This window comes from Rahnella bruchi, from assembly GCF_003614975.1.
In the GTDB taxonomy this organism is placed as follows: Bacteria; Pseudomonadota; Gammaproteobacteria; order Enterobacterales; family Enterobacteriaceae; genus Rahnella; species Rahnella bruchi.
On sequence record NZ_QZWI01000002.1, the window covers coordinates 113,866 to 171,536 of the forward strand.

At 50.7% G+C, this 57,671-nt stretch carries 53 protein-coding genes, 1 pseudogene and 1 other annotated feature (1 of these 55 running past the window's edge); of the genes and pseudogenes, 26 read left to right on the forward strand and 28 right to left on the reverse strand.

The features are described 5' to 3' along the window. On the reverse strand, window positions 1-460 hold the 5' portion of the coding sequence (gene fsa / locus D5398_RS05970) for a fructose-6-phosphate aldolase (protein ID WP_120506791.1). The gene continues 206 nt to the left of window position 1, outside the view; the window shows 460 of its 666 coding nt (coding positions 1-460); its start codon is at window positions 458-460; its stop codon lies off the left edge, out of view. Between the two features lie 145 nt (window positions 461-605). Here fsa and D5398_RS05975 point away from each other — a divergent pair, with 145 nt between their 5' ends. The 3 genes from D5398_RS05975 to D5398_RS05985 are packed head-to-tail and all read left to right on the forward strand — an operon-like array spanning window position 606 to window position 4,747. Next, a complete protein-coding gene (locus tag D5398_RS05975) occupies window positions 606-1,505 on the forward strand; it encodes a glycyl-radical enzyme activating protein (RefSeq protein WP_120506792.1) in 900 nt (299 codons plus the stop codon). Window positions 1,506-1,510: 5 nt separating this feature from the next. Next, the gene (locus D5398_RS05980) at window positions 1,511-3,943 is read left to right on the forward strand and encodes a formate C-acetyltransferase/glycerol dehydratase family glycyl radical enzyme (RefSeq protein ID WP_120506793.1); all 2,433 of its coding nucleotides are present in this window, start codon (window positions 1,511-1,513) and stop codon (window positions 3,941-3,943) included. A 60-nt stretch (window positions 3,944-4,003) separates the two neighbouring features. Continuing rightward, window positions 4,004-4,747: a DeoR/GlpR family DNA-binding transcription regulator gene (locus D5398_RS05985; RefSeq protein ID WP_120506794.1), complete on the forward strand. Its 744-nt coding sequence runs from the start codon at window positions 4,004-4,006 to the stop codon at window positions 4,745-4,747. Between the two features lie 18 nt (window positions 4,748-4,765). Here D5398_RS05985 and araD read toward each other — a convergent pair whose 3' ends face one another. Beyond that, window positions 4,766-5,461: an L-ribulose-5-phosphate 4-epimerase gene (gene araD / locus D5398_RS05990; RefSeq protein ID WP_120506795.1), complete on the reverse strand. Its 696-nt coding sequence runs from the start codon at window positions 5,459-5,461 to the stop codon at window positions 4,766-4,768. 272 nt (window positions 5,462-5,733) lie between these two features. On the opposite strand from araD, the gene osmB reads away from it, so the two are divergent. Next, window positions 5,734-5,952 carry an osmotically-inducible lipoprotein OsmB gene (gene osmB, locus D5398_RS05995; RefSeq protein WP_015697121.1) on the forward strand — a complete coding sequence of 73 codons (219 nt, stop codon included), beginning with the start codon at window positions 5,734-5,736 and terminating at the stop codon, window positions 5,950-5,952. Window positions 5,953-6,193: 241 nt separating this feature from the next. Here osmB and yciH read toward each other — a convergent pair whose 3' ends face one another. Continuing rightward, window positions 6,194-6,523: a stress response translation initiation inhibitor YciH gene (gene yciH, locus D5398_RS06000; protein ID WP_120506796.1), complete on the reverse strand. Its 330-nt coding sequence runs from the start codon at window positions 6,521-6,523 to the stop codon at window positions 6,194-6,196. A gap of 12 nt (window positions 6,524-6,535) precedes the next feature. Further along, the gene (pyrF, locus tag D5398_RS06005) at window positions 6,536-7,264 is read right to left on the reverse strand and encodes an orotidine-5'-phosphate decarboxylase (RefSeq protein WP_120506797.1); all 729 of its coding nucleotides are present in this window, start codon (window positions 7,262-7,264) and stop codon (window positions 6,536-6,538) included. Between the two features lie 191 nt (window positions 7,265-7,455). Between pyrF and D5398_RS06010 the strand changes: the two genes are divergently transcribed. Next, window positions 7,456-7,743: an Arc family DNA-binding protein gene (locus D5398_RS06010; RefSeq protein ID WP_120506798.1), complete on the forward strand. Its 288-nt coding sequence runs from the start codon at window positions 7,456-7,458 to the stop codon at window positions 7,741-7,743. 92 nt (window positions 7,744-7,835) lie between these two features. Here D5398_RS06010 and lapB read toward each other — a convergent pair whose 3' ends face one another. From lapB to pgpB, 3 genes are all read right to left on the reverse strand, one after another. Next, window positions 7,836-9,005: a lipopolysaccharide assembly protein LapB gene (lapB, locus tag D5398_RS06015; protein WP_120506799.1), complete on the reverse strand. Its 1,170-nt coding sequence runs from the start codon at window positions 9,003-9,005 to the stop codon at window positions 7,836-7,838. Between the two features lie 6 nt (window positions 9,006-9,011). Next, entirely contained in the window at window positions 9,012-9,323 is a 312-nt protein-coding gene (locus D5398_RS06020; RefSeq protein ID WP_120131034.1) for a LapA family protein, read from the reverse strand. Window positions 9,324-9,619: 296 nt separating this feature from the next. Further along, on the reverse strand, window positions 9,620-10,384 hold the full coding sequence (gene pgpB, locus D5398_RS06025; RefSeq protein ID WP_120506800.1) for a phosphatidylglycerophosphatase B: 765 nt from the start codon (window positions 10,382-10,384) through the stop codon (window positions 9,620-9,622). A 291-nt stretch (window positions 10,385-10,675) separates the two neighbouring features. On the opposite strand from pgpB, the gene ribA reads away from it, so the two are divergent. Further along, window positions 10,676-11,266 carry a GTP cyclohydrolase II gene (gene ribA, locus D5398_RS06030; RefSeq protein WP_101076876.1) on the forward strand — a complete coding sequence of 197 codons (591 nt, stop codon included), beginning with the start codon at window positions 10,676-10,678 and terminating at the stop codon, window positions 11,264-11,266. Between the two features lie 76 nt (window positions 11,267-11,342). Here the strand turns inward: ribA and acnA are convergent, their stop codons facing one another. The 3 genes from acnA to topA form a co-directional block, all read right to left on the reverse strand. Next, a complete protein-coding gene (acnA, locus tag D5398_RS06035; RefSeq protein WP_120506801.1) occupies window positions 11,343-14,015 on the reverse strand; it encodes an aconitate hydratase AcnA in 2,673 nt (890 codons plus the stop codon). Window positions 14,016-14,201: 186 nt separating this feature from the next. Beyond that, complete coding sequence (gene cysB, locus D5398_RS06040) at window positions 14,202-15,176, reverse strand: HTH-type transcriptional regulator CysB (protein WP_120130943.1); 975 nt, start codon at window positions 15,174-15,176, stop codon at window positions 14,202-14,204. Window positions 15,177-15,525: 349 nt separating this feature from the next. Further along, window positions 15,526-18,123, reverse strand: coding sequence for a type I DNA topoisomerase (gene topA, locus D5398_RS06045; RefSeq protein WP_120506802.1), 2,598 nt, complete (start codon window positions 18,121-18,123; stop codon window positions 15,526-15,528). 462 nt (window positions 18,124-18,585) lie between these two features. Here topA and D5398_RS06050 point away from each other — a divergent pair, with 462 nt between their 5' ends. Further along, complete coding sequence (locus tag D5398_RS06050) at window positions 18,586-18,837, forward strand: YciN family protein (protein WP_120506803.1); 252 nt, start codon at window positions 18,586-18,588, stop codon at window positions 18,835-18,837. A gap of 136 nt (window positions 18,838-18,973) precedes the next feature. On the opposite strand, the gene sohB is transcribed toward D5398_RS06050, so the two are convergent. Next, window positions 18,974-20,017: a protease SohB gene (gene sohB / locus D5398_RS06055; protein ID WP_120506804.1), complete on the reverse strand. Its 1,044-nt coding sequence runs from the start codon at window positions 20,015-20,017 to the stop codon at window positions 18,974-18,976. A 358-nt stretch (window positions 20,018-20,375) separates the two neighbouring features. Between sohB and D5398_RS06060 the strand changes: the two genes are divergently transcribed. Both D5398_RS06060 and cobO read left to right on the forward strand, forming a co-directional pair. After that, window positions 20,376-21,137: a YciK family oxidoreductase gene (locus tag D5398_RS06060; RefSeq protein WP_120506805.1), complete on the forward strand. Its 762-nt coding sequence runs from the start codon at window positions 20,376-20,378 to the stop codon at window positions 21,135-21,137. 14 nt (window positions 21,138-21,151) lie between these two features. Further along, entirely contained in the window at window positions 21,152-21,742 is a 591-nt protein-coding gene (gene cobO / locus D5398_RS06065) for a cob(I)yrinic acid a,c-diamide adenosyltransferase (protein ID WP_120130938.1), read from the forward strand. A 24-nt stretch (window positions 21,743-21,766) separates the two neighbouring features. Here cobO and cobC read toward each other — a convergent pair whose 3' ends face one another. From cobC to rnm, 4 genes are all read right to left on the reverse strand, one after another. After that, entirely contained in the window at window positions 21,767-22,363 is a 597-nt protein-coding gene (cobC, locus tag D5398_RS06070; protein WP_120506806.1) for an alpha-ribazole phosphatase, read from the reverse strand. A gap of 199 nt (window positions 22,364-22,562) precedes the next feature. Further along, a complete protein-coding gene (gene rluB, locus D5398_RS06075) occupies window positions 22,563-23,483 on the reverse strand; it encodes a 23S rRNA pseudouridine(2605) synthase RluB (RefSeq protein WP_244216720.1) in 921 nt (306 codons plus the stop codon). A 611-nt stretch (window positions 23,484-24,094) separates the two neighbouring features. After that, window positions 24,095-24,715 (reverse strand): L-threonylcarbamoyladenylate synthase, encoded by a 621-nt coding sequence (locus D5398_RS06080; protein WP_120506808.1) that lies wholly within the window; start codon window positions 24,713-24,715, stop codon window positions 24,095-24,097. A gap of 33 nt (window positions 24,716-24,748) precedes the next feature. After that, window positions 24,749-25,714 (reverse strand): RNase RNM, encoded by a 966-nt coding sequence (gene rnm / locus D5398_RS06085; protein ID WP_120507001.1) that lies wholly within the window; start codon window positions 25,712-25,714, stop codon window positions 24,749-24,751. 297 nt (window positions 25,715-26,011) lie between these two features. Further along, window positions 26,012-26,114, forward strand: a sequence feature (Trp leader region). Window positions 26,115-26,170: 56 nt separating this feature from the next. Here rnm and D5398_RS06090 point away from each other — a divergent pair. The 6 genes and pseudogenes from D5398_RS06090 (at window position 26,171) to D5398_RS06120 (ending at window position 33,279) form a co-directional block, all read left to right on the forward strand. Continuing rightward, the gene (locus tag D5398_RS06090; RefSeq protein ID WP_120506809.1) at window positions 26,171-27,733 is read left to right on the forward strand and encodes an anthranilate synthase component 1; all 1,563 of its coding nucleotides are present in this window, start codon (window positions 26,171-26,173) and stop codon (window positions 27,731-27,733) included. Between the two features lies 1 nt (window position 27,734). Beyond that, window positions 27,735-29,338 (forward strand): annotated as a pseudogene (gene trpD, locus D5398_RS25600) (bifunctional anthranilate synthase glutamate amidotransferase component TrpG/anthranilate phosphoribosyltransferase TrpD). Window positions 29,339-29,341: 3 nt separating this feature from the next. After that, window positions 29,342-30,706, forward strand: a complete 1,365-nt coding sequence (trpCF, locus tag D5398_RS06105; RefSeq protein ID WP_120506811.1) for a bifunctional indole-3-glycerol-phosphate synthase TrpC/phosphoribosylanthranilate isomerase TrpF — start codon at window positions 29,342-29,344, stop codon at window positions 30,704-30,706. 44 nt (window positions 30,707-30,750) lie between these two features. Continuing rightward, a complete protein-coding gene (gene trpB, locus D5398_RS06110; RefSeq protein ID WP_120506812.1) occupies window positions 30,751-31,941 on the forward strand; it encodes a tryptophan synthase subunit beta in 1,191 nt (396 codons plus the stop codon). After that, entirely contained in the window at window positions 31,941-32,747 is an 807-nt protein-coding gene (trpA, locus tag D5398_RS06115; protein ID WP_120506813.1) for a tryptophan synthase subunit alpha, read from the forward strand. The genes trpB and trpA overlap by 1 nt, the downstream gene beginning before the upstream one ends. A gap of 217 nt (window positions 32,748-32,964) precedes the next feature. Further along, a complete protein-coding gene (locus D5398_RS06120; protein WP_120506814.1) occupies window positions 32,965-33,279 on the forward strand; it encodes a BON domain-containing protein in 315 nt (104 codons plus the stop codon). Window positions 33,280-33,351: 72 nt separating this feature from the next. Here D5398_RS06120 and ompW read toward each other — a convergent pair whose 3' ends face one another. After that, window positions 33,352-33,984, reverse strand: coding sequence for an outer membrane protein OmpW (ompW, locus tag D5398_RS06125; protein WP_120506815.1), 633 nt, complete (start codon window positions 33,982-33,984; stop codon window positions 33,352-33,354). Window positions 33,985-34,275: 291 nt separating this feature from the next. Between ompW and D5398_RS06130 the strand changes: the two genes are divergently transcribed. The 4 genes from D5398_RS06130 (at window position 34,276) to yciA (ending at window position 36,722) form a co-directional block, all read left to right on the forward strand. Further along, entirely contained in the window at window positions 34,276-34,668 is a 393-nt protein-coding gene (locus tag D5398_RS06130) for a YkgJ family cysteine cluster protein (protein ID WP_120506816.1), read from the forward strand. A gap of 90 nt (window positions 34,669-34,758) precedes the next feature. Then, on the forward strand, window positions 34,759-35,514 hold the full coding sequence (locus D5398_RS06135) for a YciC family protein (protein WP_120506817.1): 756 nt from the start codon (window positions 34,759-34,761) through the stop codon (window positions 35,512-35,514). A gap of 99 nt (window positions 35,515-35,613) precedes the next feature. Beyond that, entirely contained in the window at window positions 35,614-36,153 is a 540-nt protein-coding gene (locus D5398_RS06140) for a septation protein A (protein ID WP_120506818.1), read from the forward strand. A gap of 128 nt (window positions 36,154-36,281) precedes the next feature. Beyond that, window positions 36,282-36,722, forward strand: a complete 441-nt coding sequence (gene yciA / locus D5398_RS06145; protein WP_013575935.1) for an acyl-CoA thioester hydrolase YciA — start codon at window positions 36,282-36,284, stop codon at window positions 36,720-36,722. Window positions 36,723-36,812: 90 nt separating this feature from the next. On the opposite strand, the gene D5398_RS06150 is transcribed toward yciA, so the two are convergent. Continuing rightward, a complete protein-coding gene (locus D5398_RS06150) occupies window positions 36,813-37,550 on the reverse strand; it encodes an energy transducer TonB (protein WP_120506819.1) in 738 nt (245 codons plus the stop codon). A gap of 213 nt (window positions 37,551-37,763) precedes the next feature. Between D5398_RS06150 and D5398_RS06155 the strand changes: the two genes are divergently transcribed. The 3 genes from D5398_RS06155 (at window position 37,764) to D5398_RS25605 (ending at window position 38,843) form a co-directional block, all read left to right on the forward strand. Then, window positions 37,764-38,060: a YciI family protein gene (locus D5398_RS06155; RefSeq protein ID WP_120506820.1), complete on the forward strand. Its 297-nt coding sequence runs from the start codon at window positions 37,764-37,766 to the stop codon at window positions 38,058-38,060. Window positions 38,061-38,226: 166 nt separating this feature from the next. Next, window positions 38,227-38,556 carry a TFIIB-type zinc ribbon-containing protein gene (locus tag D5398_RS06160; protein ID WP_120506821.1) on the forward strand — a complete coding sequence of 110 codons (330 nt, stop codon included), beginning with the start codon at window positions 38,227-38,229 and terminating at the stop codon, window positions 38,554-38,556. A gap of 125 nt (window positions 38,557-38,681) precedes the next feature. Further along, window positions 38,682-38,843 (forward strand): YnfU family zinc-binding protein, encoded by a 162-nt coding sequence (locus tag D5398_RS25605; protein ID WP_217150653.1) that lies wholly within the window; start codon window positions 38,682-38,684, stop codon window positions 38,841-38,843. Here the strand turns inward: D5398_RS25605 and D5398_RS06165 are convergent, their stop codons facing one another. Further along, window positions 38,844-39,026 carry a YciY family protein gene (locus D5398_RS06165; protein ID WP_101076905.1) on the reverse strand — a complete coding sequence of 61 codons (183 nt, stop codon included), beginning with the start codon at window positions 39,024-39,026 and terminating at the stop codon, window positions 38,844-38,846. A gap of 297 nt (window positions 39,027-39,323) precedes the next feature. Between D5398_RS06165 and cls the strand changes: the two genes are divergently transcribed. Continuing rightward, complete coding sequence (gene cls, locus D5398_RS06170; RefSeq protein WP_120506822.1) at window positions 39,324-40,784, forward strand: cardiolipin synthase; 1,461 nt, start codon at window positions 39,324-39,326, stop codon at window positions 40,782-40,784. A 79-nt stretch (window positions 40,785-40,863) separates the two neighbouring features. Then, on the forward strand, window positions 40,864-41,187 hold the full coding sequence (locus tag D5398_RS06175) for an HI1450 family dsDNA-mimic protein (RefSeq protein ID WP_112288828.1): 324 nt from the start codon (window positions 40,864-40,866) through the stop codon (window positions 41,185-41,187). Window positions 41,188-41,249: 62 nt separating this feature from the next. On the opposite strand, the gene oppF is transcribed toward D5398_RS06175, so the two are convergent. From oppF to D5398_RS06205, 6 genes are all read right to left on the reverse strand, one after another. After that, window positions 41,250-42,254 carry a murein tripeptide/oligopeptide ABC transporter ATP binding protein OppF gene (oppF, locus tag D5398_RS06180; protein WP_120507003.1) on the reverse strand — a complete coding sequence of 335 codons (1,005 nt, stop codon included), beginning with the start codon at window positions 42,252-42,254 and terminating at the stop codon, window positions 41,250-41,252. Between the two features lie 29 nt (window positions 42,255-42,283). Next, window positions 42,284-43,309 (reverse strand): ABC transporter ATP-binding protein, encoded by a 1,026-nt coding sequence (gene oppD, locus D5398_RS06185; RefSeq protein WP_120506823.1) that lies wholly within the window; start codon window positions 43,307-43,309, stop codon window positions 42,284-42,286. An 11-nt stretch (window positions 43,310-43,320) separates the two neighbouring features. Continuing rightward, window positions 43,321-44,229: an oligopeptide ABC transporter permease OppC gene (oppC, locus tag D5398_RS06190; protein WP_120506824.1), complete on the reverse strand. Its 909-nt coding sequence runs from the start codon at window positions 44,227-44,229 to the stop codon at window positions 43,321-43,323. A gap of 15 nt (window positions 44,230-44,244) precedes the next feature. After that, on the reverse strand, window positions 44,245-45,165 hold the full coding sequence (gene oppB / locus D5398_RS06195) for an oligopeptide ABC transporter permease OppB (protein WP_112288826.1): 921 nt from the start codon (window positions 45,163-45,165) through the stop codon (window positions 44,245-44,247). A gap of 187 nt (window positions 45,166-45,352) precedes the next feature. Continuing rightward, the gene (oppA, locus tag D5398_RS06200) at window positions 45,353-46,993 is read right to left on the reverse strand and encodes an oligopeptide ABC transporter substrate-binding protein OppA (RefSeq protein ID WP_120506825.1); all 1,641 of its coding nucleotides are present in this window, start codon (window positions 46,991-46,993) and stop codon (window positions 45,353-45,355) included. A gap of 1,179 nt (window positions 46,994-48,172) precedes the next feature. After that, window positions 48,173-48,817, reverse strand: a complete 645-nt coding sequence (locus tag D5398_RS06205) for a YchE family NAAT transporter (RefSeq protein WP_120130918.1) — start codon at window positions 48,815-48,817, stop codon at window positions 48,173-48,175. 533 nt (window positions 48,818-49,350) lie between these two features. Here D5398_RS06205 and adhE point away from each other — a divergent pair. Further along, a complete protein-coding gene (adhE, locus tag D5398_RS06210; RefSeq protein ID WP_120506826.1) occupies window positions 49,351-52,020 on the forward strand; it encodes a bifunctional acetaldehyde-CoA/alcohol dehydrogenase in 2,670 nt (889 codons plus the stop codon). Window positions 52,021-52,162: 142 nt separating this feature from the next. Here adhE and D5398_RS06215 read toward each other — a convergent pair whose 3' ends face one another. Then, window positions 52,163-52,771: a thymidine kinase gene (locus D5398_RS06215; protein ID WP_120506827.1), complete on the reverse strand. Its 609-nt coding sequence runs from the start codon at window positions 52,769-52,771 to the stop codon at window positions 52,163-52,165. A gap of 627 nt (window positions 52,772-53,398) precedes the next feature. On the opposite strand from D5398_RS06215, the gene hns reads away from it, so the two are divergent. Continuing rightward, window positions 53,399-53,806, forward strand: coding sequence for a histone-like nucleoid-structuring protein H-NS (gene hns, locus D5398_RS06220; RefSeq protein WP_120130915.1), 408 nt, complete (start codon window positions 53,399-53,401; stop codon window positions 53,804-53,806). A gap of 217 nt (window positions 53,807-54,023) precedes the next feature. On the opposite strand, the gene D5398_RS06225 is transcribed toward hns, so the two are convergent. The 3 genes from D5398_RS06225 to rssB all read right to left on the reverse strand — a co-directional run bounded on the left by D5398_RS06225 (window position 54,024) and on the right by rssB (window position 57,613). Next, window positions 54,024-55,031 carry an NAD-dependent epimerase gene (locus D5398_RS06225; protein ID WP_120506828.1) on the reverse strand — a complete coding sequence of 336 codons (1,008 nt, stop codon included), beginning with the start codon at window positions 55,029-55,031 and terminating at the stop codon, window positions 54,024-54,026. A gap of 9 nt (window positions 55,032-55,040) precedes the next feature. After that, window positions 55,041-56,384, reverse strand: coding sequence for a UDP-glucose dehydrogenase family protein (locus tag D5398_RS06230; RefSeq protein WP_120506829.1), 1,344 nt, complete (start codon window positions 56,382-56,384; stop codon window positions 55,041-55,043). Between the two features lie 215 nt (window positions 56,385-56,599). Further along, on the reverse strand, window positions 56,600-57,613 hold the full coding sequence (gene rssB, locus D5398_RS06235; protein WP_120506830.1) for a two-component system response regulator RssB: 1,014 nt from the start codon (window positions 57,611-57,613) through the stop codon (window positions 56,600-56,602). Window positions 57,614-57,671 lie beyond the last annotated feature (58 nt).

Here is a 57,671-nt window from a genome sequence, read left to right on the forward strand (position 1 = left end):
TTAGCAGGGTCTGTAACGCTTTAACCATCGCGATACCATCACCGCCCTGCGCGTCCAGCCGGTTAACGTAAGGCGCGACATATTCTGCACCCGCAAGCGCCGATAACAGCCCCTGACCTGCCCCGTAAACGGCGGTGCCAAGAGTCGGGATATTCATGACTTTCAGTTTCTTGATCGCGGCCAGCCCTTCAGAAGTTACGGGGATCTTTACCACTAAACCTGGTACCCGCTGCGTCAGTAACAGGGCTTCGGCCACCATCTGCTCAGTATCTGACGCCATCACCTGCGCAAATAATTTGCCATTGCCGCCCAGTGCATCGCGCAACGCAGGCAACACTTCCCACAGCGGTTTACCCTCTTTCGCCACGATGCTGGGATTGGTCGTCACCCCCTGCAACGGCAATATTCGTGAAAGACGTTTGACCGCAGTCACATCAGCAGTATCGAGATACAACTCCATCACCCTCTCCTTAAACCTGTGAGCAAATGCAAAGTTCAGAGAGTGTACCTCTGCAAGCAGAAGGTTTGTTGATCACCATCAAAATCACTTTCGAATGAAAGACTATAAATTACGAAAGAAGAAATATGCACGAAGGAGTGTCGAGATGATTTTCAATGTGCAGCGTTATTCCACGCATGATGGTCCTGGGATCCGCACGGTCGTGTTTCTCAAAGGTTGTTCGCTGGGATGCACCTGGTGTCAGAACCCGGAGAGTCGTTCTGCCGGCCACGATATTTTGTTCGATACCCGCCTGTGCAGCACAGGTTGCAATTATTGCGCGCAGGTTTTTCCTCATGCAGTCACATTTGAAAACGGCAAAATCTGCGTCCGGCAGGAGAATTTTACTGCGGCGGATTTATGCCAGATTGAACAGACCTGCCCTTCCGCCGCGCTGAGCGTGTGCGGCAATGAGGTGGAGATCGATGCACTGATGCAACAAATTTTGCGTGATAAGCCTTTTTATCAGCGTACCGGCGGTGGCGTCACACTTTCCGGTGGCGAACCTTTTATGCAGCCGCAAACCGTACGGACGTTACTGCAACGCTGTAAACAGGAAGGTTTGCATACGGCCGTGGAAACCTGTCTGCATGTGCCATGGAAATACATTGAGCCCTCTCTCGGCACGCTCGATCTCGTGCTGGCGGATTTAAAACATGTCGCCGGTGAACCTTTTAAACGCCTGACCGGCGGCTCGGTAAAACGCGTTATGGACAATTTTCGCCGTCTTGCCGCTGCCGGACAAAAGCTTATCGTCCGCGTTCCGTTGATTCCTGATTTCAACGCTGATCGTACGTCCATCCGCCAGATTGTCGATTTCGCGGCGGAAGAAACCGGCTGCGAAACCATCCATTTTTTGCCATATCACACGCTTGGCATCAATAAATACGCCCTGCTCGGGCAACCTTATCTGGCCCCGCGCCAGCCGTTAAATGACCCTGACCTGCTGACGTTTGCCGAAGAGTACGCCGCACAAAAAGGGCTGTGTTCACAGTTAAGAGGATAAGAATAATGACCCAGCTGAATCTGAATACCCTTTCCGCCCGGATCCACGCTCATAAAGAAGCCCTGATCCATATCGTGAAGCCGCCGGTCTGTACTGAACGCGCGCGGCATTACACGCAGATTTATCAGCAACATGCCGACAAGCCGCTGGCGGTACGCCGCGCACTGGCGCTGGCTGAGCATCTCAGCAAACGCACTATCTGGATCAAACATGATGAGCTGATTGTCGGTAATCAGGCCAGTGAAGTGCGCGCCGCACCGATCTTCCCGGAATACACCGTGGGCTGGATCGAAAGTGAAATTGATACGCTGGCGGACCGGCCGGGCGCGGGTTTTGCTGTAAGCGAAGCGAACAAAAAAATCCTGCACGAGATTTGCCCATGGTGGCGTGGTCAGACGGTTCAGGACCGCTGCTACGGGATGTTTACCGACGAACAGAAAGCGCTGCTCGAAAGCGGGATTGTAAAAGCCGAAGGGAATATGACCTCCGGCGATGCGCATCTGGCAGTAAATTTCCCGCTGCTGCTGGAACTCGGCATTGACGGTTTGCGCCATAAAGTTGATGAGCGCCGCAGCCGCATTCAGCTGACTGACTGGGAAGACCTGCACAAAGAGCAATTGCTGAAAGCCATTGATATCACCCTGAACGCCGTCAGCACTCATGTTCTGCGCTTCGCAGAACTGGCGCGTGAAATGGCCATTTCGGAAACCCGCGAAAACCGCCGTACAGAATTACTGACGATGGCCGCGAACTGTGAATTGATTGCTCACCGGCCACCGGAGAATTTCTGGCAGGCGTTGCAGTTATGCTATTTCATTCAGCTGATTTTGCAGATCGAATCCAACGGCCACTCCGTATCATTCGGGCGTATGGATCAGTATCTGTATCCGTTCTACCGACGCGATGTGGAACTGGAACAGACGCTGGATCGCGGCCAGGCAATTGAACTGCTGCAAAGTTGCTGGCTGAAACTGCTGGAGGTGAACAAAATCCGCTCCGGCACACACTCCAAAGCGTCTGCCGGTAGCCCGCTGTATCAGAACGTCACCATCGGTGGCCAGACATTGCGCAATGGCGTTGCCTCGGATGCGGTCAATCCGCTGTCCTACGCGGTGCTGGAATCCTGCGGGCAACTGCGCTCCACCCAGCCGAATCTCAGCGTGCGTTATCACGCCGGTATGAGTAATGATTTCCTCGACGCCTGCGTGCAGGTGATCCGCTGCGGCTTTGGGATGCCCGCATTCAACAACGATGAAATCGTCATTCCTGAATTCATCAAGCTGGGTGTCGAAAAGCAGGATGCCTATGATTATGCGGCCATTGGTTGTATCGAAACAGCGGTCGGCGGCAAATGGGGATATCGCTGCACCGGCATGAGCTTCATCAACTTTGCCCGGGTCATGCTGGCTGCACTGGAACAGGGTAAGGACGCAAAAAGCCAGACCCGTTTCCTGGCGCAGGAGCGCGGGTTGTCGCAGGGCAATTTTGACGATTTCGAACAGGTTTTCGCGCAGTGGAATGAACAAATCCGTTATTACACGCGCAAATCTATCGAGATCGAATGCGTGGTCGATACGGTTCTGGAAGAAAACGCGCAGGATATTTTATGTTCCGCACTGGTCGATGACTGCATTGAACGCGGTAAAACCATTAAACAAGGTGGCGCGAAATATGACTGGGTTTCCGGTTTGCAGGTCGGGATCGCTAATCTGGGTAACAGTCTGGCTGCGGTGAAAAAACTGGTCTTCGAGCAGGGCACTGTCGGTCAGCAGGAGCTGGCCGACGCGCTGGCTTCCGATTATGCAGGGCTGGACGGCGAACGTCTGCGCCAGCGCTTGTTAAACGGCGCAGAGAAATACGGCAACGATCATGACGGAGTGGATAATCTTCTGGTGCGCGCGTACCAGTGTTATATCGATGAGCTGTCGAATTATCACAATACCCGTTTCGGCCGCGGTCCGGTTGGGGGTACGTATTACGCCGGTACGTCTTCCATCTCTGCCAACGTGCCTTTCGGTGCGGCCACCACGGCGACCCCGGATGGTCGCAAAGCCTTTACTCCGCTGGCAGAGGGCGCCAGTCCGGCATCCGGTACTGATCATCTCGGTCCGACAGCGGTATTTAACTCGCTGGGTAAATTGCCTACCGAAGCGATTCTGGGCGGCGTATTACTGAACCAGAAGCTTAACCCCGCCTCGCTGGAAAACGAAAATGACCGCCAGACGTTAATGTTGATGCTGCGGACATTCTTCGAGGAGCATCACGGCTGGCATGTTCAGTACAATATCGTTTCCCGCGAGACGCTGCTGAAAGCCCGTGAGGAGCCACAAAGCTATCGTGATCTGGTGGTTCGCGTGGCCGGTTATTCCGCGTTCTTTACGGCCTTATCGCCGGAGGCTCAGGATGATATTATCGCCCGTACTGAACACTCTCTTTAATGTTCTCAACTGATATTTCTTTTTTTGGGCGGTTCCTGCCGCCCTTACTTTTGGGCAATTATGAACGACAGACAACAAATCATTCTGCAATGGGTCAACGATAAACAGCGCATTAGCGTCACTGAGTTGTCACAGATATGTCAGGTTTCCGAAGTCACGATCCGTCATGATCTGACCCGGCTGGAGCAACGCCATTATCTGCGCCGTGTCCACGGTTTTGCCGTCGCAATCCAGACTGACGATGTTGATACCCGCATGATGTCGAATTTTGCGCAAAAGCAGAAGCTCGCGAAATTTGCCGCATCACTGATTCAGGACGGGGAAACTGTCTTTTTCGAAAGCGGGAGCAGTATCGCCCTGCTGGCTCAATATCTTGCCGATAAAAAGAATCTGACCGTGATCACCGTCAGCAGTTACGTGGCATCATTATTGAAAAGTATGCCGTGTGAAGTGGTTCTGCTGGGCGGGATGTATCAGAAAACCAGTCAGACCGTAGTCGGCCCGCTGACCAGACTGTGCCTGCAACAGATGAATTTCAGTAAGGCATTCATGGGTATTGACGGTTTCACGCAGATGACGGGTTTTACCGGTCGCGATATGCTGCGCGCCGATGTGGTGAATGCAGTGGTGGATAAAGGGGCGGAAAATATCGTCCTGACAGATTCTTCTAAATTCGGGCAAATTAATCTCAATCCGCTCGGCCCGATCAGCGCATTCAGCCGTGTGATCACCGATGACAAACTGCCGGAAGAATACCAGCAGCAACTTTCTGCGGCGGGTGTTAAGGTCAGCCTGGTGGGCTGACCTTTGGCATAACCAGGATCATTGACCGTAGTAAGCGTTCTTACCGTGTTTTCTCAGGTAGTGCTTATCTAACAGTTGCGGCTGCATATCCGGCAGTTGCGGCGTTAACTGGCGTGAGAAAATCCCCATATACGCGATTTCTTCCAGTACTACGGCGTTATGCACAGCGTTGTCAGCATCGGTTCCCCAGGTAAACGGGCCGTGTGAATGCACCAGTACCGCCGGAATATCTGCCGGTGACAGGTTTCTTTCAGTGAAAGTTTTGACGATCACTTCACCGGTTTCCCATTCATAGCGTCCGGCAATTTCCTCTTCCGTCATCCGGCGCGTGCAGGGAATATTACCGTAGAAATAATCCGCGTGAGTGGTGCCCCAGGCCGGAATGTCCAGACCGGCCTGCGACCAGATGGTCGCGTGGCGCGAATGCGTATGAACAATACCGCCCGCTTCTGGAAAATTAAGGTACAGTACCCGGTGGGTATCGGTATCCGAAGACGGCTTTTTGCTGCCCTCGACGATTTTGCCGGACTCCAGTTCCACCACCACCATGTCGTCAACGCCCATGTGGTCGTATTCCACTCCTGACGGTTTAATCACTATCAGCCCTTCTGCGCGGTCAACGGCGCTGACATTTCCCCAGGTAAAGGTCACCAGATTGTGGCGCGGCAGTGCCAGATTGGCCTCTAATACCTGCTCTTTCAGTTGTTTAAGCATCATGGTTCCCTCTTATTGCGATGCTTTATTGTCTGGTCGGGGGCAGTGAGCAGGTATGGGGCAAATCGCTAAAGAGTGCGTACAGTTCTGCTGCAAACGTAAAAGTGCCTGTTTGCACCGGAAATTGAGTAATGCCTGTTCGCTGTTTTAGTTTTTTGTGTGGTGAGAAGACGGGTTCATGGTGATTTAAGATTATTCACCTAGTGAATGGATATCAATTTCACTATTTTTAATTAACGGATGCACAACTGCGTCTCGAAAGGAGAAATATTATGATGCTCGTAAATAAACGTGTTGCCAGTATTGCACTGGTTCTTACTCTGGCGATGTCTGTCAGTGCTTGTGGTAACTGGTCAAAACGTGACCGTAACACTGCAATTGGTGCCGGTGCCGGTGCGCTGGGCGGGGCAGTTCTGACTGATGGCAGTACCTTAGGGACACTCGGTGGCGCGGCGGTAGGTGGTATTGTCGGGCACCAGGTTAGTAAATAAAACTGCCGGAGAATAAGTTCTATTTCATTGGCATCAAAAACGTAAGCGTTAAGCAACGAATAAAGCTAAAAATAGGATTTGGCAGTTTTTCAGGTCACCTTTCTTGTCATCTTTTTGGATGACAAACAGCGCTCCCGCGTTGTGATATCTCTAAAGTAACGCAAGATGCTGCACCGTTAAGGATGCAGCATCTTATTGTTTAAAAAATCATAGCTGTGGAACAGGACAGCAAAATCCGTTTTCAGCCTCCTGCCAGTTTCACTTTCATTCCTTTGGCTTCCAGCAACTGTTTCAGCAGGTCGCGTTTATCGCCCTGGATCTCAATCACGCCCTCTTTCACCGCACCGCCACAACCGCATTTTTTCTTCAGTTCCGCCGCGAGTTTTTCCAGTGCTACATCATCAAGATCGACGCCGGTGATCAGACACACGCCTTTGCCTTTACGGCCGCTGGTCTGGCGCTGAATACGCACAATACCATCCCCTTTCGGGCGCGCAACGACGGCTTTCGGCTCATCAATCCTTCCGCTGTCGGTTGAATAGACCAGGCGGCTGTTGTTGTCATTGCTCATACGTATTCCCTCTTAACGCAGTGAGGCGCGAATATCACGCAGGGTCTGCGCCGGATCGGCTGACTGCGTAATCGGACGGCCAATCACCATGTAATCGACACTGGCGGCCAGCGCCTCCTGCGGGGTCATAACGCGACGCTGATCGTCCGCCTTGCTGCCAGCAGGACGGATACCCGGCGTCACCAGCTGGAATGCCTGGCCCAGCGCAGATTTGAAGCGCGTCGCTTCCTGAGCAGAACACACCACGCCGTCAAGACCACAATCACGGGTCAGACGCGCCAGACGCTCGGCGTAATCGGCGGGCGAAAGGGTAATGCCTAAATCCGCCAGATCACTGCTTTCCATGCTGGTCAGAACGGTCACTGCAATCAGCAACGGTGCATCTTTACCAAACGGTGCCAGCGCTTCTTTGGCGGCGGCCATCATGCGCGCACCGCCGCTGGCGTGTACGTTGACCATCCACACGCCCAGATCCGCTGCTGCGGCCACGGCACGCGCGGTTGTGTTTGGAATATCGTGGAATTTCAAATCGAGAAAAACGTCAAAACCGCGCGTTTGCAAATCTTTGACCATCTGCGGACCAAAATGCGTGAACATCTCTTTGCCCACTTTCAGACGGCAATCACGTGGATCAATTTTATCGGCAAACGCCAGCGCGGATGCTTTGTCGGCATAGTCAAGTGCGACAACAATAGGTGATGTATTTAAGTCATTGTTGTTAATGTTATTTTCAGACTTCATATCGTCAGCCTCTTGTGTAAATTCAAATCGGGAAGGAAAAATAGTTTTTTTGCCGCCCGCATTTTACATGGCAAGACGCTGAATTCACAGCTACACATAATGTGACAGATTTATTAAATTTTTGTGAATCACTAGACGACTCAACAAGGCTGGCATAGCTTGTTACTTTTACTCTAAGGAAAGGCTGAAAAATGAGTGAGATAACAACCCTTACCGTCAAAATTCCGGTTGAATTAAAGGAATTGATCAAAAACGCCGCCGCTGACGCAGAACATTCATTAAGCGCAGAAGTAGCAGCACGCCTGGAACAGAGTTTTAATCCTGCCGCGCCAAAAAGCAAAAAGGCCGCAAAAGCGACCGAACACGAGATTGATAATCAGCATCTGGCGGAAGAAAGCGAACCTGCCCTGACCGCCAAAGAGATTAAAAAATTACGAACCTTACTGAACACACGTAAGACGAGCAGTAAGAAGAAGTAATTTTTAAATACTCTCCCGCGTTGTTCCCCTAAATAATTCGTGTTGCAGAAAGGCAGTGAGCGCATCTGCAATACGAAAAATGACGGGAAAAATCACTGGCCGTCTAATCCACGAATTGGTTTGATCGTCGCCCAGCCCCTGCATGACGGGCAATGCCAGTACAAAGAATGCGCGGTAAAGCCGCATTTATGGCAACGGTAACGCGGTTTAGTGCGGATCTGCTCGCCTACCATGTCTCGCAGTAAGACCAGACTTTCCTTTGCCCGCCCTTCTTCTGCATCAGCCAGATGGTAATCCATCAGGTGATGGAACACGCGCATGGTCGGATGGCGCTGAAGCTGGCGGTTAATGTAGTTCTGCGCCGTTTCACGCCCTTCCTCGTCATGAATGATTTCCGCCAGCATCAGCTCAGCAGCCGCACCGGTATTTTCATCCACACAACGTTTGAGAAACTCTGCCCAACCGAGCGTATCTTTCAGGTTCTGATAACATTCCTGGAGCATTGGCAAGGCTTCGCTGACCAGCTCTTTATCCTGCTCAAGCACGCGCTGCAAGGCTTCCGTCGCTTTACGATATTCGCCCTGCGCCAGTAAAATCCGCCCCTGCATGATAGATACGCGGGCGCAAAGTTTATCCGCAGCCGCCGCCTTTTTCAGCAGTCCCATCGCTTTATCAAAATCATCGGCAACCATCGCCTGCAAAGCCAGTTCACACCAGAAATGTGCAATTTCTTTACGGCGGTTTTCTTTGCCCAGTTTGACCAGTCGTTCAGCCACATCAATGGCATTTTGCCAGTCGCTGGTCGCCTGATGAATGATGAGCAGCTGCTCGAGTGCGAACAGCTGGAAATCCTGCTCTTTGACCAGCTGATTGAACATGTCTTCGGCGCGGTCATAAAAACCGGCGGCCATATAGTCACGTCCCAGTTGCTGAACGGCAAGCAGGCGCTGTTCAAAGGTCAGCGAGGCGCTTTCCATCAGCGACTGGTGGATACGGATTGCGCGATCCACTTCGCCACGGGAGCGAAAGAGGTTACCCAGAGTCAGGTGCGCTTCGACTGTGCTGCTGTCCTCTTTCAACATTTCAAGGAACAGGTCGACCGCTTTGTCCTGCTGATTGGAAAGCAGGAAGTTAACCCCTGCTACGTATTCACGCGACAGGCGGTTAGCATTTTCCTGTTTATCCTGCTGAGAACTTCTGCGCCCCATGTACCAGCCATAGGCGGCAGCAACGGGCAACAACAGAAACAGCAGTTCTAACATAGAAGATTATTCCTTGCTGACATCATAAGATGCTGCTGGTGGCGTAACGACGGCCACAGGCTCAATTTGTTGTTCAAGACGTTTGATTTTACGTTGTGCACGTCCCAGTGACACACGGACGCGGAGGTAGAACAACCCGCAAATGACCCAGCCGAGAATAAAACCGGTGGCAAACAACACGGCAAGCAGTGTGGAAACACGATAGTCACCCTGCGCCAGTAAATAGTTGAAGGTCACAGTCTGATCGTTATGGGCACCCAGAGTGATAGAAATCACAACGATGACCAGCAAAAATAAAAAAATCAGCAGATATTTCACATTCATTCCTGTAATGCCGGATGTACCGGATGAATTATGGCAAAAACTCTCGTCCCGACCTAATAAGTTAGCATTTCCGAACTAAGCAGGGAAATATTGCCGTCGCTTTAAATGCAATCTGTATCAACTTCGTACAATTTTTAATGATATATCCGACGCTGCATGCATCGCTGCAATCAGGCTAATGATAGGTATATGGGGATGAATGGCGCAAATTAAAGGGCCGCGATGGACGGCCCCTTTTGATGACAAACACTTACCGGTCATTTACCGGCAATCTGCTGGCTACTTAGCGGCTATTTAAGTGAGTCGCGCTCGCTGATTTCCTGCTTTTCAGCCGGCGGTGGCGTTAGCGGTCCGACATAGCGTTCGGTCAGCCAACAGGCCAGCGTCACCAGTATCCAGCTGATCCCGACGGAGGCGAGCAGGTCACGCGGCCAGTGCATGCCGAGCATCAGACGGCTGCCCATGACCGCTACGGCCCACACCATCAGCACGGTAACCGTTTTGTAGTGCTTACGACGCCATAATAACCCGATGCCTAACAAAGCCCAGGTGGCCGCAAACATGGTATGCCCGGAAGGAAACGCGTAGCCGGTATCGTTTTGCCAGCTTTTGTTCAGCCAGTGCGGGATTTGTACGTCATCCCCAAGAATTTCTTTCACCTGCTTGCCACGCAATTTGCTTTTTTGCGCATAAAACTCACCGACGTTCATCTGGTGGTCGGTGCCCAGCCACGCCACATAAGGCCGCGGCTCACGCACTTCTCCCTTGATGAAATCTTTCGCGTATTGCCCGACCAGCAATGAAGCGACAATAATCACGCCCAGCCCGATGGCGGGTTTGAGACGAAAGCGCAAACACCACAAGAACCAGCCACAAAGAATGACGGTTGTGAGAATACCCCAGGGCTCGCTCACCGTTTCGGTCACCCAGTACAGCGGGCGTAAAACGGAAGGATTTTCTCCCGGCACCCAGAGCCATCCGCTTATCCATACCGCGGCGGGCATCAGCATTAAAATTACAGCGCCGAGTGCGGTGCGTTTGGCGATATCAAACATAGTCTTCCCTTGCGTCATTCGTAAAAAAGAGTTGGAGTGTACCAACGTTGTCACTTCGTCACATTCCCAACGCTTCGATTGTTGAGGATGCAGTTATAATTCATATCTTATGAACTAATCGTTCAAATATTCCCGCTAAAATGAACAGCAAACTGTGGCAAAATGGTGCCCTGTCATGATGGAAAGGCACCGATTCCCTATCCACAGGCCGCATCTGAAAGTAGGATGCGCATCAACAAGTAAAATACTCACTGTGAATAAAGACTATTTGTGGTTTTTTTGGAGCGTAAAATGCAGCTGAAACGGGTGGCAGAAGCCAATCTGCCAACACCTTGGGGCGATTTCCTGATGGTGGGTTTTGAAGAATTGGCCACCGGGCACGACCACCTGGCGTTAGTTTTTGGTGACATCAGCGGTGAAACACCCGTTCTTGCGCGAGTTCACTCTGAATGCCTGACCGGTGATGCTTTGTTCAGCCTGCGCTGTGACTGCGGTTTCCAGCTCGAAGCGGCACTTAATCACATTGCTGAGGAAGGCCGTGGCATCCTGATGTATCACCGTCAGGAAGGCCGTAACATCGGCCTGCTCAATAAAATCCGTGCTTATGCACTACAGGACAAAGGCTACGATACCGTCGAAGCCAACCACCAGCTCGGATTTGCCGCAGACGAGCGTGATTTCACGCTGTGTGCGGACATGTTTAAGCTGCTCGGCGTTGATTCCGTTCGTCTGCTGACCAACAATCCGAAGAAAGTCGAAATCCTGACAGAAGCCGGAATAAACATCACCGAACGCGTCCCGCTGATCGTCGGACGCAACCCGGAAAACGAACGCTACCTGTCGACCAAAGCGGCCAAAATGGGACACCTGCTCGACAAGTAAGGGTTCTATAGTCCGATGGAAATATTAAGGGCACCTTAAGAAGGTGCCCTTTTTTTTATTGGCAGAAGAGCCGGTTTTACAGCATTTTGCGGATCACGTAATGCAGGATCCCGCCGTTCTGGAAGTACGTCAGCTCGTTGCCGGTATCGATACGACAACGGGCATTCACCGTTTGCGCATGTCCGTCGGCGTAAACGATATGCACCGCCACATCCTGTCCCGGCGTCAGGGTTTGTAATCCGCTGACGCTTATCTGCTCATCGCCGGTGAGTTTCAGCGTTTTACGGGTAACACCCTGCGGGAATTCGAGCGGTAAAATACCCATACCGATAAGATTCGAGCGGTGAATACGTTCGAATGATTCGGCGATCACCACGCGCACGCCCAGAAGACGCGGCCCTTTGGCTGCCCAGTCCCGACTAGAACCTGAACCGTACTCTTTACCGGCTATGACCGCCGTCGGCACGCTTTCATGCTGATAGCGCATCGCGGCATCATAAATCGCCAGCTGATCCTGAGACGGAATATGACGGGTATAACCGCCCTCCACTCCCGGTACCATTTCGTTTTTGATACGGATATTCGCGAACGTCCCGCGCATCATCACTTCATGGTTACCACGACGCGATCCGTAAGAGTTGAACGCCTTAGGTTCGACCCCATGCTGTTTGAGGTAAAGCCCGGCCGGACTTTCAGCTTTGATATTACCCGCTGGTGAGATGTGGTCAGTGGTCACAGAGTCAGCCAGAATCGCCAGAATACGGGCGTCCTTAATATCTTCCAGCGCATCCGGCTCGGCTTTCATATCACTGAAGAACGGCGGATGGCGGATGTAAGTGGAATCTTCCTGCCAGGTATAAGTCGGCGTACCATCGACCTGAATCGCCTGCCAGCTGGCATCACCGTTGAAAACTTCGGCATATTCTTTGTGGAACATGTCCGTCGTCACCTGCCCGACCGCATTGGCAATGTCGTTGGCAGAAGGCCAGATATCTTTCAGATATACCGGTTTACCGTCTTTATCCTCACCCAGCGAATCCTGCGTCAGATCGACATTCATATTGCCCGCCAGCGCGTAAGCCACCACTAACGGCGGTGAAGCCAGCCAGTTGGTTTTAATCAGCGGATGGATACGCCCTTCGAAGTTACGGTTACCGGAAAGTACCGCACCGACGGTCAGATCACCGGCTTTAATAGCCGATTCAATCGGTTCAGGCAGCGGCCCGGAGTTACCGATACAGGTCGTACATCCGTAACCGACCAGATTAAAACCGAGTTCTTCCAGATACGGCATCAGACCGGCAGCATTAAGATAATCGGTCACCACTTTAGAACCCGGTGCCAGCGAGGTTTTCACCCATGGCTTGCTGGTGAGCCCTTTTTCTGCGGCATTTTTTGCCAGCAGACCGGCCGCCATTAACACACTCGGGTTGGACGTATTGGTACAAGAAGTGATGGCTGCAATCACCACCGCACCGGTGGTCAGGGCATAATGCTGACCGTCCAGCGTGAATGTCTCTTTATCGCTGCGGTCCCCTTTGCTGTTACCCAGCTCCAGCTCCGTCGCGGCTTTGAATGCTTTTGGTACATTGGGCAGTGCGACGCGATCCTGCGGGCGTTTCGGCCCGGCAAGGCTCGGTTCAACATCGCCCATATCGAGCGACAGCGTGCTGGTAAAGACCGGCTCATCACCGGCATTACGCCATAAGCCCTGCACCTGAGAGTAGGCTTTCACCAGTTCGATTTGTTCGTCGCTGCGGCCACTGAGTTTCATGTAGCTCAGCGTCACATCATCAACCGGGAAGAATCCGCAGGTGGCACCGAATTCCGGCGACATATTGGCGATGGTGGCGCGGTCGGCCAGCGGTAAGTCAGCCAGTCCGTCACCATAGAATTCAACGAACTTGCCGACCACACCGTGTTTACGCAGCATCTGCGTGACCGTTAACACCAGATCGGTCGCGGTGATGCCTTCGCGTAATTTGCCGGTCAGTTTGAAACCGACCACATCGGGGATCAGCATAGAAACAGGTTGTCCGAGCATCGCCGCTTCGGCTTCGATACCCCCACAGCCCCAGCCTAAAATGCCCAGGCCGTTAATCATGGTGGTGTGGGAATCGGTGCCGACCAGAGTGTCGGGATAGGCGACCGTTTTGCCATCCTGTTCTTCATACCAGACGGTTTGCCCGAGATACTCAAGGTTAACCTGATGACAGATACCGGTGCCGGGCGGAACCACGCGAAAACGGTTGAAGGCTTTTTGTCCCCAGCGCAGGAACTGATAGCGTTCGTTATTACGCTCCATCTCCAGCCGGACGTTTTCGTCAAAAGCCTGATCATCACCAAACTCATCGACAGTTACGGAGTGGTCAATAACCAGATCGACAGGAGATAAAGGGTTTACCTGTTCGACATTGCCGCCAAGGCGTTTGACCGCCTGACGCATTGCCGCCAAGTCCACCACAGCAGGTACGCCGGTGAAATCCTGCATCAGAACACGCGCAGGCCGGTAAGCAATTTCTCTGTCCGCATGGCCGGTTTTCTGCCAGCTGACCAGTTCCTGCAAATCACTTTCCGTTACGGTGTCGCCATCAACGTGGCGCAGCAGATTTTCAAATAAAACTTTGAGGGATTTGGGCAGGCGCTGGATATCACCCAGCGTTTTGGCTGCGAGTGGCAGGCTGTAGTAGTGGAACTCCTTGTTCTGGACCGCCAGCTTATCCAGACTGTTCTTGCGAATAGACGACATAGCTTCTCCTTTAGCGCTCAGCGTGGCCGTAAGGAATAACCCGCTGGCTTATAAGTGCATAGTTAAAGATAACACAAATAATTGTTAACATTCCGATAACAGCTCAAAGTGTTCAACAGGCAAAAAAAATCCCGCGGCATCATTAGAGGCGGCGGGACTGGCGGTCGGCAAAGAAAATGTTGCGGTTTATTTCACCGGCAGTTTGATGTCTTTAAACATCTCTTCAATGTCTTCGTTGGAGCGCAGGGAAATGGCGGTATCCACTACATCACGGGTCAGATGCGGCGCAAAGCGCTGGATGAAATCGTACATGTAACTGCGCAGGAAAGTGCTGCGGCGGAAACCGATTTTAGTGGTGCTGTAAGTGAAAATATCACGCGCATCCACGGTGACCAGATCCGGATCCTGAACCGGATCCACGGCCATACTGGCGATCACCCCTACCCCAAGCCCCAGACGCACATAGGTTTTGATCACGTCGGCATCGGTAGCGGTAAAAACGATTCGCGGCGTCAGACCGGCGCGGTTGAACGCGGTATCAAGCTCTGAGCGGCCGGTAAAACCGAAGGTATAAGTGACGATAGGATAAGCAGCCAGCTCTTCAATGGTAACTTTCTCCTTGCCTGCCAGCGGATGATCCGGCTGAACCACGACCGCACGGTTCCAGTGATAGCACGGCAACATCACCAGATCGTCATACAGATGCAGCGCTTCGGTGGCAATCGCAAAATCGGCATTCCCTTTAGAAACAGCTTCAGCAATCTGAGTCGGTGAACCCTGATGCATATGCAATGAAACGCGCGGGTAACGCTCGATAAAGCCTTTAATCACATTGGGTAAGGCATAACGCGCCTGCGTGTGCGTCGTCGCCACATACAGGGAGCCCTTGTCCGGATAGGTGTGCTCGCCAGCCACGGCTTTGATGGCATCGACTTTAGACAAGACTTCGCGGGCGATGCGGATAATTTCCTGCCCGGCGGGAGTCACCTGCGTCAGATGCTTACCGCTGCGCGAAAAAATCTGGATCCCCAGTTCATCTTCCAGCATGCGCACTTGTTTGCTGATACCCGGCTGCGACGTATAAAGGCCTTCTGCCGTCGAACTGACGTTCAGATTGTGATTAACAACCTCTACGATGTAGCGCAGTTGCTGCAATTTCATATCTCATACCACCCTGGTTTCTAACTCTGTCGCCATCCCTGTTCATCCGTTGGCTGAACAGTCTGGAAATGATTTTTTATCGAATACCGGAAGTCTGTGAACGCACCGTTTTATGCCCCAGACGCATTAACTTATTACTTAAGTGCATAAGAATAAATTTTATATAACAATTATATCAATTATTAACGTCATGTATAGCCAGAGAACATAACGAAGATCGCGGTCCGTCTCTTCCTGATAATAAAAACACGCAGAACTCACCGATGATAGATCTTAATGCAATAAAAAAACCAGCCCGGAGGACTGGTTTTTTACAACTGCTTAACAGCTTAAAGTATGACGGCGCAGATTACTTTTTGCCTTCAACCCATTTCCCGTCGACAAAGAACGCGGTCCAGCCGGTGGCTTTGCCGTCTTTTTCGGAGGAAACATACTGCTGCTTAGTTTTACGGCTGAAACGCACCATCGATTTATTGCCTTCCGGGTCAGCGACTGGCGCATCGGCCAGATAGCTCAGTTTTTCCGGCAGACGATCTTTAAAGCGCTTCAGTTCTTCCACCAGCGGCGCACGGGTTTCGCGCGATTTAGGGAAAGTATTGGCCGCCAGGAAGACACCCGCCGCACCATCACGCAGAACGAAATACGCGTCTGATTTCTCACACGGCAATTCTGGCAACGGAACCGGATCTTCTTTCGGCGGCGCAACGTCACCGTTACGTAAAATCTTACGGGTGTTTTTGCACTCGTCGTTGGTACAACCCATGTATTTACCGAAACGTCCCATTTTCAGGTGCATTTCAGAACCACATTTCTCGCACTCAACAATCGGGCCGTCGTAGCCCTTGATGCGGAACTCGCCCTGCTCGATTTCATAGCCATCACATTCCGGGTTATTACCGCAGACGTGCAATTTGCGCTGATTGTCGATGAGGTAGCTGTCCATCGCTGTGCCACATTTACCGCAACGACGTTTTGCACGCAGCGCATTGGCTTCGGCTTCGTCGCCTTCCAGAATGTTAAGCACTTCAGCATCTGCAATCAGGTTGATGGTGGTTTTGCAGCGCTCTTTCGGCGGCAAGGCATAACCGGAACAACCCAGGAACACGCCGGTGCTGGCGGTACGGATCCCCATCGGACGGCCACAAGTCGGGCATTCGATGCTGGTCAGTACCATCTGATTCGGGCGCATACCGCCTTCTTCAGGATCCTTCTCGGCTGTTTCTAATTGCTTGCTGAATTCACTAAAGAATTCGTCGAGAACCGCTTTCCATTCCGCCTTGTTGTTGGCGACCTGATCCAGCCCGTCTTCCATACGTGCGGTGAAATCGTAGTTCATCAGTTCGCGGAAATTTTCTTCCAGACGGTCGGTGACGATTTCGCCCATTTTCTCAGCATAGAAACGACGGTTTTCAACGTGAACATAACCGCGGTCCTGAATGGTCGATATGATCGACGCATAGGTAGACGGACGGCCAATGCCACGTTTTTCCAGCTCTTTAACCAGTGACGCTTCGCTAAAACGCGCAGGCGGCTTGGTGAAGTGCTGAGTTGGCAGCAGCTGTTGCAGTTCCAGATCCGTGCCTACTTCAATCGCCGGTAAAGTTCGGTCTTCGTCGCCTTTACGCAACGCAGGCATCACTTTGGTCCAGCCATCAAAACGCAGTGTACGGCCTTTAGCACGCAGGGAGTAATCACCGGCTTTTACCGTCAGGGTACTGGAATCGTACTGGGCTGGTGTCATCTGACATGCCACAAACTGACGCCAGATCAGTTGATACAGGCGCTGTGCATCCGCTTCCATATCTTTGAGCTGCTCGGAAACGACCGCCACATCAGAAGGACGAATCGCTTCGTGCGCTTCCTGAGAGTTCTCTTTATTGCTGTATTGCAACGGGGCTTTCGGCAGGTATTTATCACCGAAATTCTCGCCAATATAGCCGCGCACCATTTCCACTGCATCCTGGCTCAGGTTGGTGGAGTCAGTACGCATATAGGTAATGTGACCGGCTTCGTACAGACGCTGGGCCATCATCATGGTTTTCTTCACGCCGAAGCTCAGACGCGTACTGGCCGCCTGTTGCAACGTGGAAGTAATGAACGGCGCCCCCGGTTTGCTGCTGGTCGGTTTGTCTTCACGATCAACAACGGTATAGCGCGCTTTCTCAAGCAGCGAAACGGCTGCGTGAGTCTGTTCTTTATTAACCGGTTTGAAGGGTTTTTCCAGATGATGCGTCACTTCCATTTGCAGGGCGGTTTCTTTCTTCGCCAGCAAATCCGCATGCAATTCCCAGTACTCTTCCGGCACGAACGCTTTGATTTCTTTTTCACGTTCAACTACCAGACGCACTGCCACGGACTGAACACGACCAGCGGATAAACCACGGGCAATTTTCTTCCACAACAGCGGGGACACCATGTAACCCACCACGCGGTCCATAAAGCGACGCGCCTGCTGAGCATTAACACGATCAATATTCAGTTCGCCCGGTTCTTTAAAAGCGTTCTGAATCGCGTTTTTGGTAATTTCGTTAAATACTACGCGGCTGAAACGTTTGTCATCACCGCCAATCACTTCCCGCAAATGCCAGGCAATCGCCTCTCCTTCGCGGTCAAGGTCGGTTGCGAGATAGATGTGGTCAGCTTTTTCCGCTAACGCTTTTAACTCAGCAACAACCTTTTCTTTACCGGGAAGTATTTCGTATTGGGCAGCCCAGCCATGAAACGGATCAACGCCCATGCGATTTACCAGCGCAGTTTTCTCATCCTTTTTTACTTTTTTCTTTGTTTTTTCTTCGGTTGAGGCGGCGGTCTTTTTAGCAGCGGATCCACTGGTGGGTAAATCACGGATATGACCGACGCTGGACTTAACCACGTAGTCATTTCCTAAATATTTATTAATCGTTTTGGCTTTTGCCGGGGACTCAACTATTACGAGAGCTTTGCCCATAATTACCTTTACCTGAATGATTCTTCATCATCTGAAGAAGATTTTGTCTTGTTATGCCGCGGCACAATATCACGTCTTTTTTTATATTGCGGCAGTGAGTCAGAACGTCAACCTATTTCTTCCAAACAAGGCGAGAACTGACTTCCAGAGGTTCAAAACACTGATTCTGCGAGGGATTAACCAGACAGGGCTCAGCAGAATGCGCCCGTTTTTATGTCAAATAATGACCAAGCGTAAACAAAACATTCCACCTGAAGCCACAAAATCCCACACTCTACCTGATAAAAATCGTCACGCAAACTAATTAACACGTAAACGCTCTTTTCGCCAATCTGCGTAAACCTTTTACTGTTTCGCTTAAATTATAAACAACGGTTCAGGCTGATTACCCCCAGCGGATTTGCGGTTTTCTCCGTGGCGGGATTACAATAACGTCAGCAATTATAGTGGGGAGTAAATATCATGCACGAAAATACATCGGCAATTAGTCGCGAAGCTTTACTGGTCGAGGCGAATAAGGTTATCCGTGAACACGAAGATTACATGCACGGAATGCTCGCGACAGAGGTTGAGCAGAAAGGCAATGTGCTGGTTTTCCGCGGAGAGTTTTTCATGGATGACGACGGTTTACCGACCAGAAAATCGACGGCGGTATTTAATATGTTTAAACACCTGGCTCATCTTTTTTCAGAAAAATACCATCTCGAAGACTAAGTGATAAAAAAGAGTAATAAAGGTCAACGCAACCGATAAACTGTTGCAGTAAATCGGGGCAATAAAAAAGGGACAAAAGTCCCTTTTTACTCTTAATGCTTCGCAGTAACGATGAATGCCACGCCAGACTAAGACGTTACAGCAACGGCTTCTGGCTGCGCTGCAACCAGCGCAGGAACAGACGATCAGCGCTTTCTGCTGCACTTCCGGTAAATCTGTCCATCATGCGTTTACGACGGCTGTAACGCACCGCGATCACTTCATGATTTTTCATTTCAGCAATCAGTAAATCGTCACTGGTGCCAATGGCATCAATCAGGCCATTTTCTCGCGCCTGAGTACCGAACCAGTGTTCACCCGTCGCCACCGCATTAATGTCCAGTGACGGACGATTCTGATGCACAAACTCTTTGAACAGCACATGCGTTTCGTTCAGGTCTTCACGGAATTTCTCGCGTCCTTCATCGGTATTTTCACCCAGCAAAGTCAGCGTACGTTTAAACTCGCCCGCCGTGTGCAGCTCAATATCGATGTCATTCTTTTTAAGCAGACGGTTGAAGTTAGGGATTTGCGCCACGACGCCGATGGAACCAATAATGGCGAACGGTGCGGCAACAATTCTGTCAGCCACGCAGGCCATCATATAACCGCCGCTGGCGGCCACTTTATCCACGGCAACGGTCAGGCGGACCCCGCTCTGGCGCAGGCGAACCAGCTGCGAAGCTGCGAGACCATAACCATGCACCACACCGCCCGGACTTTCGAGACGCAGCAGCACTTCATCTTCCGGTGTCGCCACCGCCAGCACCGCCGAAATTTCTTCACGCAGCGACGTCACTTCATGGGCGTCCATGCTGCCTTTAAAGTCGAGCACATACAGGCAGGGTTTGCTTTTTGAGCCACCGATTTTGGCCTGCAGCTTTTTCTGTCTGGCTTCAGCTTTATCTTTTTTCTTCAGTTCCTTACTGCGAATTTTCAGCTCAGCAGGATTCATACGTGCGCTGCGCATTTCACGTTGCATTTCACGGTACTGTTCGCCCAGGTCGATCAGCTGTAACTCACCTTTGCTGTGAGATTTACGGTGACGAAGGCCGACAACCAGAATTACCAGCGCGCCGATGGCGATCACTACGGTCACAACTTTGGCCAAAAACAGCCCATACAGAGAAAGTAAATCCACAAAACCGCCTTATCTATGTGGTCATAAAACCGTGGTCAGAAAGATGTTGAACATTCTAGACAATCGCCGTCGCGGCGTCTTGTTTGAATATGACATTGTCAATCGTACGTAAAACTGAGTGCGCACGTGTTCCAATTTTGTTACAAAAGAGCTGTCCGTTTTTCGGTTAATCATTGAAACTCATGCCCATTTGAGGCATATAAGCGGTGATCGCTTCCAAAATACCCCAAAACTTCGCCAAAATGTCGGACTCCGGTCGAGCGCAACTTCTCCCTTTCCCGGCATTTTTGATATTTAGAGCGCCAGATGTGACGACGGCCATTTGCCGCCACATCGCGCCCCGTTAAGAGGACTGACCGTGCATTACCATCCTAAATCTGATTTGCTCAACAATCGCATCATTCTCATTACAGGCGCCGGCGACGGCATTGGTCGCGAAGCAGCCCTGACCTACGCCCGCTTTGGCGCGCAGGTGATTTTGCTGGGTCGTACCGAGAGCAAACTGGCCAGCGTGCAGCAGGAAATTGCGGCGAGAAACCTGCGTCCTGCTTTCATTTATACACTCGATTTACTGACCGCCAGCCAGCAGGATTGCCAGCGCGTTGCTGATCAAATCGGGCAATGGGTACCCCATCTCGACGGCGTTTTGCATAATGCCGGTCTGCTGACTGAGATAACGCCAATGGCGGATATTCAGTTACAAGACTGGATGAATGTGATGCAGGTCAATGTGAATGTGACCTTTATGCTGACGCAGGCGTTACTGCCGCTGATGCTGAAAGCCGCCAGTTCTTCGCTGGTCTTCACGACGTCCAGCGTGGGTCGCGAAGGCCGCAGCGGCTGGGGTGCCTATGCCGTGTCGAAATTTGCTACCGAAGGCATGATGCAGGTGCTGGCCGAAGAGCATAAGCATACCGGTCTGCGCGTGAACTGCATCAACCCTGGTGGCACACGTACCAGCATGCGTGCCTCGGCGTTTCCCGATGAAAACAAAGATAAACTTAAGACACCGGCCGATATTATGCCGTTGTATCTGTACCTGATGGGCGATGACAGCCGCCGTAAAACCGGCATCAGTTTTGATGCGCAGCCAGGCCGTAAAGCCGGTCCTGCAGAATAATCACGGAGCCACTGATGACTGAAGATCGCCACAAGCAGCGCCAGCAAAAGCTGAAAGAACAGGTTGATGCGCGTATTGATGCAGCCAAAGAACAGCGCGGAATTTTAATTGTGTTTACCGGCAACGGTAAAGGCAAAACCACGGCGGCCTTTGGTACCGTCACCCGCGCCGTCGGGCACGGGATGCGGGCGGCGGTGATCCAGTTCATTAAAGGTGAATGGCCGAACGGCGAGAAGAATCTTCTCGAGCCGCACGGCGTTGAGTTTCAGGTCATGGCGACCGGTTTTACCTGGGAAACACAGAATAAAGAAACCGATACAGAGGCCTGTCAGGCCGTCTGGCAGCACGGAAAACGCATGCTTGCCGATGCCTCGTTAGATCTCGTGGTGCTCGATGAACTGACGTATATGGTCAGTTTCGGCTATCTGGATTTACAGGAAGTGGTGGATGCGCTGAATGCCCGTCCGTCGCACCAGACGGTGATTATTACCGGACGTGGCTGTCATCGTGATCTGCTGGAAATGGCCGACACCGTCAGCGAACTGCGGCCGGTAAAACACGCCTTTGACGCCGGTATCATGGCGCAACAGGGCATCGACTGGTGATGCCCTGCCCCATCCCTTGTCAGATCACAAACCGCTGTCGTTGAAACGCTGAATAACACAGGCTCCGGGACGCAGATCGATTTCACACAGGCAGCCTTGTTTAAACGGAAAGCGCCACATATCGGCAGGCGCGAGTTTCAGCATCATAGCCAGTAACAGGCTGAGCGACCCCTGATGCCCGACAAGGGCCAGCCTGCTTTCCTGCGGGCGTAAATGCAACTGCTGCAAAGCCTGGCGGATCCGCACCGTAAAGTCAGTGAATGACTCCCCCTGCGGCACATCGGCTTTTTGCCAGTCCTGACACCATTCCTGAAATCCTTCAGCCTGTGAAGCTTCCAGCTCGTTGTGGTGACGCATTTCCCAGTCACCAAATGCCATTTCGCGTAACAGGGGTTGCGATTCCATCGCGATGTCGCGCCCATGCCCTATAATCCCGGCGGTATCGCGACTGCGGCGCATATCGGTATGGATAATGGCATCCAGCGACGTCGCCGCCAGCTGACGGGCAACATGTTGTGCCTGTCGTTCGCCCTCTGCCGTCAGCGCAATATCGCTGCTCCCGCAAAAAACGCCGTTAACGTTAGCCTGAGTTTGTCCGTGTCGTATCAGATATAATTTCATGATGTTGTCCTTTGTCTCAGAGCCAGAAATCCCGGTGAAGCATGCTTTTTTTGCAGATTTAAGATAAGTAATCTCAGGTAATCAATTTTAGTTAAGTACGGCGAGATAAATAGCGTCCCTCCTGAATTTGACGCAAAAAAAACCGCAGTCTTAAACTGCGGTTTATGTGCATCGCCGGAAGTTTGTCGCTTGTCAGCGATTAGCTCCGTTTGGCAGGCCCGGTAGTACGACGTGCCGGTGCAACCTGAGTGTGGCGCTTCACAGCACGACGGATCTGGTTAGCTTTCACACGGCGACGATCGCGCTCAACCGGCAGTTTGCTGACGGTTTCTTCGGTCATATCGACCAATGTGCGCAGATAGTTGATGTCCGGCAGGTCCAGCTCTTTATAGCCGCCGCGAGGCAGGCCTTTAGGCAGGTTCAGGTCGCCATAACGCACGCGGATCAGGCGGCTAACCTGCACGCCAACGGCTTCCCACAGACGGCGAACTTCGCGGTTACGCCCTTCTGTCAGGGTCACGTTGTACCACTGGTTCAGACCTTCGCCGCCCTGGAATTTAATCGAGCGAAATGCCGCAGGGCCGTCTTCCAGCTGCACGCCACGGCTCAGCTGTTTGATTTTTTCATCATCAACCTGACCAAACACGCGTACGGCATATTCGCGCTCAACTTCACGGCTCGGGTGCATCAGGCGGTTAGCCAGTTCACCGTCGGTGGTGAATAACAGCAGACCGGAGGTGTTAACGTCCAGACGACCTACCGCAATCCAGCGGGAACCGCGCATTTTTGGCAGACGGTCAAAGACGGTCGGACGGCCTTCCGGATCACTGCGCGTACACAACTCGCCTTCCGGCTTGTAGTACGCCAGCACGCGGCAGACGGTGTCCTGAGACTCCATCACTGACAGAACGTGACCATCGAGACGAATTTTGGTGCCGCCGGTGACTTCCACGCGGTCGCCCAGCGTAGAGATTTTACCGTCAACGCTGACGCGGCCAGCCTGAATCATCGCTTCGACTTCACGGCGTGAACCATGACCTGCACGCGCGAGGACTTTTTGCAGCTTTTCACTTTGCCCTTCGGTGCTGTCCAGCGCGTTCTTCGGCTTCTGGTATTTCACTTCTTCTTCATCACTGTTTTCATCAAACAGTGCTTCAGCTTTAGGCTTGGTGCCACGCGGTTTCAACGGCGCACGAGGTTTTTCACCGCGGGCATTTTCCGGACGACCCGGTTTGCCGGTGCGCGGTTTTTCTATACGTGAGTTTTCTATGCGTGAATCGCCGCGGCCTGCGTCAGAACGTGGTTTGTCTGAACGCGGCTTGTCGCTGCGTGGTTTATCAGTGCGTGGTTTGTCAGTACGTGGCTTTTCGCCGCGCTTTTCAGCCCGTGACGGTTCCGGACGGCTTTTTGCTGCGCCGGAATTTCTGCCACTTTTTGGCTTGTCACCAGATGGACGTGCCGGTTTGGCTTTATCGCTGGTGTGCTTCTGGGAATTATACTTCTCGCTCATTGAGCAGCCTCATTTGTCGCCTTCACAGGCGTCGGGGGGAGCCAGCAGCATGACGTGATTCGCCATCTGCCCGCCAAAATTCAGTTATTGCGTAGTGATACAATGACTTACAAAAAAGTCAGCCCGCCATTATACACATTTATTGGCAATTTGTATCCTGCTAAGGACTTTACGGGCTGATTATTTTTCAAACAACCTACACCAGAAGACTCACGGAAAGATCACCGGAAAGGTGCCGGATCGCCTGCGCCTTCACGGATCACTTCCGGTGACGCTTCGGTCAGGTCAATCACCGTCGTCGGTTGTTGCCCGATAGAACCACCGTCAATCACCAGATCGACCAGCTTGCCTAAATTGTCTTTGATGTCTTCAGGATCTGATTCCGCAAAGTCATTACCCGGCAGCATCAGCGTAGTGGACATCAGCGGTTCGCCCAATACGTCCAGCAATGCGACAGCAATCGGGTTCGACGGGACGCGCAAACCGATGGTTTTACGTTTCTCACTCATCAGGCGGCGCGGCACTTCTTTGGTCGCTTTCAGAATGAATGTATAGTTGCCGGGCGTGTTATTTTTGATCAGACGAAATGCCGTGTTATCAACGTAAGCGTATGTCGACAGCTCAGAGAGATCACGACACATCAGGGTAAAGTTATGGTTCCCGTCTAACTGACGGATGCGACAAATGCGCTCCATCGCGTTCTTTTCTTCCAGACGGCAACCCAGCGCATAGCCTGAGTCGGTCGGATAAACGATCACATTCCCCTTGCGCAGCAATTCGACAGCCTGATTAATCAGTCGTGGCTGCGGATTTTCGGGGTGAATATAAAAATATTGACTCATTGTTCCCTCTTAATTCTTCTTCTGCGGTCGGCTTCAGACCGGTTCAATTTCAGGCTGTTTCCCGGCGACCGACCAGTGTTGCCATACCGGTTCTGCGCCTGCGGGAAGCCAAAGTTTGCGCCCCAGCTCAATCCACGAACAGGGCTGATGGAAATCAGAACCCTGCGAGGCGAGTAAATTATAGTCACGGGCATAAGCCGCCAGCTGAGCGCGTTCATTCGGCGCCTGCTGACACTGCGCGACTTCCATGGCATCGCCGCCCTGCTCCGCAAAGAATGCCAGCAGACGTTTCAGCCATTTCGTGGACAAGCCATAACGGCCCGGATGGGCGACGACGGCCTGTCCGCCGGACTGATGAATCGCATCAATCGCTTGTTCTATTGTACACCACTGTGGCGGAACGTAGCCGGTCTTGCCTTTGGCGAGGAACTTTTTGAACACCTGGGCGATATTGTCCGCCGCGCCAAATTCCACCAGATAACGGGCAAAATGCGCACGGGTTACAGCACCCCCATCGGCCAGACGCATGGCGCCTTCCCATGCGCCTTCAATACGCGCCTTCGCCAGACGACGCCCCATCTCCTGCGCACGCTGCTGACGCAAATCCGCCTGCACTTTCAGTAATTCGATCATCGCCGGATGCAAAGGATCGATCCCCAGTCCGACAATGTGAATTTCATGGTTTTCCCACAATGTTGAAATTTCGACACCGTTCACCAGTTGCAGCGGCAACTGATTTTCAGCAATGGCCTGTGCCGCCCGCGCCAGCCCTTCCGTGCTGTCGTGATCGGTGATCGCCAGAACGCCCACCCGCATTTCCACCGCACGCGCGACCAGCGCTTCCGGCGTCAGATAGCCGTCTGAAGCTGTGGTATGGCTGTGGAGATCGTAAATCGTGAATGCAGTGCTGGTGGTCTGGTCGTCTGCTGAAGATGAAGTATTTAGGGGCAAAGTCGTCGTCACGTGGGGAATTAACCTGTTTCTGAATGCAGAGCCCATCATAACGCGTTAGCGCTACTCACGTTAGGGATGATTTCAACCTAACCTGACGCACTGCAACGGTGCGGCACGCCGTCAGCGCACTATTGCATGCACTGTCTGCGCACCAAAGGTGTGAAAACAAGCAAAAAGAGGGTTGACTTTACATCCATGAACTAGTTTACTAGTACGCAAGTTCACGAGACAGTTCAGAAATGAACAGCGTGACAAACCGATTCAGAAAGCTTACGTTTTAAAGACGTTAGCTTCATAAACAAACAAGAGTGTCTGATGATGAAAACTCACATGATGGCGGTTCTCAGCGGGTGGCGTACTTCCCTTTGGCGGGCGGAATAATCACGCATAGCTGTCATCAGACGCTGCAAGATTTCCGAAGCCCGCATAATGCGGGCTTTTTTGTGGCCGTCTATTTGAAATCTGTTTTACAGAAACGATAAAAAAATTTCAGGAAGCAAAATGACTATTCAGAAACCACGATTAGAATTGCTGACCGCAGAAGGATGTTACCGCGGCGACCCGACGGCCATTTTCCACCAACTTTGTGGTGCCCGCCCGGCCACGCTGCTGCTCGAATCCTCTGAAGTGACCAGCAAAGAAAACCTGAAGAGCCTGTTGATTGTTGACAGCGCCCTGCGTATCACCGCGCTGGGTTCGCGGGTTTCGATTCAGGCACTGACCCCGAACGGGGCCTCTTTACTGTCGCTGATTGACGCCGCGTTACCGGCTGAAATTCGTAATGACGTGCGCCCCAATGGCCGTGAACTGACTTTCCCGTCTATTGACCAGATGCAGGACGAAGATGCCCGTCTGCGTTCGCGTTCCGTCTTTGACGCGCTGCGCAGTATTCTGACCTGCGTTGAAGCGCCAGCCGATGAGCGCGAGGCGATGTTCCTCGGTGGTCTGTTTGCTTATGATCTGGTTGCCGGTTTCGAAGATTTACCGAAACTTGAATCCGACCAGCGCTGCCCGGATTTCTGCTTCTATCTGGCAGAAACTCTGCTGGTGCTTGACCACCAGAACCGCTCCTGCCGTTTGCAGGCCAGCCTGTTTACACCTTCCCAGGAAGAGAAACAGCGTTTGCACGAACGTCTGGAACAATTGCAATACCAGCTGCAATTACCGGCACACGCTATACCGCATCAGAGCGTGCCGGAAATGCAGCTGAGCGTGAACCAGAGCGACGAAGTATTCGGCGCCGTTGTTGAGAAAATGAAAGTGGCGATCCGCGCCGGTGAAATTTTTCAGGTGGTACCTTCACGCCGTTTCTCACTGCCGTGCCCTGCTCCGCTGGCCGCTTATGAAACGCTGAAAAACAACAACCCGAGCCCGTATATGTTCTTCATGCAGGACAACGATTTCACGTTGTTCGGCGCATCGCCGGAAAGCGCGCTGAAATATGACGCGACTAACCGCCAGATTGAAATCTACCCGATTGCCGGTACACGTCCGCGCGGTCGCCGTGCTGACGGCTCGCTGGATTTAGATCTCGACAGCCGTATCGAACTGGAAATGCGCACCGACCATAAAGAACTGGCTGAGCATCTGATGCTGGTGGATTTAGCGCGTAACGATCTGGCGCGTATCTGTGAGCCGGGCAGCCGGTACGTTGCTGACCTGACCAAAGTTGACCGTTACTCTTTCGTGATGCACCTGGTGTCCCGCGTGGTGGGTACGCTGCGCCATGACCTCGACGTGCTGCATGCTTATCAGGCCGTCATGAATATGGGTACGCTGACCGGCGCACCGAAAGTGCGGGCCATGCAGCTGATTTCAGCTTCCGAGCAAACCCGTCGTGGCAGTTACGGCGGCGCGGTGGGCTACTTCACCGCTCACGGTGATTTAGACACCTGCATCGTTATCCGCTCGGCCTATGTCGAAGACGGCATCGCTACCGTGCAGGCAGGCGGCGGCGTGGTGCTCGATTCCGTACCGCAGGCCGAAGCCGACGAAACCCGTAACAAAGCCCGTGCAGTTCTGCGCGCCATCGCCACCGCCCACAATGCGAAAGAGGTATTTTAAGATGGCCGATATCTTACTTATCGATAACGTCGATTCCTTTACTTACAACCTCGTCGATCAGCTGCGTTCAAGCGGTCACAACGTGGTGATTTACCGCAATCAAATCCCGGCTGACGTGATTATCGAAAAACTCAGCCAGCTGGAAAAACCGGTGCTGGTGCTTTCTCCGGGTCCGGGTACACCTTCCGAAGCCGGTTGTATGCCGGAACTGCTGAAGCGTTTACGTGGCCAGCTGCCGATTATCGGTATCTGTCTGGGTCATCAGGCGATTGTGGAAACCTACGGCGGATTTGTGGGTCAGGCAGGTGAAATTCTGCACGGTAAAGCCTCTTCTATTACACATGACAACGAAGCAATGTTTGCCGGTATGAATAACCCGCTGCCGGTTGCCCGGTATCACTCGCTGGTCGGCAGTCAGATCCCCGACGGTCTGACCGTTAACGCCCGTTTCGGCGACATGGTGATGGCGGTTCGTCACGAAGAAGATCGCGTTTGCGGCTTCCAGTTCCATCCGGAATCCATTTTAACTTCACAGGGTGCGCGTTTGCTTGAGCAGACACTGGCCTGGGCTTTGGCGTAAGGAGAACTGTCATGAAAACGCAAACTATTCCCGGCATTCTCGAAAATCTGTTTCGCGCTCAGACGATGACGCAGGAAGAAAGCCAGCAGTTATTTACCGCCATTGTGAACGGTGAACTTGAACCGGCGCAGCTGGCCGGTGCATTAATCAGCATGAAAGTACGTGGCGAACAACCGGCGGAAATCGCCGGTGCAGCCAAAGCGTTACTGGCGCACGCCGAGCCGTTCCCGCGCCCTGATTATCCGTTCGCAGATATCGTTGGTACCGGCGGCGACGGCACCAACAGCATTAACATTTCTACCGCCAGCGCCTTCGTGGCTGCGGCCTGTGGCGCTCGGGTGGCGAAACACGGCAACCGCAGCGTGTCCAGCCGCTCCGGTTCATCTGATTTACTGGCAGCGTTTGGCATCCGTCTGGATATGCCAGCAGAAGAATCCCGTGCAGCGCTCGATGACCTGGACGTGTGTTTCCTGTTCGCGCCGCAATACCATACCGGCTTCCGCCACGCGATGCCGGTGCGCAAATCATTAAAAACCCGCACTTTGTTTAACGTGCTGGGGCCACTGATTAACCCGGCGCGTCCGCCGCTGGCGCTGATTGGCGTTTACAGCCCGGAACTGGTGCAGCCGATTGCAGAAACATTGCGCGCACTCGGTTATGAACGTGCGGCGGTGGTTCACGGTGGCGGAATGGATGAAGTCGCCATCCACGCTGCAACACAAGTGGCCGAGCTAAAAGACGGTAAAATTACCACTTATGAACTGACGCCACAGGACTTTGGTCTGGACAATTATCCGATTGAAGCCTTGCTGGGCGGTGAGCCGGAAGAAAACCGTGACATTCTGGCACGCTTATTACAAGGTAAAGGAGATCCGGCCCACGAAGCCGCGGTAGCCGTCAATGTGGCGATGTTACTGCGACTGTTCGGTCAGGAAGACTTAAAGCAAAACGCACAACAGGCTTTGGCCGTCATGCGCAGCGGTGAACCTTACCAGCGCGTGCTGGCATTGGCAGCAAGAGGATAAGTGATGCAGCAGGAAACCGTGCTCCACAAAATTGTTCGCGACAAGGAAATTTGGGTCGCGGCACGCAAAGAACAACAACCGCTGGCCAGCTTTCAGAACGAAATAACTCAGAGCCAGCGCAGTTTCTACCATGCCCTGCAAGGTGCAAGAACGGCCTTTATTCTGGAGTGCAAACAAGCCTCTCCGTCAAAAGGGAAGATCCGTGAAAACTTTGACCCGGTAGAAATCGCCAGCGTTTATAAAGACTACGCTTCCGCTATTTCAGTATTAACCGACGAGAAATACTTCCAGGGCAGCTTTGATTTCCTGCCGCTGGTGAGCAAAACCGTCACACAGCCGGTGCTGTGCAAAGATTTTATTATCGACCCTTATCAAATCCATCTGGCGCGTTTCTATCAGGCCGATGCGATTTTACTGATGCTGTCAGTGCTGGATGACGATCAGTACGTTCAGCTCGCCGCCGTCGCTCACAGCCTGAATATGGGCGTGCTGACCGAAGCGAGTAATGAAGAAGAACTGGATCGCGCCGTTACGCTGAAAGCCAAAGTGGTCGGTATCAATAACCGTGACCTGCGCGATTTGTCCATTGACCTGAACCGCACCCGTGAACTGGCACCACGTGTTCCACACGGCGTCACGGTCATCAGCGAATCAGGCATTAATACTTACGGGCAAATCCGTGAGCTCAGCCGCTTCGCTAATGGTTTCCTGATCGGCAGCGCGCTGATGTCGGAACAAAACTTATCCGCAGCCGTTCGTCGTGTACTTCTCGGCGATAATAAAGTGTGCGGTCTGACCCGCGCTGAGGACGCCGGGGCGGCGCACGAAGCCGGAGCTATTTATGGCGGACTGATTTTTGTCGAGGCGTCGCCACGTTTCGTCACACATACGCTGGCGAAAGAAGTACAGAACGGCGCGCCGCTAAAATATGTCGGCGTGTTCCGCGATGAATCCGTCAGCATTGTCACTGAAACGGCACAGACGCTGAATTTGACCGCAGTGCAACTTCATGGCGATGAAAGTCAGGCGTATATCGATGAACTGCGCGAAACGCTGCCTGAAAATGTTCAGATCTGGAAAGCGCTGAGCGTCAAAGACACCCTTCCGGCACGCGACCTGAATCACGTAGATCGCTACGTGCTGGACAACGGCAAAGGCGGAACCGGTTATCGTTTCGACTGGAGTAAGCTGGCCGGGCAGGATTTGAGTAATGTGCTGCTTGCCGGTGGCCTGAGCGCAGATAACTGCGTCGAGGCCGCGCAACTCGGTTGTGCCGGGCTGGATTTCAACTCCGGTGTTGAAAATGAGCCGGGCATCAAAGATGCCGAAAAAATTACCGCCGTATTCCAGACATTGCGGGCGTATTAAGCCGCACGCAATGCCGCAAAAATTGACAGACAGGACGGAATAACATGACTTTACTTAATCCCTACTTCGGCGAATTTGGCGGCCAGTATGTTCCGCAAATTCTGATGCCTGCGCTGGCCCAGCTGGAAGAAGCCTTCGTCAGCGCACAGCGCGACCCTGAATTTCAGGCTGAATTCATCGATTTACTGAAAAACTACGCAGGTCGCCCGACGGCACTGACACTGTGCAAAAACCTGACTGCGGGTACCAAAACCAAGCTGTATCTTAAGCGTGAAGATTTGCTGCACGGCGGCGCGCACAAGACTAACCAGGTGTTAGGTCAGGCATTGCTGGCTAAACGCATGGGCAAAACAGAGATTATTGCTGAAACCGGTGCTGGTCAGCACGGCGTGGCATCGGCACTGGCTTGTGCACTGCTCGGTCTGAAATGCCGTATTTATATGGGCGCCAAAGACATTGAGCGTCAGTCACCAAACGTGTTCCGCATGCGTCTGATGGGTGCAGAAGTGATCCCGGTCCACAGCGGTTCCTCCACGCTGAAAGACGCCTGTAATGAGGCGCTGCGCGACTGGTCCGGCAGCTATGAAACCGCCCACTACATGCTGGGCACCGCGGCAGGCCCGCATCCCTATCCGACTATCGTGCGTGAATTCCAGCGTATGATCGGTGAAGAAACGAAAGCCCAGATGCAGGAACGCGAAGGCTGTCTGCCGGATGCGGTCATCGCCTGTGTGGGTGGCGGTTCCAACGCCATCGGCATGTTTGCTGATTTCATCGATGACGCCAGCGTGAAGCTGATTGGCGTTGAACCGGGTGGTCTGGGTATCGAAACTGGACAACACGGCGCGCCACTGAAACACGGTCACGTCGGCATCTACTTCGGTATGAAAGCGCCCATGATGCAAACGTCCGAAGGTCAGATTGAAGAGTCTTACTCGATTTCTGCCGGTCTGGATTTCCCGTCTGTCGGCCCGCAGCACGCCTTCCTCAACAGCATCGGTCGTGCGGAATATGTGTCGATTACCGATGATGAAGCGCTGGAAGCCTTTAAAGAATTGTCCCGCCACGAAGGGATTATTCCTGCGCTGGAATCCTCACATGCGCTGGCTTATGCGCTGAAACTGATCAAGGAAACGCCAGAGAAAGAACAAATCCTGGTCGTAAATTTGTCAGGTCGCGGCGACAAAGATATTTTCACCGTACATGACATCCTGACTGCCCGGGGAGAAATTTAATGGAACGTTATCAGCATTTATTCAAACGTCTGGAAAGTAAAAAAGAAGGCGCATTTGTTCCTTTCGTTACGCTGGGCGATCCGGGCGTTGAGCTTTCACTGTCTATCATCGATACGATGATTGAAGCCGGTGCCGATGCGCTGGAACTGGGTATTCCGTTCTCTGATCCGCTGGCAGATGGCCCGACGATTCAGAACGCTAACCTGCGCGCTTTCGCGGCAGGTGTGACGCCGACGCAATGTTTCAATATGTTGGCCCGCATCCGCGAAAAACATCCGGATATTCCGATTGGCCTGCTGATGTACGCCAATCTGGTGTTCCACAACGGTATCGAGACGTTCTATCAGCGCTGCGCCGAAGTGGGCGTCGATTCCGTACTTGTTGCTGATGTGCCGTTCGAAGAATCTGCGCCGTTCCGCGCCGCTGCATTGCGTCACGGTATTGCCCCGATTTTCATCTGCCCGCCAAATGCGTCTGATGATTTGTTACGTGAGATTTCTTCGCATGGTCGCGGTTATACTTATCTGCTGTCCCGCGCAGGCGTTACCGGCACAGAAAAACGTGCGCTGACCCCGCTGAATCATCTGGTTGATAAGTTGCGTGAATATAATGCTGCGCCACCGTTGCAGGGCTTTGGTATTTCCGAGCCTTCACAGGTGAAAGAAACGCTGGCCGCAGGCGCTGCCGGTGCTATTTCCGGTTCAGCGACAGTGCGTATCATCGAAAACAATCAGCATCAGCCTTCTGAAATGCTGGCTCAGCTTTCCCGCTTTGTCAGTGAAATGAAAGCCGCTACCCGCGCTTAACCCAGCCTCAAGCAGAACCTCAGTCAAAAAATGACTAAGGTTCTGTTTCTTTTAATTTCTTACTTTTTTTTACCCCACTTAATTTGTATTACTCATTTCAATAATCCAAACTAAAATTACTCTGCAGATCAATGATACTGTATGCGAGAGAGATATCATCTGCTCAGGTAACAGGTTGTTTCTTTTGGTTTTATAACAAAGCATGGAGAGTTATTTTATGAAGCTATTCAAAACATTGTCCGCATTCTGCATGGCAGCCGTTGTGGTCATGGCCGTCGCCGCGTGTGCACCGACTAAAAAATCAGAAGGAACCGGTGGTTACATCGATGACACTGTGGTCACCACAAAAGTAAAATCAGCCCTGCTGGCCGATAAGACGATTAAGTCCACTGAGATTAGCGTCGAGACCTTTAAAGGCCGCGTGCAGTTACGTGGTTTCGTGACGTCAACAGCGGATGCAAACCGTGCGGTAGAAGTGACGCGTGGCGTTGCCGGTGTTCGTTCTATTGAGAATGACATGCGGGTAAAATAGTCTGCGAATGCTGCATATTGAAAAGCGAAGAGGCGCCGAAGCGCCTCTTTTTTTTATGTTTTTGTCTTAAGATCAGAAGCGATAGCCGACGCCAAACATAAAGACCCACGGGTCGATCCGGGTGTTGATGTTTTGCTGCTCACCACCGGCTTTGAATTTAACTTCCGTATCAATATCCATCCACCACACAGACATGTTGATCAACCAGTTGTCATCCAGGTTGTAATCAAGCCCCGCCTGGGTTGCCACGCCCCAGGAATCTTTGACGCTTAAATCTGACAGCCCGGCATCGCGCCCGGTTTGATTGAAATTGGTGTCATAGAATGTGGTGTAGTTGATACCTATACCGAGGTAGGGACGAAGTTTGTCCTGCTTGTCGCCAAAGTAGTACTGAGCCATCAGAGACGGCGGCAACTGCTTCACCTCTGCGATTGTCCCGGTACTTTTCAAACCGACTTTGTGCTGGAACGGCGTGGCTGCCAGCAACTCCATCCCGATATTGTCGGTAAACATATAACCCAGAGTTAAACCCATCTGAGTGTCGTTATTGATATTAAATGAACCCAAACCCAGCACGTTATCTGAACCTTCTGTCGGACGAACCGTGGCTGTGCCTACGCGAAAAATCACATCCCCTGCCTGATGTGCGCTCGCAACTGCCGGAAATGCCGCTGCCGCCACTAATGCCCAATATGCTGCTTTCATTGTCCCTTCCCTTTGTGTGGATTATTTATCAACCCCGCGAATGATACCTACTCTTTGGTATGGCTTGATCAATGCGGGATCACATCTTTAAAACAAAAAGTAAGAAAATGCATCTTCCGCAAAGCGATCTAAATCTATAAAAACAAAGGAATTGATCTGCATCAAAAATGAGGGGTTTTTGTTGATTTGTTAAGAGGTGTAATTTCAGTTGCTAAAAAAAATGACGCTGCGTAATTTGCATACACATGTTGGTTTTGGTTTGGTGCCGTAAGGAGTCGGTAGCTTCCCAAGATGAGCGAAATTAACAATCCTTGTATGACCTGTGGTGCATGCTGCGCCTATTTCCGTGTTTCATTTTATTGGGCTGAATCTGAAGAGGCTGGCGGTATTGTTCCCCAGGCTCTGACAGAACAAGCCACCCCTTTTCTGAGCTGTATGCAAGGCACGAATAGCAAATCGCCGCGCTGCATCGCCCTGAAGGGTGAAGTGGGACAATCGGTTTCTTGCTCGATTTACCTTAACCGCCCGACACCCTGCCGCGAGTTTGATCAGTCCGGTCTGAATAGCGTCGGCAATACGGCTTGCGATCGCGCACGCGCAGGTTATGGTCTGCCTCCACTCACTGAAGAATTACCGACGATTAATCTCAGCCGCGTACAGGCAGAGATTCATCAGGCAGATTGACAGGAAATCAGCGCAAAACTATCGGCGGAGTGTATTTAAAGGGTACAATCCTCGCCTTATTGATTTTTGCTTTTTTGCCAAGGAGCGTCCATGTCTATCACGGCCAGTACATTGTACCGTGACAGTTATAATTTTATGCGTAATCAGATGAGTAGCGTTGTGGCGCTCTCGGTTCTGGCCGCATTAATTACCGTCATATTGAGCTGGGTTTTAAGTCCTTCCGCTGAGCAGGTTGATGCTATCGGGCAACTGATGAGCAACATGACCGGCATGAGCGTCGGCGATATGATGGGTTATATCGAACAGCAGATTACTCCGGAGCAGCAAAGCGCCATTTTCCGCTATAGCCTGGCAGCACTGTTTTCCACGCTGGCAGGAAATGTCATTCTGGTCGGCGGCGTATTAACGCTTATTCAGCTGGTTTCTCAGGGCGTTCGCGCCAGTGTGGTTCAGGTGCTGGCGGCTTCCTTGCCCGTTCTCCCGCGTCTGGCTATTTTGCTCTTCATCTACAGCGTGATGTTCCGTATCGGTCTGGCACTGTTGTTTGTCCCGGCTTTCCTGATTGCGATTGCGTGGGCGATGTCCCCGGTTATTGCGTGCAAAGAGAACGTGGGTGTCTTCAAAGCGATGCGTCTGAGCACCCGGCTGGCATTCTCTAACATTCGTCTGTTTGCACCGGCGATTATGCTGTGGATTGTGGCGCAGGTGATTCTGATGCTGTTTGTCGGCGCGCTCAGTGCCCTTAATCCGATGATCGGTGCGGTAATTCTCGGTACGGTGAGCAATCTGATCAGCGCATTTATGCTAATTTATCTGTTCCGTCTTTACATGAAATTACATGCATAATATAGACATACGTTTTTAAGGGGCGCTCCGGCGCCCTTTTCTTTTGTCCGTGAAATGATTCCGGTATAGTCATCCCATACATAAAACATGGAATGAAGTATGAAGCAGCTCCTCGATTTTCTTCCCCTGGTTGTCTTTTTTGTGGTTTATAAGCTTTACGACATCTTTGTCGCATCAGGCGCGTTAATCGCTGCCACCGCCTTAGCGTTAGTCATTACCTGGGTTCTGTACCGTAAAATCGAGAAGATGACGTTGATCACTTTTGCGATGGTGGCAGTTTTCGGCACCCTGACACTGGTCTTCCATAATGATGAATTCATTAAATGGAAAGTGACCGTGATTTACGTCCTGTTCTCCGGCGCATTGCTGATCAGTCAGCTGGTGCTGAAAAAGCCGTTAATCCAGCGTATGTTGGGTAAAGAGCTGACCTTACCGGATCATGTCTGGAATAAGCTTAATGTCAGCTGGGCCATCTTTTTCCTGCTGTGCGGCCTGGCGAATATCTATGTCGCCTTCTGGTTGCCACAGAATATTTGGGTCAACTTTAAGGTCTTTGGCCTGACAGTCCTGACGCTGGTATTTACGCTGTTAAGCGGCATCTATATTTACCGGCATATGCCGGATGATGAAAAAAAATAAGCATTCTTCTGCACGGGCCTTTCTTTGAAAGGCCTTCCTATTATTAAGCCCTGAATTATTCAGGCCGCAGGAAGGCAGCCAACGCATCTGCGGTTTGAAGCATGACGGGCTTTTTGTGAAGCAACTTTATGAACGAAAAACATAGCTTACCCAATGGTGAAATGGTGTTGCGTACGCTGGCTATGCCTGCTGACACCAATGCAAACGGCGATATTTTTGGTGGCTGGCTGATGTCGCAGATGGACATGGGTGGTGCGATCCAGGCAAAGGAAATCGCTAAAGGTCGCGTTGTGACCGTGCGCGTTGATGGCATGACGTTCCTCAAGCCAGTGGCGGTAGGGGATGTCGTGTGCTGTTACGCCCGCTGCATCCGTACCGGCAACAGCTCGATTACCATCAATGTTGAGGTCTGGGTGAAGAAAGTTTCTTCTGAGCCTATCGGACAGCGTTACAGAGCCACTGAAGCGGTCTTTACCTATGTTGCCGTGGATGATGAAGGCAAATCGCGTCAGCTGCCGGACGGACGCAGTAATTTCAGCGTAGATTCTGACGGTGTTTCTCAGGACTGAGCTGTTTCCTGAAACCCTGATAGACGAAAGGTCGCCCCTGAAGGCGACCTTTTTTATTGCGGTTTTCTGGTGGTAAACCTGTGGCGAAAGTTACTCTACGCTGCTGCCACCTTTAATTTTGAATACCAGATTAACCACCAGATTGCTGGCGGCTTTCGGCTCATAGCGCCATTTGTTCATCGCCTGCTTCACTTCACGCTCAAACATGTTGCGTGGTTCGGCTGACAGTACCCGGATGTTCTGCACACGCCCATCGCTGTCCACATCAAACTGCACGCGGACACGCCCCTCGATACGTAATGCCAGCGCACGTGCCGGATAACCTGGCTGCCCGCGTTGCAGGGGACGTGGGCCAGTATCACTTTTCGCATTCGCAGATGCTGGCGGCTGACTGAACGGTTTGTTTACCGGCTTATTGCTGGTAACCGGGGCGGTTTGCACGGTTTGCGTCGGTTTTTCTGCCGGCCGCTCAACGGGCTTCACTTTTGGCTTCACCACGGGTTTTTTAACCGGCTTAGGTTTAGGTTTCGGTGGTTCAGGGATCACCACCGCTTGTGGCGGAGGTGGCGGCTCTGGCACCACTTCCGGCTCAGGCTCGGGTTCAGGTGGCGTCGGTTCAGGCTGAGGCGGTGGCGGCGGTGGCGGTGGCGCGAAGTCAGCGGGATTGACCATCGTCACGCTCATCACTTTTTGTTCCTGCGTCGGCAATTTGATCGACTCACCGACTGTCATATACAAAACGCCGGCGATAACAGCGACATGTAAACTGACAGCAAGCGCAACCGGAATCGTAACCTTGCGGATAAATCTAAACTTTTTTAGCGGCATAATGATTCATTTTCCCCGTGAAGCCGCAAGTTTAAATGTAAATAGCAATCATATTCAACACCGAGATGACAACTATTCTCAAATAACCTTTGCTTTGATCCTACGCAAAGCACTTTCCCCCAGCTTCAGGTTTAGCTATGTTAATCCTGCAAAACGCTCTGACAGCATCTGAATGCTGCTAATCGCTCTATAAAACCCAATTAAAGGTGACTCATGCTTTACGTTATTTATTCTGAAGATGTTTCGGACTCCCTGGAAAAACGTGCAGCTGCCCGCCCTGCGCACATTGAACGCCTGAAAAAGTTGCAGGAACAAGGTCGCGTTTTAATCGGCGGTCCAACTCCGGCCATCGACAGTGAAGATCCGGGCTCTGCCGGAATGACCGGTTCTGTACTGATTGTGGAATTTGAAACACTCGAAGACGCCAAAGTGTGGGCTGATGCAGACCCGTACGTGGCCGGTGGCGTTTACAAAGCGGTCACCGTCAAACCTTTCAAACGCGTGTTCTGATATTACGCGGGCAGCTTTCGGGCTGTCCGCCCTGCCTCCTGCACTGCCCTTCAGCGAGCTTTAATCAACTTTACTTTTGCTTACGCCAGTTGAGTGTCTAACTATCCGGATAGCGAAAAATTTACCTGCGCAATTATTTTATCAAAAAGCGAACGGAGAACCGGATATGCAATGTCCTGTGTGTAAAGAAAGCCAGCTGGTGATGTCAGAACGTCAGGGGATCGAAATCGATTATTGCCCGGACTGCCGTGGCGTCTGGTTAGATCGCGGTGAGCTCGACAAAATCATCGAGAAGTCAGCCGCGTATCAACAGGTTTCTCAGGTACAAACTCAGCAGGCACAGGTACCTCAGGAACAGCAACCTCAGCCTGTCCGCTATGATGATCGTGAGCGACGTGACGACAACCGCCACCACGGCAATTACGATAACCGCGGCCATTACTCATCGCATAAGCCGTATAAGAAAAAGAGCTTTCTTTCAGAACTGTTTGACTGATTTCAGCCTGCCAAAAACTCACGCGTCATGACTAATGTGTCATGGCGCGATTTCCCAGAATGTCGTCACATTGCTTTCATCGCTTATGTGTTAGGATGCCTACCCCTGCCCACGAGGTACGTCCTATGTCATTCTTCGACGGATTGAAGTTTCTAACCAGTACGACCACGAAGGTCACATGCCCTGAATGTGGTTACGTTTCAGAACAGATGACCGCAAAAGTACGCAAAAACTCGACGCTGGTTTGCAAAAAATGTGGCGCGCTGTTTCAGCCTAAATCCCGCTAATCAGGAATTCCATTCGTAATTTACGGCATATAATGACAAACGCTGGTGCTGCTGATGGTGGATCTGGCGAATGCGGTAGATGTGACGATAGCGTCTTGACTGACCTTCCAGCCAGCGGCTTCTGCGGCGCTGAGTCTGGCGTAGCATACGCCAACGGCCAACTTCATTTTTACTGCGTTTCATTCACTTGTGTCCCGTGATGCCCGTCACTGCTTCTTTAACGGAAGAGTTTCTTTTACAGAAAGTGTCTTAAGCGGAAAAAACTGCGTGTCATTATAGGCCGATGACGTTGTGATCCAAGTCTTGTTTTTTCCTTCTTCCCCGTTATCGTCTAACCTTGATGTCAGAGGAGTGACAATTTTATTAAGGGAATGCAGAATTAAGAGGTAGCTGATTGATTGCTGGGATAAAGTTAGTTAAAAGAATGCCCCTTTCACGTACACTCACGCCGATAGCTTGCGAACAGGATTTTTCGCCTTTATGACAACATTTTATACGGTAATCAGCGGACTTCTGGTTTTCGGTTACTGGTTACTGATCGCTGGCGTCACTCTGCGTATTCTGATGAAACGCCGGGCCGTTCCTTCCGCAATGGCCTGGTTACTGATCATCTACATCATTCCTCTGGTCGGCATCATTGCCTATCTTTCGTTTGGTGAACTGCATTTAGGCAAACGCCGGGCAGAGCGGGCAAAAGCCATGTGGCCTTCCACGGCGCGCTGGCTGAATGACCTCAAAGATTGCAAACGTATTTTTGCTACAGAAAACAGTGAAATTGCGGCATCCCTTTTCCAACTTTGTGAACGCCGCCAGGGAATTGCGGGCGTCAAAGGAAACCAGCTGCAACTGCTTACCACCAGTGACGACGTGCTGAAAGCCATGATGCGCGATATCGAACTGGCGCGCAGTAACATCGAAATGGTGTTCTATATCTGGCAGCCAGGTGGACTGGTGGATCAGGTCGCCGAATCCCTGATGGCAGCGTCACGCCGTGGCATTCATTGCCGCCTGATGCTGGATTCCGCAGGCAGCGTGGCCTTCTTTCGCAGCCCTTATCCGGCCATGATGCGCAACGCCGGAATTGAAGTCGTCGAAGCATTACAGGTGAATTTGTTCCGTGTTTTCCTGCGCCGTATGGATTTGCGCCAGCACCGTAAAGTGGTGCTGATAGACAACTATGTTGCTTATACCGGCAGTATGAATATGGTCGATCCGCGGTTCTTCAAACAAGATGCTGGTGTTGGTCAGTGGATTGATCTGATGGCGCGCATGGAAGGCCCGGTCGCCACGACCATGGGCATTGTGTATTCCTGCGACTGGGAAATTGAGACCGGCAAACGTATTTTGCCGCCTGAACCAGACCTGAATCAGATGCCTTTCGAGCAGGAAAGCGGACATACCATTCAGGTGATCGCCTCCGGGCCGGGCTTCCCGGAAGATATGATCCACCAGGCGTTACTGACTGCCACCTATTCCGCCCGTGAACAGTTGGTGATGACCACGCCGTATCTGGTGCCAAGCGATGACCTGCTGCACGCCATTTGTACGGCGGCTCAGCGCGGTGTCGATGTCAGTATCATTCTGCCAATGAAGAATGATTCAATGATGGTCGACTGGGCCAGCAAAGCCTTCTTTGGCGAGTTGCTGGAAGCCGGCGTTAAAATTTATCAGTTTGAAGACGGTCTGCTGCATACGAAAAGTATTCTGGTCGACGGCCAGCTCAGCCTGGTCGGCACAGTTAATCTTGATATGCGCAGCCTGTGGCTGAATTTCGAGATAACGCTGGTCATTGATGATGCCGGATTCGGTGATGACCTGGGACGTGTGCAGGAAGATTACATTGCCCGTTCGCATCTGCTGGATGTGGAAGCCTGGCTTAAACGCCCGTTCTGGCATCGCATCGTTGAACGTTTGTTCTACTTTTTCAGTCCGCTGCTGTAAAAGCCGCGTCGGGCATGATGTAATATGCTCAGTAGCGGCTGGTTCAGCCTGAACACACTTAAATGTATACGAGAATGATATGGACCTGAATAATCGCCTGACCGAAGACGAAACGCTTGAACAAGCCTACGACATCTTTCTGGAACTGGCCGGAGACAACCTGGATCCGGCGGATATCCTGATCTTCAATCTGCAATTTGAAGAACGCGGCGGCGCTGAATTATATGATCCGGCAGAAGACTGGGTTGAGCATGTGGATTACGATCTGAATCCTGACTTCTTCGCGGAAGTGGTGATTGGTCTGGCGGACGCTGAAGATCAGCCGATTAATGATATCTTTGCCCGCGTCCTGCTGTGCCGCGAGAAAGATCACAAGCTGTGCCATATTCTCTGGAAAGAATAAGAAGACCAAAAAAAACCTGCCAATTGGCAGGTTTTTTTATGCTTTCCGTCTGAGGAGATTTCTCAGAGAGGATCGACTTTCAGACAGGACACCGCATGACGGAAGCTGCCTTCCAGCAACGGACGGGTTATCGCACATTCAGGTCCGGCAATCGGGCAGCGGGTACGGAATACACAGCCTGATGGCGGGTTGATCGGCGAAGGTAACTCCCCTTCCAGCAGCTGAATGGTCTTGTTGCGCTCTTTATCCGGATCCGGCACCGGCACCGCAGACATCAGCGCACGGGTATACGGATGCTGAGGATTGTTGTACACCTCATCATAGGTTCCGAGCTCTACCGCATGACCAAGATACATCACCAGAACACGGTCAGAGATATGCTTCACTACCGCCAGATCGTGCGCGATGAAAATCAGCGACAAGCCCATTTCGCGCTGCAACTGCTGCAACAGGTTAACGACCTGCGCCTGAATCGACACATCCAGAGCAGAAACCGGTTCATCACAGATAATCAGTTTCGGTTCAAGGATCAGGGCACGGGCAATACCGATACGCTGACACTGACCGCCGGAGAATTCGTGCGGGTAACGGTTAATCAGGTTAGGCAGCAGCCCGACCTTTAACATCATTGCCTTCACTTTTTCCTTCACCTCAAGACGAGGCATTTTCGGATTATACGTTTTCAGCGGTTCGGCAATGATTTCACCGATGGTCATACGCGGATTCAGAGACGCCAGCGGATCCTGGAAAATCATCTGAATGTCGCTGCGGGTCTGACGCCACTCATTATCAGACATATTAAGCAGGTCTTTGCCTAACCATGCCACGCGGCCATCGGTCGCTTTCACCAGACCAATCAGCGCACGCGCGAATGTCGATTTACCGCAACCAGATTCCCCGACAACGCCCAGTGTTTCGCCTTCATACAGGCGCAGCGTAACGCCATCGACCGCTTTCAGGGTTTTTGATGGCTGCCAGAACCACTGTTTACCGTCTTTGATATCGAAATGGACTTTCAGATCCGCCACTTCCAGCAGGACTTTTTTCTCAGGCGCGTTGGTGTTCATCGCTGCGCTATTCATGATTGTGTTGTCAGTCATACCAGTTCCTCCAGCGGCTTATAGCAGGCACGCAGGCGACCATCACCGAAACGCTCAAGCGGCGGTGCCGAAGAGCAGATATCCATTGCATACGGACAGCGAGGCTGGAAAGGACAACCTTTTGGCAGACGCAATAAGTTTGGCGGATTGCCGGGAATAGTGAGCATCGCGCCGCCCTCAGCATCCAGACGTGGAACCGCGTTCAGCAGACCGATGGAATACGGATGGCACGGTTCGTAGAACACATCGCGCGCATGTCCATATTCCATGGTACGACCGGCATACATCACCAGCACTTTATCGCAGATACCGGCCACTACGCCCAGATCATGGGTAATCATGATGATGGCGGTGTTGAATTCGGCTTTCAGTTCATTAAGTAACGTCATGATCTGCGCCTGAACGGTCACGTCCAGCGCAGTCGTGGGTTCATCGGCAATCAGCAATTTCGGACGGCATAGCAAGGCCATCGCGATCATTACGCGCTGGCGCATACCACCGGAAAATTCGTGCGGGAACATTTTCATACGCTTGCGGGCTTCAGGCATTTTCACCGCGTCCAGCATGCGTACAGATTCTTCAAATGCTTCGCGACTGCTCATTTTTTTATGCAGGATCAGGACTTCCATCAGCTGCTCGCCAACGCGCATATACGGGTTGAGAGAGGTCATCGGATCCTGGAAGATCATCGAAATTTGTTCTGCACGCAGCTTGTTAAGTTGCTGTTGCGGCAGGTTCAGAATTTCGCGACCGTTAAATTTCGCCGAACCGCCGATGCGACCATTGCTGGCCAGCAGCCCCATCAGGGCAAAAGCAGTCTGCGATTTACCGGAACCCGATTCGCCAACAATGCCCAGTGTTTCACCGGCACGTAAGTCGAAGTTCAGGTCATTTACCGCAGTAACGTCACCGTCCGGTGTCTCGAAAGTCACGCGCAGGTCTTGCACATCCAGAAGAATCGGAGGCGCTTTGCCATCAACCGAAGCGGGAGATGCAAAAGTGGAATGTTCAATGGTGCTCATAGTTGCACTCCTTAACGATCTTTCGGGTCGAGGGCATCACGCAAGCCATCGCCGATAAAATTGAAACAAAACAGAGTTACAACCAGGAAGCCTGCCGGGAACAGCAGTAACCAAGGTGAAACTTCCATCGAGTTGGCGCCATCGCTTAACAACGCGCCCCAACTGCTCAGCGGCTCCTGCGTCCCTAACCCGAGGAAGCTCAGGAAGGATTCAAACAAGATCATGCTTGGCACCAGCAGCGATGCATACACCACTACGACACCCAGCACGTTAGGAACGATGTGACGCAACACAATATTGCGCGTATTCACACCGCTCACCAGCGCCGCTTCGATGAATTCTTTGCGTTTCAGGCTGAGTGTCTGACCGCGCACGATACGCGCCATGTCCAGCCACGACACCATCCCGATTGCGACGAAAATCAGCAGGATATTTTGTCCGAAGAAGGTCACCAGCAAAATAACGAAGAACATGAACGGGAAGGAGTTAAGGATTTCCAGCAGACGCATCATCGCGGAATCAATTTTGCCGCCCAGATAACCGGACAATGACCCGTAAAGCGTACCGAGGATCACCGCAACCAGGGCTGCCGCTACGCCAACCATCAGGGAAATACGCCCGCCGATCGCCACCCGCACCAGCAAATCACGGCCAGAAGAATCTGTACCGAAAAAGTGATGAGAAGCCATATCAGGTGCGGCTGACATCATATTCCAGTCGGTATCATCGTAGGCAAACTGCGATAACATCGGCGCGAACGTCACAAATAAAGCGATAAACACCAGTACGATCAGGCTGGTTACCGCTGCGCGGTTGTGCATAAAGCGGCGTCGTGCATCCTGCCACAGACTGCGTCCTTCAACGTCTAGTTTCTCGCTGAAGTTTTCGACGACGTCGCTATTTTTCTTACTTAACATCATTGACGTACTCCGGCATTAATAACGGATTTTCGGGTCGATGACGGCGTAAAGCACGTCGACGATCGCATTGAACAAAATGGTCAATGCACCCACTAAAATGGTCAGGCTCAGAACCAGTGAATAGTCACGGTTTAAGGCACCGTTAACAAACAGCTGGCCAATACCTGGCAATCCGAAAATGCTCTCGATGACCATCGAACCGGTGATGATACCTACGAAGGCCGGTCCCATGTATGACAATACCGGCAGCAGAGCGGGTTTCAGTGCATGACGCAAAATGATGCGACGCAGTGGCAAACCTTTGGCACGTGCTGTACGGATGAAGTTGGAATGCAGAATTTCGATCATAGAGCCGCGGGTGATACGCGCGATACTGGCAATATAGGCCAGTGACAACGCTACCATCGGCAAGATCATATATTTCGCGCCACCGCCGTTCCAGCCACCACCAGGCAGCCATTTCAGCGTGATCGCAAATATCAGCACCAGTAACGGCGCCACCACGAAACTGGGTATTACCACCCCGGTCATCGCTATGCCCATTACCGTGTAATCCCATTTGGTGTTTTGGTTCAGGGCGGCAATAACACCCGCACTCACACCAAACACAATCGCCATGATGAATGCCGCCAGACCGAGTTTCGCTGAAACCGGGAACGAGGCCGCAACCAAATCATTAACGGTATAGTCTTTATATTTGAACGACGGGCCGAAATCGCCTTTCGCCAGTTGTTCTAAATAGTGGAAGTACTGCTTATACATAGGGTCATTGAGGTGATATTTGGCCTCAATGTTTGCCATCACTTCTGGTGGGAGATTACGCTCACCCGTAAAAGGACTGCCCGGTGCGAGACGCATCATAAAAAACGAAATGGTGATCAGAATGAATAGCGTCGGAATCGCTTCCAGACAGCGGCGTAAAATAAACTTTAACATTGCCCGTACCTGTATCTAAGCCTGTCACTACAGCTTTATAGTTTTGGCTTGCTCACGGCGACCATCAAGTGATCGTCGCCGTGGTGGCTCTTTGTTTTCGTCCCAGAATCCGGAACGAAAATCATTACCTTCATCAAAATAGGATGAGCAAGGCAGCTCGGGGATGCCTTGCTCTGATATCCCTGTCTTAGTGTTTGATGATGTACAAGTCTTTCACGTAGACGTTGTCCTGCGGATCTTTACCGGTGTAGCCGCCAACAAATGGTTTCACCAGACGGGCGTTCACGTAGTAATAAACAGGAACAATGGCAGAGTCTTTATCCAGCTGAGTTTCAGCTTTCTGATACAGCGCCGCACGCTCGTCGTCAGTTTTCGCTGTCAGAGTGTCAGCGATGTCTTTATCAAACGCCGGGCTCTTATAGTGAGCGGTGTTGTTGCTGCTGTCAGACAGCATGGTATTCAGGAAGGAGGAAGGTTCGTTGTAGTCAGAACACCAGCCCGCACGTGCCACATCGAAGTTGCCCTGATGACGGCTGTCGAGGAAGGTTTTCCATTCCTGGTTAACGAGTTTCACGTCAACACCCAGGTTTTTCTTCCAGATAGCGGCAGCAGCGATTGCCAGTTTCTTGTGCAGATCTGAAGTGTTGTACAGCAGATCGAAAGTCAGAGGCTTAGCAGAGGTATAACCCGCTTCGGCCAGCAGTTTTTTAGCCTGCTCGTTACGTTGTTCCTGAGTTTCTTTGAACCAGGCTGGCGGAGTCAGTTTCGCGCCATCGGTGTAAGGCGGGGTGTAACCGTAAGCTGGCAGGTCGCCCTGGGCTTTCACTTTGTTCACAATGATGTCGCGATCCAGGCCCAGTTTCAGAGCTTCACGAACGCGTGAATCAGTGAATGGTGCTTTCTGGTTGTTGATTTCGTAGTAGTAGGTACACAGGTACGGGTCAACGTGAACTTCAGCAGGGATTTCTTTTTTCAGTTTCTGGAACAGTTCAATCGGCATGTTGTTATAGGTCATGTCGATTTCGCCGCTGCGGTAGCGGTTAACGTCTGTCACTTCAGAAGAGATTGGCAGGTAAGTGACCTGATTGATGACAGTTTTTGCGTTATCCCAATAAGTCGGGCTACGTTCCAGAACGATACGTTCGTTGACGGTCCAGGTTTTCAGTTTATACGCGCCGTTGCTCACATAGTTTTCTGGTTGGGTCCATTTGTCGCCAAATTTCTCAACTGTTTTTTTGTTTACCGGCTTCATCGCGGTGTGAGACAACATTTTTACGAAATAAGGAACAGGTTCGGTCAGTGTCACTTGCAGGGTGTGATCATCGATCGCTTTTACACCCAGTGTATCCGGGCTTTTCTTACCGGTGATGATGTCATCGATATTTTCGATGTGACCATATTGCAGGTAGCTTTCGTAAGGAGATGCCGTTTTAGGATCTGCCAGACGCTGCCAGCTGTACACGAAATCTTCAGCTGTGACAGGATCGCCATTAGACCATTTAGCTTCCGGACGCAGGTGGAAGGTCCAGACTTTAAAATCTTTATTTTCCCAGCTGGTTGCTACACCAGGAATAACGCTGCCGTCTTTGCTGTCGGTATTTACCAGACCTTCCAGCAAGTCACGGATAACGTTCGATTCTGGTACGCCTTCAACTTTATGCGGGTCGAGAGACTGAACTTCTGAGCCATTGTTACGAACAAGTTCTTGTTTGGCTGCCAGGGTTACACCTGCAGGCACATTGGCTGCAAATGCATTATTCACTGACACCGCGCCGACCGCAGCCATGATGCAGGCAGCCAGCAGATTTTTTTTTGTGATGTTGGTCATTTTTATTCAACTCCAGTTTTTATTATGAACTTGCACGCCCAGGTGCAAGATAAACCCTTGCTGGGTCAACGGATTTCAAGAGCAGGAACGAATTGCTCAGGAAAAGCCCCATGTAGTTACCATCCGCAGATGGCTGTCCCCTACTACTGCATGTCTTACTTGGTAATTCCGTTAAACCTCGGGCTGTTAATCGCCGTGTGGTTTCTGAGATCGTTAAGGATGACCTCGCTCCATTTGATTCACCCCGTTCGCGACAAAAAAGTGTTATGTGGCGAACCAGACAATCACATACTGTTATTCCTACTGTTAACAATATTATTTTCTTATTCACCCGACTTAAGGCGATAGAAAATCCTTCGCGGCTAAATGCGAGCAATCAAATTATTAAGAAGAAGTTCTGAAGATTTGTTTTGCTGATCATCAAGATTCAGCATAAGGCAGTTTGTTGTCGTGAGCGTAATGCACGGTTTTCTTTTAGCAGAAAACACATGAGGATAAATTTGCAGTAAGCATTGCGACACGACACTCTCCAAAAACAAATAAAATGGCTTCAATCTTTTTATGTCTGGCAAGATCCATACCCACCAGGAGCATTGCTCTGAACAAAAATCCATTTTTGAAGGCGATTTGAAAATTATCAGAACGTTGTTATGCGCGCCAATAAATTTTGCAAATTTGTTACGCAATTCTCTTTTACACGTAACAGTCTTTCGAGCAGGTCAATCCGGTACAGGGCAGAAAACACCACTAACCCATTGATATAGAAAATTTTAATGGCGAATTTTTTCATCTAACCCATGCCGGAGACTGTTCAAGAACTCGCCTGACACAATCAGTTAACATTGTAAGATTTATAAGAATAAACACCTGTTAACTGCTGTGTTAACACTAATAACATCTCGATACGGCATGCACAAGCCTTACAGAATGATGTGGATAAATTAACGTCAATACGGGCAATAAACGACAGTAATTAGCGAAAATTTAGCTAAGTTTATTTAAAGAAATGAGGGCTTGAGTTAAAAAGAGGAACGAGACGAGGGTTTACGCCACATTAGGGTGCAATCGCTCTGAATTAAGTCATTAGCTGCACTATATTAAGGCATAGGATTATAAGAGGAGGTAATAATTATCACGAAAACACCTGAATGCTTCCGTGACAATTCGGCCGCTAATAGATTAAAGCAAGCCGGGGAAAATCGCTTTTATGCCTGTCACAATAAATTCAATGCCCAGAGACATCAGCAACAATCCCATAATACGGGTGATAACGTTAATGCCGGTTTGTCCGAGCAGCCGAACCAGCAGAGGTGCAGCCCTGAACAAAAGCCAGCAACAGAATGCGAAGAAAATGATCGCCGCCGTCAGACCCAGCAGATTTGGCCAGCTGTGATAACGTGAACTCCAGACGATGGTCGAACTAATGGCACCGGGCCCGGCCATTAAAGGCAACGCCAGCGGAACCACACCGACGTTTTCGCGGATCGCCGTTTCTGACTTTTCCTGCTTGTTCTGTTTATCTTCCCCGAGCTTTCCGCTGATCATAGACATGGCGATGGTCACGACCAGGATCCCACCGGCAATGCGGAATGAATCAATCGAAATACCGAAGAGGTGCAAAATGGCATCGCCCAGGAACAGCGCGGTCGACAATATAATGGCAACCGACAGGTTTGCCGTCATATTGGTTTTGTTGCGCCCCGCCGCCGCCTGGTAGCTGGTCATACTGATAAACACCGGCAATATCCCCACAGGATTGACCAGTGCAAACAGCCCGACAAAGAATTTGATATAACCAGAAAAATCTAATAAAGATTGGCTCACGCAGAACTCCGCACAGTTACGCCGGTAGATGAAGGTTTTGATGGGCGCTAATGTACTGGAATCGCAGTAAAGGCGCCACGCCGTTTCATAGTTTTTATCACCAGATTTCCAAATAAAGGCAGTGAATAAGACTTTTGTTAAAAAACAGTTTTTTTATTGATAACTTTAGATACAAAACGGTATTATCCAGTAGCTGATTTGATAATCATTCTCAATACACCATTGCTGAAAGGTGTCAGCTGCGGCATTTAGTGATCCAGATCAAATTGCGTCTGCCTACAAATAGGTAAGCTTTGTGCATAGTCACTCAACGGTAGTTTGCAGAACAAATATTCGTCAAGCTACGTTGCATGAGGATTTATCTACTACCTTACGTGCTTCACCACTGAAAGCTCTTTAAGCAAATAAAGAGACAAAGACAACACTTTGAGAATCATAGAGTTAATTAGTTTCTCGCGGTGACTGATAGCAGGTCTATACTAGTCTTTGGCGGGTTATTTACTAAAAGAGTTTAACTTTATCAGGAGAGCATTATGGCTGTAACAAATGTCGCTGAACTAAACGCACTCGTTGCGCGAGTCAAAAAGGCACAGCGCGAATATGCCAACTTCAGTCAGGAACAAGTAGATAAGATTTTCGCTGCTGCCGCCCTGGCTGCTGCCGATTCTCGAATTCTGCTCGCCAAACTGGCTGTTGAAGAATCCGGAATGGGTATCGTCGAAGACAAAGTGATCAAAAACCACTTCGCTTCTGAATATATCTACAACGCTTACAAAGACGAAAAAACCTGTGGCATTCTCGGCCAGGATGATACTTTCGGTACCATCACCATCGCTGAGCCAATCGGTTTGATTTGCGGTATCGTCCCTACCACCAACCCTACTTCTACTGCGATTTTCAAAGCGCTTATTAGCCTGAAAACACGTAATGGTATTATCTTCTCTCCACACCCACGTGCTAAAAATGCGACCAACAAAGCGGCAGACATCGTTCTGCAGGCTGCTATCGCTGCCGGTGCGCCAAAAGACATCATTGGCTGGATTGACGAACCAAGTGTAGAACTTTCTAACCAACTGATGCACCACCCTGACCTGAACCTGATTCTGGCAACCGGTGGTCCGGGCATGGTTAAAGCAGCATACAGTTCCGGTAAACCAGCAATCGGCGTAGGTGCAGGTAATACCCCGGTAGTTGTTGATGAGACTGCTGATATCAAACGTGTTGTTGCTTCCGTTCTGATGTCAAAAACCTTCGATAATGGCGTAATTTGTGCTTCTGAACAGTCCATCATCGTGGTTGAGTCTGCTTATAACGCGGTTCGCGAACGTTTCGCTTCCCACGGCGGCTACATGCTGCAAGGCAAAGAGCTGAAAGCTGTTTCAGATATCATTCTGAAAAATGGTGGCCTGAACGCGGCTATCGTAGGCCAGCCAGCCACCAAAATTGCTGAAATGGCCGGCATCAAAGTGCCAGCTCATACTAAAGTGTTAATTGGTGAAGTCAGCGTTGTTGACGAATCAGAGCCATTTGCACATGAAAAACTGTCCCCTACCCTCGCGATGTACCGTGCTAAGAACTTTGAAGATGCGGTAGCTAAAGCTGAGAAACTGGTAGAAATGGGCGGTATCGGCCATACCTCTTGCTTATATACAGACCAGGACAACCAACCAGAACGTGTGAACTATTTTGGCAACAAAATGAAAACCGCGCGTATTCTGATTAACACCCCGGCTTCTCAGGGTGGTATCGGTGACCTGTACAACTTCAAACTTGCTCCTTCTCTGACGCTGGGTTGCGGTTCATGGGGTGGTAACTCCATCTCAGAAAACGTCGGTCCTAAACACTTGATCAACAAGAAAACTGTAGCGAAGCGAGCAGAAAACATGTTGTGGCATAAACTTCCAAAATCTATTTACTTCCGTCGTGGCTCACTGCCAATCGCACTGGAAGAAGTGGCTACTGATGGAGCAAAACGCGCATTCATCGTCACTGACCGCTTCCTGTTCAATAACGGCTATGCAGACCAGATCACCAGCGTTCTGAAAAGCCACGGCATTGAAACTGAAGTGTTCTTTGAAGTAGAAGCCGACCCAACGCTGAGCATCGTTCGTAAAGGTGCTGAGCAAATGAACTCCTTCAAACCAGACGTGATTATCGCACTGGGTGGTGGTTCCCCGATGGACGCCGCTAAAATTATGTGGGTTCTGTACGAACACCCAAATACTCAGTTCGAAGATTTGGCGCTGCGCTTTATGGATATCCGTAAACGTATCTACAAATTCCCGAAAATGGGCGTGAAAGCGAAAATGATCGCCGTCACCACCACTTCCGGTACCGGTTCTGAAGTGACTCCATTTGCGGTTGTTACTGACGATGCAACAGGTCAGAAATACCCACTGGCTGACTATGCGCTGACACCTGATATGGCTATCGTTGATGCTAATCTGGTGATGAACATGCCTAAATCACTGTGTGCTTTCGGTGGTCTGGATGCTGTGACTCACGCACTGGAAGCTTACGTTTCTGTACTGGCTAACGAATACTCCGACGGTCAGGCTCTGCAGGCACTGAAACTGCTGAAAGAAAACCTGCCAGCCAGCTACCACGAAGGGGCTAAAAATCCAGTAGCACGTGAGCGTGTTCACAATGCGGCAACTATCGCGGGTATCGCGTTCGCTAACGCCTTCCTTGGGGTTTGTCACTCAATGGCCCACAAACTGGGTTCAGAGTTCCACATTCCACACGGTCTGGCTAACGCAATGCTGATTTCTAACGTAATCCGCTACAACGCCAACGACAACCCAACTAAACAGACTGCTTTCAGTCAGTATGACCGCCCACAAGCGCGTCGTCGCTATGCAGAAGTCGCTGACCATTTAGGTCTGAGCGCTGCCGGTGACCGTACTGCACAGAAAATCCAGAAACTGCTGACCTGGTTGGATGAAATCAAAGCGGAACTGGGTATCCCAACCTCTATCCGTGAAGCAGGCGTTCAGGAAGCTGACTTCCTGGCGAAAGTAGACAAACTGTCTGAAGACGCGTTCGATGACCAGTGTACCGGTGCTAACCCACGTTACCCGCTGATCTCTGAGCTGAAACAGATTCTGATGGATACTTTCTACGGTCGCGAATTCAGCGAAGAAGAAGAGGCAGAAGTTGTTGTTGCTGCTCCTAAAGCTGAAAAGAAAACCAGCAAAAAGTAATCTGCTGAGTTTCTGATGATTAAAATCAGAAAGTAAAAAACCCGCTGAAAGGCGGGTTTTTTTATGGATTCGGGATAATCGATGGAATATCTGATAAATCCATCAGCGGCTAACGCGACTAGCCCGCAGTCGACACCGGGACTTACTCTGTTTTATCTTCGCCCGTGGTATGAAATGCCGCCATAGCTTCTTTGTAGTGCTTACGGCAGACGGAAACATAGCTTTCGTCACCACCTATAACGACCTGTGCGCCATCATGCAGGGCATTACCCTTCTCATCCAGCCTCAGGTTACGGTTGGCCTTTCGCCCGCAATGACAGATGGTTTTAAGCTCAACCAGTTTATCAGCCCATGCCAGAAGATATTCACTGCCCTCAAAAAGCTCGCCACGAAAATCAGTCCGCAAACCATAACAAAGCACCGGTACGTCTAGGTCATCCACAACGTCAGTGAGCTGCGATACCTGAGCCTTAGTGAGAAACTGGCATTCATCTATCAAAACGCAGCTCAGGCGCTGTGAACGGCTCTCCTGAGCGATTAGATTGAAAAGCTCAGTGTCCTTATTGTATAGCTCTGCGGGCGACGACAAACCGATCCGGGAACTGACTTTACCGACACCGAAACGATGATCTAATTCTGCTGTTAACACCAGCGTGCGCATACCACGTTCTTGATAATTATATGAAGATTGCAACAGCGAAGTGGACTTACCGGCATTCATTGCCGAGTAATAGAAATAAAGCTGAGCCATGAAGGATTGACCCCATAAAGTAAATGGATGGCATAAATTTTCGGCATCGATTGTACCACAAGCCTGACAATCTATAACAACGCCAGACTGATGCTGTTATCAGATGCAGTTGAAAGAATCATTAGAGTTGAAAAAATCACAGAAACTTACAATGAAAAATTATAAATGCAATAGAGGATTATCCGTAATCGTCAAACGGCAATACTCCCTGGCATTGCACATCTTATATACCTGCACGCCGGTGTGATTGGTTTGTCTATACAAAATCTGGCTGTGAAAGCGCGGGAAAGTAAACTATCTCAGTATGCTGTTAAAGTGCAGCATCACTCATTTTTCCCTATCCTTTCATTAGTTATCTTCATCTCTTCTTTAATTTTGTGAACAACCGCATGCTTATAAAACTACTTACGTATTGCAACAATAGCGCATAAGCATGTATTGAAATTCGGGTTATAGCCCTCAGATAAATAGTGTGAATTGTCCTGTCTATATTTTTTAGCAAACATTCACCATTTGCTTTAAATGCGTAAATTAAGGTCAGGTAAACAAATTGGCTATTGCAGAATACAGAAGAGCATTCTATTATTAGCCAAACGCCCCCCACCAATATAATTTGAGACTAGTATAATGAGCGAAGCATTAAAGATTCTGAACAACATCCGTACTCTGCGTGCGCAAGCAAGAGAATGCACTCTGGAAACTCTGGAAGAGATGCTGGAAAAATTAGAAGTTGTTGTGAACGAGCGTCGCGAAGAAGATTCTCAGGCAGCTGCTGAGATTGAAGAGCGCACTCGCAAATTGCAACAATATCGTGAAATGCTGATTGCTGACGGTATTGACCCTAACGAATTGCTGCAAACTATGGCTGCTACTAAAGCAACCGGTAAAGCAAAACGTGCAGCGCGTCCTGCTAAATACAAATACATTGATGAAAACGGCGAAAACAAAACCTGGACTGGCCAGGGCCGTACACCAGCTGTAATCAAGAAAGCAATCGAAGAGCAAGGTAAATCACTGGACGATTTCCTGCTGTAATTGCCCTTATTAACATAAATGTTAATACAAAAAAGCCCATCTTTTATGATGGGCTTTTCGTTTCCTAATACCGCTGATGATTGCTTCCTGTCACTAATACAAAACGAAGCAGGAGCCTCTCAACTCTGCATTACATTAAGAGCACTATAGGAGTTAACTGATTCCATAAAAAAAGGCCACCTCAGCAGCCTTTTGAACATCATTTAAAATCTGAATTTCAGACCTGATAAAAATCCCGATACCAGTCAACAAAATTCTGCACGCCCTGCTCTACGCTAGTTTCAGGTGCAAAGCCAATGGCCTGCGACAAAGGCTGTGTATCCGCGCTGGTCTCGTGCACGTCGCCCGGTTGCATTGGCAGCATATTCTTATCCGCCACCATTCCTAAAGCCTGCTCAAGCGCGCTGATATATGTCATCAGTTTTACCGGATTGTTATTGCCGATATTATAAACACAATAAGGCGCGGAACTGCTGGCTGGGGATCCCTGCTCCACTGTCCAGTTAGGATCAGATTGCGGAATGACATCCTGCAAACGAACAATGGCTTCGGCAATATCATCAATATAAGTAAAGTCGCGACGCATTTCACCGTGGTTATAAACATCAATACTCTGACCTGCCACCATGGCTTTCGTAAACTTAAACAATGCCATATCAGGACGTCCCCATGGGCCATATACGGTAAAGAAACGTAAGCCGGTCGTTGGTAATCCATAAAGATGTGAATAGGTGTGAGCCATTAATTCATTGGCTTTTTTCGTTGCCGCGTACAATGAAACCGGATGGTCAACAGAATCATCGGTGGAGAAAGGCTGCTTTTTGTTCAGGCCATAAACTGAGCTGGAAGAAGCATAAAGCAAATGCCCTACTTTATTATGACGACAACCTTCAAGAATGTTTACAAATCCAACCAGGTTAGAATCAGCATAAGCCAGAGGGTTTTGAATCGAATATCGGACACCGGCCTGTGCGGCCAAATGGATCACGCGTTCGAAACGTTGCCCGGCAAACAATGAGGCCATACCTTCGCGATCGGCTAAATCCAGCTTAATAAACTCAAAACCGTCTTTATTCTCCAGCTGAGCAAGCCGCGCAAGTTTCAGGCTGACGTCATAATAATCATTCAGATTATCGATCCCGACAACTGAATGACCCGCTGCTAACAAACGCTGCGACACATAGAACCCAATAAAGCCCGCTGCGCCGGTAACCAGATATTTCATAAAAACTCCTTACAGAACCGGATTGATTGAAGCACCGCGGCCAATGCCGTAGTAAGTAAACCCGCGTTTCTCCAAACGTTCAGGATCGAATAGATTTCGACCATCAAAAATTACCGGCTCTTTTAATGCTTTTTTGATCACATCAAAATCAGGGGCACGGAAGTTCTGCCATTCAGTACAAATAATCAACGCATCGGCATTATGCAACGCGGATTCTTTGGTACCCATTAATTCTAAATCTTCACGATGACCATAAATACGCTGCGTTTCATTCATTGCTTCGGGATCGTAAGCTTTGATTTTCGCACCGGCGGCCCAGAGCTGTTCCATTAATACACGGCTGGAGGCTTCACGCATGTCATCGGTATTCGGTTTGAATGACAGTCCCCAGAGTGCGAAGGTTCTGCCTTTAAGGTCATCACCAAAGTGGCGCTGAATAAAAGCAGGCAATTTATATTTTTGCTGATAATTGACCTGCTCTACTGCCTGCAGAAGCTTCGGCTGATAACCGATGTGCTCAGCGGTGCGGATCAATGCCTGCACATCTTTCGGGAAACAGGAACCGCCATAACCGCAGCCAGGGTAGATAAAGTGGTATCCGATACGGGAATCAGACCCAATCCCCTGACGCACTTTTTCGATATCAGCACCCAGCATTTCTGCCAGATTCGACATTTCATTCATGAAGCTGATTTTCGTTGCCAGCATACAGTTGGCAGCGTATTTGGTCAGTTCTGCACTGCGGATATCCATCAGGATCATACGATCGTGGTTACGGTTAAACGGCTCGTAAAGCTCACGAATAGGATCGATGGCATCCGGATTATCGGTACCGATGACGATACGCTCAGGGCGCATACAGTCAGCGACAGCTGCACCCTCTTTCAGAAATTCAGGATTGGAGACAACATCAAAGCTGATATCCACGCCGCGTTCTTTGAGTTTTTCACCCATTACCGCACGCACTTTATCAGCGGTGCCCACAGGCACAGTAGATTTATCAATGACCACTTTAGGTTCGGTCATGTGCTCGGCAATCGTGCGCGCCACAGCAGTCACATATTTAAGATCCGCAGAACCATCTTCATCCGGCGGAGTACCGACAGCGATAAACTGCACGGTAGCATGGGCAACACCTTCAGCCGCATTGGTGCTGAACAGCAAACGCCCTGCTTCGTAATTGCGTTGTACCAGAGGAGTTAAACCTGGTTCAAAAATTGGGATCAGCCCGTTCTTCAGGTTTTCCACTTTTTTTGCGTCAACATCGATGCACAAAACTTCATGCCCGACTTCAGCAAGAACCGCCGCCTGAACAAGTCCGACGTAACCGATACCAAAAACTGTTACTTTCATCAGCGAATTCCTATTTGTTATTTTTTAAACAACGTGAAACAGACAGCCAAAATTCCGGAACGCATTATACCAGTTTCAGCCGCAAGTTCGCCTGCAAAGGCATATTTTGCATAAGATAGGTCTTAGAAGAATGAAATAAAACGGAGATACGTAATAACACGCGGGAAAAATGCTCAATGTTTTTAAGGCATTATTATCAAAGACAATAACTTTGATCACTCTACGGACAGCATTAATCTCAGACGCCCACCCGAACCCCATACCTGACACTGCCACGCATCACATTTCTGACTAATTTGATTAGAATATGTCGCGCCCGTCGTGCCCAGCGGAACACCGTTACTGAGCTGGATCATATTCGTTCCGGTATTGACGTTGGCATGTAATCCGGCAGAAACCAAAATGAGATTCTTAAACCCCGCATGATAATAGCCGAGCAACATAGGGAATTGCCCTTCAAGATTAGCCTGCCTGAAAAGATGATTAACTTGCTTGAGCAATGTTGACATCTGCGGCAACCGCTGTTGCTGATTACTCAAATGCTCACGTAATAAGCTGTTAAAAATTGCCCGCAATAATAATGCCGCCAGAACGCCGTTCTCATTCGCGCGGGTGACATCCAGACAATAAAACCCGAGGTCTTTGGATGACAGCGCAGCAATATCGAGCACCAGCCCCGGACGCTCCGCCGTCGTCAGCTGCCGGTAATTAATGCGACAATTCGCCAGCGTCTGCTGAACCGGCGGTTGCAGTTCCTGCAATAACCGTTGCGCTTCATTGGGATTACGGCACAGCGCTTCCCAGTCCTGAACCAGCGAACTTTCTTCCATGGCCTGCGAGGAAAACAGCTTTGGGTACAGTGACGAAAGCAACGCCTCACGTAAACGCTGCAAATCGTTAATGGGTTTGAGCAACACATCTTCAACGCCGAGTCGCAACATGGAAGCGACATCTGTCATTTTATCCGTGGCAGAAATCACCAGCACCGGGATTTTGTTGCCCTGCAACCGCAGGTTTTCGACAAACTCCATCCCGCCCATTTCTGGCATTGCTAAGTCACAGAGGATCAGGTCAGGCGGGTAGTCTTCAAGCAGGGATAACGCTTCAAGACCATTCTCAGCTTCTGTAAAGGTGGCACCCAGGGAACTTACATAGCCAGCAAGAATAGATCGGAAAACGGCTTCGTCTTCAACGATGAGAATATGCTTGCTTGTAAGTGGCTTGTCCATCAGGGTCCCCCAGAATTTCTTATTCTAATAGTGGCTCATAAAGCCTGTTTTTGCTTGG

Bases quoted from the DNA above. Each gene is read 5' to 3' on its own strand.
- D5398_RS06140 (WP_120506818.1), top strand. From the start codon at position 35,614: ATGAAGCAGCTCCTCGATTTTCTTCCCCTGGTTGTCTTTTTTGTGGTT.
- osmB (WP_015697121.1), top strand. From the start codon at position 5,734: ATGATGCTCGTAAATAAACGTGTTGCCAGTATTGCACTGGTTCTTACT.
- trpB (WP_120506812.1), top strand. From the start codon at position 30,751: ATGACTTTACTTAATCCCTACTTCGGCGAATTTGGCGGCCAGTATGTT.
- D5398_RS06120 (WP_120506814.1), top strand. From the start codon at position 32,965: ATGAAGCTATTCAAAACATTGTCCGCATTCTGCATGGCAGCCGTTGTG.
- rnm (WP_120507001.1), bottom strand. From the start codon at position 25,714: ATGGGCTCTGCATTCAGAAACAGGTTAATTCCCCACGTGACGACGACT.
- oppC (WP_120506824.1), bottom strand. From the start codon at position 44,229: ATGATGTTAAGTAAGAAAAATAGCGACGTCGTCGAAAACTTCAGCGAG.
- D5398_RS06230 (WP_120506829.1), bottom strand. From the start codon at position 56,384: ATGAAAGTAACAGTTTTTGGTATCGGTTACGTCGGACTTGTTCAGGCG.
- D5398_RS06155 (WP_120506820.1), top strand. From the start codon at position 37,764: ATGCTTTACGTTATTTATTCTGAAGATGTTTCGGACTCCCTGGAAAAA.
- yciH (WP_120506796.1), bottom strand. From the start codon at position 6,523: ATGAGCAATGACAACAACAGCCGCCTGGTCTATTCAACCGACAGCGGA.
- hns (WP_120130915.1), top strand. From the start codon at position 53,399: ATGAGCGAAGCATTAAAGATTCTGAACAACATCCGTACTCTGCGTGCG.
- pyrF (WP_120506797.1), bottom strand. From the start codon at position 7,264: ATGAAGTCTGAAAATAACATTAACAACAATGACTTAAATACATCACCT.
- adhE (WP_120506826.1), top strand. From the start codon at position 49,351: ATGGCTGTAACAAATGTCGCTGAACTAAACGCACTCGTTGCGCGAGTC.
- D5398_RS06080 (WP_120506808.1), bottom strand. From the start codon at position 24,715: ATGAGTCAATATTTTTATATTCACCCCGAAAATCCGCAGCCACGACTG.
- cobC (WP_120506806.1), bottom strand. From the start codon at position 22,363: ATGAAATTATATCTGATACGACACGGACAAACTCAGGCTAACGTTAAC.
- D5398_RS05975 (WP_120506792.1), top strand. From the start codon at position 606: ATGATTTTCAATGTGCAGCGTTATTCCACGCATGATGGTCCTGGGATC.
- yciA (WP_013575935.1), top strand. From the start codon at position 36,282: ATGAACGAAAAACATAGCTTACCCAATGGTGAAATGGTGTTGCGTACG.
- D5398_RS06215 (WP_120506827.1), bottom strand. From the start codon at position 52,771: ATGGCTCAGCTTTATTTCTATTACTCGGCAATGAATGCCGGTAAGTCC.
- D5398_RS06050 (WP_120506803.1), top strand. From the start codon at position 18,586: ATGCACGAAAATACATCGGCAATTAGTCGCGAAGCTTTACTGGTCGAG.
- acnA (WP_120506801.1), bottom strand. From the start codon at position 14,015: ATGTCGTCTATTCGCAAGAACAGTCTGGATAAGCTGGCGGTCCAGAAC.
- D5398_RS06010 (WP_120506798.1), top strand. From the start codon at position 7,456: ATGAGTGAGATAACAACCCTTACCGTCAAAATTCCGGTTGAATTAAAG.
- D5398_RS06090 (WP_120506809.1), top strand. From the start codon at position 26,171: ATGACTATTCAGAAACCACGATTAGAATTGCTGACCGCAGAAGGATGT.
- topA (WP_120506802.1), bottom strand. From the start codon at position 18,123: ATGGGCAAAGCTCTCGTAATAGTTGAGTCCCCGGCAAAAGCCAAAACG.
- ribA (WP_101076876.1), top strand. From the start codon at position 10,676: ATGCAGCTGAAACGGGTGGCAGAAGCCAATCTGCCAACACCTTGGGGC.
- oppF (WP_120507003.1), bottom strand. From the start codon at position 42,254: ATGAACACCAACGCGCCTGAGAAAAAAGTCCTGCTGGAAGTGGCGGAT.
- D5398_RS05980 (WP_120506793.1), top strand. From the start codon at position 1,511: ATGACCCAGCTGAATCTGAATACCCTTTCCGCCCGGATCCACGCTCAT.
- lapB (WP_120506799.1), bottom strand. From the start codon at position 9,005: ATGTTAGAACTGCTGTTTCTGTTGTTGCCCGTTGCTGCCGCCTATGGC.
- D5398_RS06175 (WP_112288828.1), top strand. From the start codon at position 40,864: ATGGACCTGAATAATCGCCTGACCGAAGACGAAACGCTTGAACAAGCC.
- D5398_RS06165 (WP_101076905.1), bottom strand. From the start codon at position 39,026: ATGAAACGCAGTAAAAATGAAGTTGGCCGTTGGCGTATGCTACGCCAG.
- cobO (WP_120130938.1), top strand. From the start codon at position 21,152: ATGACTGAAGATCGCCACAAGCAGCGCCAGCAAAAGCTGAAAGAACAG.
- trpA (WP_120506813.1), top strand. From the start codon at position 31,941: ATGGAACGTTATCAGCATTTATTCAAACGTCTGGAAAGTAAAAAAGAA.
- D5398_RS25605 (WP_217150653.1), top strand. From the start codon at position 38,682: ATGTCATTCTTCGACGGATTGAAGTTTCTAACCAGTACGACCACGAAG.
- D5398_RS06130 (WP_120506816.1), top strand. From the start codon at position 34,276: ATGAGCGAAATTAACAATCCTTGTATGACCTGTGGTGCATGCTGCGCC.
- cysB (WP_120130943.1), bottom strand. From the start codon at position 15,176: ATGAAATTGCAGCAACTGCGCTACATCGTAGAGGTTGTTAATCACAAT.
- rssB (WP_120506830.1), bottom strand. From the start codon at position 57,613: ATGGACAAGCCACTTACAAGCAAGCATATTCTCATCGTTGAAGACGAA.
- D5398_RS06150 (WP_120506819.1), bottom strand. From the start codon at position 37,550: ATGCCGCTAAAAAAGTTTAGATTTATCCGCAAGGTTACGATTCCGGTT.
- D5398_RS06160 (WP_120506821.1), top strand. From the start codon at position 38,227: ATGCAATGTCCTGTGTGTAAAGAAAGCCAGCTGGTGATGTCAGAACGT.
- D5398_RS05985 (WP_120506794.1), top strand. From the start codon at position 4,004: ATGAACGACAGACAACAAATCATTCTGCAATGGGTCAACGATAAACAG.
- pgpB (WP_120506800.1), bottom strand. From the start codon at position 10,384: ATGTTTGATATCGCCAAACGCACCGCACTCGGCGCTGTAATTTTAATG.
- trpCF (WP_120506811.1), top strand. From the start codon at position 29,342: ATGCAGCAGGAAACCGTGCTCCACAAAATTGTTCGCGACAAGGAAATT.
- D5398_RS06135 (WP_120506817.1), top strand. From the start codon at position 34,759: ATGTCTATCACGGCCAGTACATTGTACCGTGACAGTTATAATTTTATG.
- cls (WP_120506822.1), top strand. From the start codon at position 39,324: ATGACAACATTTTATACGGTAATCAGCGGACTTCTGGTTTTCGGTTAC.
- oppB (WP_112288826.1), bottom strand. From the start codon at position 45,165: ATGTTAAAGTTTATTTTACGCCGCTGTCTGGAAGCGATTCCGACGCTA.
- D5398_RS06225 (WP_120506828.1), bottom strand. From the start codon at position 55,031: ATGAAATATCTGGTTACCGGCGCAGCGGGCTTTATTGGGTTCTATGTG.
- araD (WP_120506795.1), bottom strand. From the start codon at position 5,461: ATGCTTAAACAACTGAAAGAGCAGGTATTAGAGGCCAATCTGGCACTG.
- oppA (WP_120506825.1), bottom strand. From the start codon at position 46,993: ATGACCAACATCACAAAAAAAAATCTGCTGGCTGCCTGCATCATGGCT.
- ompW (WP_120506815.1), bottom strand. From the start codon at position 33,984: ATGAAAGCAGCATATTGGGCATTAGTGGCGGCAGCGGCATTTCCGGCA.
- oppD (WP_120506823.1), bottom strand. From the start codon at position 43,309: ATGAGCACCATTGAACATTCCACTTTTGCATCTCCCGCTTCGGTTGAT.